Annotated in this window: 54 protein-coding genes and 1 pseudogene (2 of these 55 running past the window's edge); 32 read left to right on the top strand and 23 right to left on the bottom strand. The window is 73.3% G+C overall.

Annotated features, from left to right (window positions below; genetic code table 11):
* Positions 1-1363: the 3' portion of a GTPase domain-containing protein gene (locus DZA62_RS28300; protein WP_198664288.1), read on the top strand. 323 nt of this gene lie to the left of the window's left edge; only the last 1363 of its 1686 coding nucleotides appear in the window; the start codon falls outside the window, past its left edge; it ends in the stop codon at positions 1361-1363.
* Positions 1360-3060 (top strand): GTPase, encoded by a 1701-nt coding sequence (locus DZA62_RS28295; RefSeq protein ID WP_116952300.1) that lies wholly within the window; start codon positions 1360-1362, stop codon positions 3058-3060. The genes DZA62_RS28300 and DZA62_RS28295 overlap by 4 nt, the downstream gene beginning before the upstream one ends.
* Positions 3061-3204: 144 nt before the next feature.
* Here the strand turns inward: DZA62_RS28295 and DZA62_RS35995 are convergent, their stop codons facing one another.
* Complete coding sequence (locus tag DZA62_RS35995) at positions 3205-3402, bottom strand: hypothetical protein (protein ID WP_157987959.1); 198 nt, start codon at positions 3400-3402, stop codon at positions 3205-3207.
* 118 nt (positions 3403-3520) lie between these two features.
* On the opposite strand from DZA62_RS35995, the gene DZA62_RS35990 reads away from it, so the two are divergent.
* From DZA62_RS35990 to DZA62_RS35985, 6 genes are all read left to right on the top strand, one after another.
* Positions 3521-4333, top strand: a complete 813-nt coding sequence (locus DZA62_RS35990; RefSeq protein ID WP_157987958.1) for a single-stranded DNA-binding protein — start codon at positions 3521-3523, stop codon at positions 4331-4333.
* Between the two features lie 644 nt (positions 4334-4977).
* Positions 4978-6654 (top strand): energy-dependent translational throttle protein EttA, encoded by a 1677-nt coding sequence (gene ettA, locus DZA62_RS28285; RefSeq protein ID WP_116952298.1) that lies wholly within the window; start codon positions 4978-4980, stop codon positions 6652-6654.
* A gap of 10 nt (positions 6655-6664) precedes the next feature.
* Positions 6665-7117, top strand: a complete 453-nt coding sequence (locus DZA62_RS28280; RefSeq protein WP_116952297.1) for an acyl-CoA thioesterase — start codon at positions 6665-6667, stop codon at positions 7115-7117.
* Positions 7114-7521, top strand: a complete 408-nt coding sequence (locus tag DZA62_RS28275; protein ID WP_116952296.1) for an acyl-CoA thioesterase — start codon at positions 7114-7116, stop codon at positions 7519-7521. The genes DZA62_RS28280 and DZA62_RS28275 overlap by 4 nt, the downstream gene beginning before the upstream one ends.
* Positions 7518-8162 carry a hypothetical protein gene (locus DZA62_RS28270; protein ID WP_116952295.1) on the top strand — a complete coding sequence of 215 codons (645 nt, stop codon included), beginning with the start codon at positions 7518-7520 and terminating at the stop codon, positions 8160-8162. Before DZA62_RS28275 ends, DZA62_RS28270 begins: the two co-directional genes overlap by 4 nt.
* A 533-nt stretch (positions 8163-8695) precedes the next feature.
* Positions 8696-8857, top strand: coding sequence for a hypothetical protein (locus tag DZA62_RS35985; protein WP_157987957.1), 162 nt, complete (start codon positions 8696-8698; stop codon positions 8855-8857).
* Between the two features lie 51 nt (positions 8858-8908).
* On the opposite strand, the gene DZA62_RS28265 is transcribed toward DZA62_RS35985, so the two are convergent.
* A complete protein-coding gene (locus DZA62_RS28265; protein ID WP_116952294.1) occupies positions 8909-10546 on the bottom strand; it encodes a glycoside hydrolase family 13 protein in 1638 nt (545 codons plus the stop codon).
* 333 nt (positions 10547-10879) lie between these two features.
* Here DZA62_RS28265 and DZA62_RS28260 point away from each other — a divergent pair, with 333 nt between their 5' ends.
* Entirely contained in the window at positions 10880-11398 is a 519-nt protein-coding gene (locus DZA62_RS28260; RefSeq protein WP_116952293.1) for a mycothiol transferase, read from the top strand.
* 234 nt (positions 11399-11632) lie between these two features.
* On the opposite strand, the gene DZA62_RS28255 is transcribed toward DZA62_RS28260, so the two are convergent.
* Positions 11633-12031: a globin gene (locus tag DZA62_RS28255; RefSeq protein WP_116952292.1), complete on the bottom strand. Its 399-nt coding sequence runs from the start codon at positions 12029-12031 to the stop codon at positions 11633-11635.
* A gap of 111 nt (positions 12032-12142) precedes the next feature.
* On the opposite strand from DZA62_RS28255, the gene DZA62_RS28250 reads away from it, so the two are divergent.
* Positions 12143-12574, top strand: coding sequence for an OsmC family peroxiredoxin (locus tag DZA62_RS28250; protein WP_116952291.1), 432 nt, complete (start codon positions 12143-12145; stop codon positions 12572-12574).
* Positions 12575-12693: 119 nt separating this feature from the next.
* Here DZA62_RS28250 and DZA62_RS28245 read toward each other — a convergent pair whose 3' ends face one another.
* The 4 genes from DZA62_RS28245 to DZA62_RS28230 form a co-directional block, all read right to left on the bottom strand.
* Positions 12694-13734 carry a hypothetical protein gene (locus DZA62_RS28245; RefSeq protein WP_157987956.1) on the bottom strand — a complete coding sequence of 347 codons (1041 nt, stop codon included), beginning with the start codon at positions 13732-13734 and terminating at the stop codon, positions 12694-12696.
* Positions 13735-13849: 115 nt separating this feature from the next.
* Entirely contained in the window at positions 13850-14890 is a 1041-nt protein-coding gene (locus tag DZA62_RS28240) for a mechanosensitive ion channel family protein (protein ID WP_232827631.1), read from the bottom strand.
* Positions 14891-14895: 5 nt separating this feature from the next.
* Positions 14896-17022, bottom strand: a complete 2127-nt coding sequence (locus DZA62_RS28235; protein WP_232827625.1) for a prolyl oligopeptidase family serine peptidase — start codon at positions 17020-17022, stop codon at positions 14896-14898.
* Positions 17023-17032: 10 nt separating this feature from the next.
* Positions 17033-17641, bottom strand: a complete 609-nt coding sequence (locus tag DZA62_RS28230; RefSeq protein WP_198664287.1) for a GNAT family N-acetyltransferase — start codon at positions 17639-17641, stop codon at positions 17033-17035.
* A 545-nt stretch (positions 17642-18186) separates the two neighbouring features.
* Here DZA62_RS28230 and DZA62_RS36565 point away from each other — a divergent pair.
* From DZA62_RS36565 to DZA62_RS28210, 4 genes are read left to right on the top strand one after another with little or no spacing between them, the layout of a single operon-like run.
* Complete coding sequence (locus DZA62_RS36565; RefSeq protein ID WP_198664286.1) at positions 18187-19557, top strand: hypothetical protein; 1371 nt, start codon at positions 18187-18189, stop codon at positions 19555-19557.
* Positions 19554-21152, top strand: a complete 1599-nt coding sequence (locus DZA62_RS28220; RefSeq protein ID WP_116952288.1) for a DNA polymerase Y family protein — start codon at positions 19554-19556, stop codon at positions 21150-21152. Before DZA62_RS36565 ends, DZA62_RS28220 begins: the two co-directional genes overlap by 4 nt.
* Before the next feature lie 19 nt (positions 21153-21171).
* On the top strand, positions 21172-24576 hold the full coding sequence (locus tag DZA62_RS28215; RefSeq protein ID WP_116952287.1) for an error-prone DNA polymerase: 3405 nt from the start codon (positions 21172-21174) through the stop codon (positions 24574-24576).
* A gap of 42 nt (positions 24577-24618) precedes the next feature.
* Positions 24619-26274, top strand: a complete 1656-nt coding sequence (locus DZA62_RS28210) for an alpha/beta fold hydrolase (RefSeq protein ID WP_116952286.1) — start codon at positions 24619-24621, stop codon at positions 26272-26274.
* Positions 26275-26280: 6 nt separating this feature from the next.
* Here the strand turns inward: DZA62_RS28210 and DZA62_RS28205 are convergent, their stop codons facing one another.
* Together DZA62_RS28205 and DZA62_RS28200 are read right to left on the bottom strand one after the other, a co-directional pair.
* A complete protein-coding gene (locus DZA62_RS28205; RefSeq protein WP_116952285.1) occupies positions 26281-26601 on the bottom strand; it encodes a hypothetical protein in 321 nt (106 codons plus the stop codon).
* 63 nt (positions 26602-26664) lie between these two features.
* A complete protein-coding gene (locus tag DZA62_RS28200) occupies positions 26665-27231 on the bottom strand; it encodes a hypothetical protein (RefSeq protein ID WP_116952284.1) in 567 nt (188 codons plus the stop codon).
* A 104-nt stretch (positions 27232-27335) separates the two neighbouring features.
* Here DZA62_RS28200 and nucS point away from each other — a divergent pair, with 104 nt between their 5' ends.
* Entirely contained in the window at positions 27336-28025 is a 690-nt protein-coding gene (gene nucS / locus DZA62_RS28195; RefSeq protein ID WP_116952283.1) for an endonuclease NucS, read from the top strand.
* A 9-nt stretch (positions 28026-28034) separates the two neighbouring features.
* On the opposite strand, the gene DZA62_RS28190 is transcribed toward nucS, so the two are convergent.
* Positions 28035-29957, bottom strand: coding sequence for a hypothetical protein (locus DZA62_RS28190; protein WP_116952282.1), 1923 nt, complete (start codon positions 29955-29957; stop codon positions 28035-28037).
* Positions 29954-30208 (bottom strand): hypothetical protein, encoded by a 255-nt coding sequence (locus DZA62_RS28185; protein WP_116952281.1) that lies wholly within the window; start codon positions 30206-30208, stop codon positions 29954-29956. Before DZA62_RS28185 ends, DZA62_RS28190 begins: the two co-directional genes overlap by 4 nt.
* A gap of 85 nt (positions 30209-30293) precedes the next feature.
* On the opposite strand from DZA62_RS28185, the gene lpdA reads away from it, so the two are divergent.
* Entirely contained in the window at positions 30294-31694 is a 1401-nt protein-coding gene (gene lpdA, locus DZA62_RS28180; RefSeq protein WP_116952280.1) for a dihydrolipoyl dehydrogenase, read from the top strand.
* Between the two features lie 415 nt (positions 31695-32109).
* On the opposite strand, the gene mraY is transcribed toward lpdA, so the two are convergent.
* Complete coding sequence (mraY, locus tag DZA62_RS28175) at positions 32110-33171, bottom strand: phospho-N-acetylmuramoyl-pentapeptide-transferase (RefSeq protein WP_116952279.1); 1062 nt, start codon at positions 33169-33171, stop codon at positions 32110-32112.
* Positions 33172-33345: 174 nt separating this feature from the next.
* Between mraY and DZA62_RS28170 the strand changes: the two genes are divergently transcribed.
* Positions 33346-33969, top strand: coding sequence for a histidine phosphatase family protein (locus DZA62_RS28170; protein WP_116952278.1), 624 nt, complete (start codon positions 33346-33348; stop codon positions 33967-33969).
* Positions 33970-34028: 59 nt separating this feature from the next.
* Here DZA62_RS28170 and DZA62_RS35980 read toward each other — a convergent pair whose 3' ends face one another.
* Complete coding sequence (locus tag DZA62_RS35980; RefSeq protein ID WP_157987955.1) at positions 34029-34547, bottom strand: hypothetical protein; 519 nt, start codon at positions 34545-34547, stop codon at positions 34029-34031.
* 113 nt (positions 34548-34660) lie between these two features.
* Between DZA62_RS35980 and DZA62_RS28160 the strand changes: the two genes are divergently transcribed.
* The gene (locus DZA62_RS28160; protein WP_116952277.1) at positions 34661-35344 is read left to right on the top strand and encodes a response regulator transcription factor; all 684 of its coding nucleotides are present in this window, start codon (positions 34661-34663) and stop codon (positions 35342-35344) included.
* Positions 35345-35348: 4 nt separating this feature from the next.
* Positions 35349-36641 carry a sensor histidine kinase gene (locus DZA62_RS28155; protein ID WP_116952358.1) on the top strand — a complete coding sequence of 431 codons (1293 nt, stop codon included), beginning with the start codon at positions 35349-35351 and terminating at the stop codon, positions 36639-36641.
* Between the two features lie 81 nt (positions 36642-36722).
* Here DZA62_RS28155 and DZA62_RS28150 read toward each other — a convergent pair whose 3' ends face one another.
* A complete protein-coding gene (locus DZA62_RS28150; protein ID WP_116952276.1) occupies positions 36723-37148 on the bottom strand; it encodes a Rid family hydrolase in 426 nt (141 codons plus the stop codon).
* 128 nt (positions 37149-37276) lie between these two features.
* Here DZA62_RS28150 and DZA62_RS28145 point away from each other — a divergent pair, with 128 nt between their 5' ends.
* The 4 genes from DZA62_RS28145 (at position 37277) to DZA62_RS28130 (ending at position 40388) form a co-directional block, all read left to right on the top strand.
* On the top strand, positions 37277-37762 hold the full coding sequence (locus tag DZA62_RS28145; protein WP_116952275.1) for a MarR family winged helix-turn-helix transcriptional regulator: 486 nt from the start codon (positions 37277-37279) through the stop codon (positions 37760-37762).
* 106 nt (positions 37763-37868) lie between these two features.
* Positions 37869-38456, top strand: coding sequence for a PepSY domain-containing protein (locus DZA62_RS28140; protein WP_116952274.1), 588 nt, complete (start codon positions 37869-37871; stop codon positions 38454-38456).
* Between the two features lie 124 nt (positions 38457-38580).
* Positions 38581-39102: a SigE family RNA polymerase sigma factor gene (locus DZA62_RS28135; RefSeq protein WP_116952273.1), complete on the top strand. Its 522-nt coding sequence runs from the start codon at positions 38581-38583 to the stop codon at positions 39100-39102.
* Complete coding sequence (locus DZA62_RS28130) at positions 39099-40388, top strand: WD40 repeat domain-containing protein (RefSeq protein ID WP_116952272.1); 1290 nt, start codon at positions 39099-39101, stop codon at positions 40386-40388. The genes DZA62_RS28135 and DZA62_RS28130 overlap by 4 nt, the downstream gene beginning before the upstream one ends.
* A gap of 115 nt (positions 40389-40503) precedes the next feature.
* Here the strand turns inward: DZA62_RS28130 and DZA62_RS28125 are convergent, their stop codons facing one another.
* The 4 genes and pseudogenes from DZA62_RS28125 to DZA62_RS28110 all read right to left on the bottom strand — a co-directional run bounded on the left by DZA62_RS28125 (position 40504) and on the right by DZA62_RS28110 (position 44939).
* A complete protein-coding gene (locus DZA62_RS28125; protein WP_116952271.1) occupies positions 40504-40944 on the bottom strand; it encodes a nitroreductase family deazaflavin-dependent oxidoreductase in 441 nt (146 codons plus the stop codon).
* Positions 40907-43033, bottom strand: a pseudogene (locus tag DZA62_RS28120) (iron ABC transporter permease); the annotation flags it as partial. The gene DZA62_RS28125 and the pseudogene DZA62_RS28120, both read right to left, overlap by 38 nt.
* Entirely contained in the window at positions 43029-44057 is a 1029-nt protein-coding gene (locus DZA62_RS28115; RefSeq protein WP_116952269.1) for an ABC transporter substrate-binding protein, read from the bottom strand. The pseudogene DZA62_RS28120 and the gene DZA62_RS28115, both read right to left, overlap by 5 nt.
* 45 nt (positions 44058-44102) lie before the next feature.
* Positions 44103-44939 carry an ABC transporter ATP-binding protein gene (locus DZA62_RS28110; RefSeq protein ID WP_116952268.1) on the bottom strand — a complete coding sequence of 279 codons (837 nt, stop codon included), beginning with the start codon at positions 44937-44939 and terminating at the stop codon, positions 44103-44105.
* Between the two features lie 107 nt (positions 44940-45046).
* Between DZA62_RS28110 and DZA62_RS28105 the strand changes: the two genes are divergently transcribed.
* The 5 genes from DZA62_RS28105 to DZA62_RS28085 all read left to right on the top strand — a co-directional run bounded on the left by DZA62_RS28105 (position 45047) and on the right by DZA62_RS28085 (position 49022).
* The gene (locus DZA62_RS28105) at positions 45047-46603 is read left to right on the top strand and encodes a 3-hydroxybutyryl-CoA dehydrogenase (RefSeq protein ID WP_116952267.1); all 1557 of its coding nucleotides are present in this window, start codon (positions 45047-45049) and stop codon (positions 46601-46603) included.
* A gap of 133 nt (positions 46604-46736) precedes the next feature.
* Complete coding sequence (locus DZA62_RS28100) at positions 46737-47357, top strand: GmrSD restriction endonuclease domain-containing protein (protein WP_116952266.1); 621 nt, start codon at positions 46737-46739, stop codon at positions 47355-47357.
* Between the two features lie 93 nt (positions 47358-47450).
* Positions 47451-48131, top strand: coding sequence for a hypothetical protein (locus DZA62_RS36560; RefSeq protein ID WP_198664284.1), 681 nt, complete (start codon positions 47451-47453; stop codon positions 48129-48131).
* A complete protein-coding gene (locus tag DZA62_RS28090) occupies positions 48121-48762 on the top strand; it encodes a class F sortase (protein WP_157987954.1) in 642 nt (213 codons plus the stop codon). Before DZA62_RS36560 ends, DZA62_RS28090 begins: the two co-directional genes overlap by 11 nt.
* Positions 48763-48788: 26 nt before the next feature.
* Positions 48789-49022 (top strand): hypothetical protein, encoded by a 234-nt coding sequence (locus DZA62_RS28085; protein ID WP_198664283.1) that lies wholly within the window; start codon positions 48789-48791, stop codon positions 49020-49022.
* Between the two features lie 7 nt (positions 49023-49029).
* Here the strand turns inward: DZA62_RS28085 and DZA62_RS28080 are convergent, their stop codons facing one another.
* The 4 genes from DZA62_RS28080 to DZA62_RS28065 are packed head-to-tail and all read right to left on the bottom strand — an operon-like array spanning position 49030 to position 52644.
* Positions 49030-50232: an ABC transporter permease gene (locus DZA62_RS28080; protein ID WP_116952264.1), complete on the bottom strand. Its 1203-nt coding sequence runs from the start codon at positions 50230-50232 to the stop codon at positions 49030-49032.
* A complete protein-coding gene (locus DZA62_RS28075) occupies positions 50229-50948 on the bottom strand; it encodes an ABC transporter ATP-binding protein (protein ID WP_116952356.1) in 720 nt (239 codons plus the stop codon). The genes DZA62_RS28080 and DZA62_RS28075 overlap by 4 nt, the downstream gene beginning before the upstream one ends.
* Positions 50949-50965: 17 nt before the next feature.
* Complete coding sequence (locus DZA62_RS28070) at positions 50966-52111, bottom strand: HlyD family efflux transporter periplasmic adaptor subunit (protein WP_116952263.1); 1146 nt, start codon at positions 52109-52111, stop codon at positions 50966-50968.
* Positions 52108-52644, bottom strand: a complete 537-nt coding sequence (locus DZA62_RS28065; RefSeq protein ID WP_116952262.1) for a hypothetical protein — start codon at positions 52642-52644, stop codon at positions 52108-52110. Before DZA62_RS28065 ends, DZA62_RS28070 begins: the two co-directional genes overlap by 4 nt.
* A 177-nt stretch (positions 52645-52821) precedes the next feature.
* Here DZA62_RS28065 and DZA62_RS28060 point away from each other — a divergent pair, with 177 nt between their 5' ends.
* The 4 genes from DZA62_RS28060 to DZA62_RS28045 all read left to right on the top strand — a co-directional run bounded on the left by DZA62_RS28060 (position 52822) and on the right by DZA62_RS28045 (position 56018).
* On the top strand, positions 52822-53487 hold the full coding sequence (locus DZA62_RS28060) for a response regulator transcription factor (protein ID WP_116952261.1): 666 nt from the start codon (positions 52822-52824) through the stop codon (positions 53485-53487).
* Positions 53484-54665 (top strand): sensor histidine kinase, encoded by a 1182-nt coding sequence (locus DZA62_RS28055; RefSeq protein ID WP_116952260.1) that lies wholly within the window; start codon positions 53484-53486, stop codon positions 54663-54665. The genes DZA62_RS28060 and DZA62_RS28055 overlap by 4 nt, the downstream gene beginning before the upstream one ends.
* On the top strand, positions 54662-55405 hold the full coding sequence (locus DZA62_RS28050) for an alpha/beta fold hydrolase (protein ID WP_116952259.1): 744 nt from the start codon (positions 54662-54664) through the stop codon (positions 55403-55405). The genes DZA62_RS28055 and DZA62_RS28050 overlap by 4 nt, the downstream gene beginning before the upstream one ends.
* Positions 55406-55553: 148 nt before the next feature.
* Positions 55554-56018, top strand: a complete 465-nt coding sequence (locus tag DZA62_RS28045; RefSeq protein WP_157987953.1) for a RidA family protein — start codon at positions 55554-55556, stop codon at positions 56016-56018.
* 89 nt (positions 56019-56107) lie between these two features.
* Here DZA62_RS28045 and DZA62_RS28040 read toward each other — a convergent pair whose 3' ends face one another.
* Positions 56108-56892, bottom strand: the 3' portion of a protein-coding gene (locus DZA62_RS28040; RefSeq protein WP_157987952.1) for a coiled-coil domain-containing protein. It continues 481 nt past the right edge of the window; 785 of the gene's 1266 nt are visible here — the last part of the coding sequence; its start codon lies beyond the right edge, outside the window — the gene reads right to left on this strand; its stop codon occupies positions 56108-56110.

Genomic DNA, 56892 nt, shown 5'->3' with positions numbered 1-56892 from the left:
GGTGCTGCCGGACCTGCCGCGGGTGGCGATCCACGACCAGGCCGGCGGTGCGCTGCGGCTCGTCGCCGACGACGGTTTGCCGGCCGGGGTCGCGATCCTCGACGCCCCCGACGTCGATTCCGTCGTGACCGAGAACCGGACGCTCGCCGCGCAACTGCTGGCGGCCGCCGACCTGTGGCTGTTCGTCACGACCGCGGCCCGCTACTCCGACGCCGTCCCGTGGGACTTCCTGCGCGCCGCCGCGGACCGGCAGGCCGCCGTCGCCGTCGTCCTCGACCGCGTCGCGCCGGACGCCGTCAGCGAGGTCCGCACCCACCTGGCCGCGATGCTGGCCGAACACGGCCTGGCCGAGGCCCCGCTGCTGGTCGTCGAGGAGACCGCGCCCGACGACTCCGGCCTGCTGCCCGAGGAGGCGGTCGCGTCGGTGCGTGCCTGGCTGGACGGGCTGGCCGCGGACGAGTCGGCCCGCAACGAGATCGTCCGGCGGACTCTCGACGGCGCCATCAGCGGCGCTCTGCGGCAGGTTCCGCAGCTCGCCGACGCCGCCGACCGCCAGGTCGAGGCGCTGACACGGCTGCAGAACGAGATCGCGCACGTCTACGGCAAGGCGGCCAAGCGCATCGACGCCGCGTCCGCCGACGGCAGCATGCTCCGCGGCGAGGTGCTGGCCCGCTGGCAGGACTTCGTCGGGACCGGCGACTTCATGCGCTCGCTGGAGGCCCGGGTCGGCCGGCTACGCGACAAGGTGACGGCGTTCCTGAAGGGACGGCCGCAGCCCGCGGCGGCGGTCGAGGAGGCGATCGAGAGCGGCCTCGCCGCGATGATCGTCGAGGAGGCGAACCGGGCCGCCGAGAAGGCCGACGGCAAATGGCGCGACTCCGCCGCCGGCCGGGCCCTGCTGGGTGCCGACGACCTCTCCCGCACGAACGGTGACCTGCCGGAACTCAGCTCCAAGACGGTCCGCGAGTGGCAGGACGCCGTCCTGGAGATGGTCCGGACCGAGGGCGCGGACAAGCGGTTCAACGCCCGGCTGCTCTCGTTCGGCGTCAACGGGCTCGGGCTCGCGCTGATGATCGTCGTGTTCGCGTCGACGGCCGGGCTGACCGGCGCCGAGGTCGGCGTCGCGGGCGGGACGGCCGTCGTCGGGCAGAAACTGCTGGAGGCGTTCTTCGGCGACGAGGCCGTGCGGCGACTGGCCGCCGGTGCCCGCGCCGACTTGTCACAACGGGTCGAGGAGCTGTTGCGGACCGAGTCCGCGCGGTTCACCGACCGGCTCGGGGGACTACCCGTCGAGGCGGGCGCGGGCGACGCGCTGCGGGCCGCACTCGTCACCGTCGAGCAGGCCCGGGAGGACGCCGGATGAAGAGGTGGTCCCGCCGCGGCCGCATCACGCTGCCGGAACGGGTGACCGCGCTGCAGGAGGCGGTCGCCGCCGGTGGCAAGCGGCTGCCGTCGGACCTCGCCGGGACGGTGCAGGTGGTGGTCGACCGCGCCGGTGAGCGCCGGCAGCTGTCGGTCGAGCACACCGTCGTCGCGCTGGCCGGCGCCACGGGCAGCGGGAAGTCGACGCTGTTCAACCGCATCTCCGGCATGGAGGTCTCGGTCGTCGGCGTCCGCCGCCCGACGACGTCGGACCCGCTGGCCGTCGTGTGGGGGACGCAGGGGGTGATCCCGCTGCTGGACTGGCTCGACGTGCCGCCGCGGCACCGGGTCGCCCGTGAGAGCGTCCTGGACTCCGGCGAGAGCGACGACCTCGACGGGCTCGTGCTGCTCGACCTGCCGGACCACGACTCCACCCAGAAGGCGCACCGCGACACCGTCGACCGCCTCGTCGAGATGGTCGACCTGTTCGTGTGGATCCTCGACCCGCAGAAGTACGCCGACGCCGCGCTGCACGAGCGGTACCTGCGGCCGCTGGCGTCGCACCAGGGCGTCACCGTGATCGTGCTCAACCAGATCGACCGGCTCACCCGCGGTGACGTCGTCGAGTGCGTCACCGACCTGCGTGGACTGCTCGACAAGGACGGGCTGGACGAGGTCCCGGTGGTCGCCCTGTCGGCGGCGACGGGCGACGGCGTCGAGGTGCTGGTCGACCTCATCCGGACCGCCGTCACCAAGCGCCGCGCCGTCGACGAGCGGATCGAGGCCGACATCAGGATGACGGCCGAGCTGGTCGCTGCCGCGGTCGGCGAGGGTTCGCCCGGGTCCGTCGGCGAGCCGGAGCGACGGCGGCTCGCCTCGGCGGTCGCCGAGGCGTCGGGTGCCGACGTCGTCGCGACGGCTGCGGGACGGTCGTATCTGCAGCGGGCGCGCGTGGCGACCGGGTGGCCGATCACCCGGTGGCTGGGCCGGTTTCGACGCGATCCGCTGGCGAAGCTGGGCGTTCGGATGCGGGCGTCGGCGTTGTCCCCGTCCGCGGGTTCCGGCGGGCCTGGAGGCTCGGGTGGGTCTGGTGGCTCGGGTGGTGCCGGCGGGTCTGGTGGCTCGGGTGGCCGGGTCTCGTTGCCCGCGCCGACGACGGTGCAGCGGTCCCGATCCGACGCCGCGGTCCGCGAGTACGGCGACGCGGCGGCCGGCTCCCTGCCGCCCGCCTGGCGCGACGCCGTCCGCTCCGTCGCCGCATCGGCGGGTACGCGGCTGCCCGACGAGATCGATCGGCGGGTCGCCGGGACCGACTTCGGGATCGCGGCGCGGCCTGGCTGGTGGCGGCTGTTCAACGCGCTGCAGTGGCTGTCCCTGCTGACCGCGGCGGCGGGCGTGCTCTGGCTGCTCGCGCTGGCCGGTACGTCGTTCCTCCGCTTCGACGTGTCCGAGCCGGCGGTGGGCGGCATCCCTGTGCCGACCGTGCTGCTGGCGGGCGGGCTGGTGCTGGGCGTGTTGCTCGGGTTGCTCGGGCTCGTGGCCGCGCGGCGGGGGAGCCGGCGGCAGGAAGCTCGGGTCCGCCGCCAACTCCGCGACCTCGTCGACGGCGTCGCCTCCGATGTCGTCGTCCAGCCGATCGATGCCGAACTGGCCAAGTACGGCACCTTCAAGACCGCTCTGGACCGCGCCCTCACCTGATCGGGACCGCTGCCCAACTGGCCGGGAGCGACGGCCGGCCCCGGTATGCCGATCTCCGAGACTCGGCGCCGATATCGGCTCCGGGACGTCAGCTCCGGACGTCGGCTGCGGCATGTCGGTCCGCGGCCGCGTTGGCCGCGAGCGTCACTTGAGGATCGTCGTCCAGCCGATCAACGCCGAGCGGGCGGAGTGCATCTTCTTCGAAACCCCGTGGACGGCAGCCGCCACAGCCGTCCACTGCCGTTCACTGCCGTTGACCGTCGGCGCCCGACCGCCGCCGACCACGCCCGGCGGCGCATCGGGGCGCCGAGCCCGCCGCGCCCTGCGCACGTCGTCGTCCACAAGGCACGCGAGTTCGCGGAGTTGTCCACATTCCGCCGGACCGGCCTTTCGATCGGTCGCTCCGAACGGAAATCTCGTTCTCGTCAACCTCATCGGGTACGAGCACAGGAGTCGCCACATGAGCGAGGTCATGATCACCGTCGTCGGGAACGTCGCGACCGAACCCCGGCTGGACGCCACCAAGAAGGGCGAGACGTTCGCCAGCTTCAGGCTGGCCTGCAACGGCCAGCGGTACGACACCCGGGCACGGTCCTGGGTCGACGACGACACGTCCTTCTACACCGTCTACTGCTGGCGGTCGCCGCTGGCCGACAACATCAAGGCGTCGTTGCGCAAGGGCGATCCGGTGGTCGTGCACGGGCGGCTCAGGAATCGGGAGTGGCGCGACGACAACCACGTCATGCGCGTCTCGCCGGAGATCACCGCCCGCAGCCTCGGTCACGATCTCTACCGCGGCACGTCCTCGTTCACCAAGGTCAGCCGGCAGCCGATCCTCCCCGAGGACGACGACGCCGTCGACTCCGTGCGTGCCGCCTACTTCACCGACGATCAGCACGGCACCGTCGATCAGCGGACCGGAGAGATCATGTCCGGTTCGCGGCCGGCCCTCGAGGCCTCGCCGGCAGCCGGTGGCACCACCGTCGACCAGATCCTCAGCCGCGCCCCGGCAGCGGTCGGCGACCGTCTGACCGCCGGCGATCGCATGGCAGCCGGCGACCGCCTGATGGGCGACGACCGATCGGCGGGCAACCGGTCCCCGGCCGTCAGCGGCGGTAGCGGTGGCGGTGCTGACGGTGGCGACCGTTCGGCCGCTTCGCCGACGGCCGCGCCCGCCAAGACACGTCAGGCGGCCGACACACCCGCAGACACGTCGCCGACGCCGCGAGCGGGTGGCCGCACACGGCGCGAGAAGGCCGGAGTCGGCGCCTGACCGGCCCGGTGCCCGGAGCTGTGGCCGGGGGTGGTGGCCGCGCACGGCTGGCCGCGCGCCCGGCTGACCCCGAGCCCGACTGACCCCGCGCTGTCGGTCGCAGCGGCCTTCGGCACGGACGTCCCCCGGTCCGTGTCGTGCCTCCTCGACCGGCGGCGCGGTCCCCGGCAGGACGGCCGGGCGCCGGGCGGTGCCTGGCCCGTCCCAAAAGACCCCTCGCCGCGGAGCTCGTGCCGCGCTCCGCGGCGAGCGGAGCGGAGCGGGACGGGGCGGGACCTTTCGCCACCGACAGCGCGGCGCTTACAGCGCCGACCCGCGGCGACATCGACCACGCCGTCGACCGCGGCGCCGTCGAGTGAGCCGAGTGCGTCAGCCGCGCCCGCCGCGAACCGCACAAAGATCGGCGTCCGGCCCGCCGTCGAATCACGACGACAACGAACCTGAGAGGAGGACCAGGACCGCCAAACGCGCCGATATCCGAGTCGCAGCCGGCTGACCAGCGCAGATCGAGCCAGCAGGGTGCGCCGAAACCCGTCTCGCCCGGTGCTGGCCGTCCGGGACGGGCCGGTAGGGCAGGCCGTCGTGCTCACAGAGGGGGACGCGGTCGTCTCGGGGTGGCGCGAGGCCGTACTCTTGGACTCGTTATGGCGGACTTCATTTACTCCATGCGTAAGGCGCGCAAAGCGCACGGTGACAAGGTCATCCTCGACGACGTCACTCTGTACTTCCTCCCCGGAGCGAAGATCGGCGTGGTGGGCCCGAACGGCGCCGGTAAGTCGAGCATCCTGAAGATCATGGCGGGGCTCGATCAGCCGTCCAACGGTGACGCCCAGCTGGCGCCCGGCGCGACGGTCGGGTATCTCGCGCAGGAGCCGACGCTCAACGAGGACAAGACAGTGCTCGGCAACGTCCAGGAGGGCGTGGCCGAGACCCTCGAGCTGCTCAACCGGTTCAACGAGATCACCGAGAAGATGGCCGTCGACTACTCCGACGAGCTGCTCGACGAGATGGGCAAGCTGCAGGAGCAGCTCGACCACCGCAACGCGTGGGAGCTCGACTCCCAGCTCGAGCAGGCCATGGACGCGCTGCGCTGCCCGCCGCCCGACGCCGACGTGTCGGTGCTGTCCGGTGGTGAGCGCCGCCGTGTGGCGCTGTGCAAGCTGCTGTTGCAGCAGCCCGACCTGCTGCTGCTCGACGAGCCCACCAACCACCTCGACGCCGAGAGCGTGCTGTGGCTGGAGCAGCACCTCGAGAAGTACCCCGGTGCGGTCATCGCCGTCACCCACGACCGGTACTTCCTCGACCACGTCGCGCAGTGGATCGCCGAGGTCGACCGCGGCCGCGTCCACGGCTACGAGGGCAACTACACGACGTACCTCGAGACGAAGGAAGCGCGGCTCAAGGTCGAGGGGCAGAAGGACGCCAAGCGTCAGCGGCGCCTGCGCGAAGAGCTCGAGTGGGTCCGGTCCAACGCCAAGGGCCGCCAGACTAAGCAGCGCGCCCGCCTCGAGCGGTACGAAGAGATGGCGTCCGAGGCCGAGAAGACCCGCAAGCTCGACTTCGAAGAGATTCAGATCCCGCCGGGCCCGCGCCTGGGCAGCCTCGTCGTCGAGGCCAACGGCGTCACCAAGGGCTTCGGCGACCGCACCCTCATGCGCGACCTGTCGTTCACGCTGCCGCGCAACGGCATCGTCGGCGTCATCGGTCCCAACGGCGTCGGTAAGACGACGCTGTTCAAGATGATCGTCGGCCAGGAGACGCCCGACGAGGGCGCGTTCCGCATCGGCGACACCGTCCGGCTGTCCTACGTCGACCAGTCGCGCGGCGGCATCGACCCGAAGAAGAACGTCTGGCAGGTCGTCTCCGACGAGCTCGACCACATCAAGGTCGGCCAGGTCGAGATGCCCAGCCGCGCCTACGTGTCGGCGTTCGGGTTCAAGGGCCCGGACCAGCAGAAGCCCGCGGGCATCCTGTCCGGTGGTGAGCGCAACCGCCTGAACCTGGCGCTGACGCTCAAGATCGGCGGCAACCTGATCCTGCTCGACGAGCCGACCAACGACCTCGACGTCGAGACGCTGCAGTCGCTCGAGAACGCACTGCTCGAGTTCCCCGGCTGTGCCGTCATCACGTCGCACGACCGGTGGTTCCTCGACCGCGTCGCCACTCACATCCTCGCGTGGGAGGGCGACGACGAGGACCCCGCCAAGTGGTTCTGGTTCGAGGGCAACTTCGAGAGCTACGAGAAGAACAAGATCGAGCGCCTCGGCGCCGACGCCGCGCGTCCGCACCGGGTCACCTACCGCAAGCTCAGCCGCGACTAGGGGACCCTGCGTGCCGCGCCACGTGACACACGTGCCCCTGCGCTGGGCCGACATGGACGCCTACGGTCATGTCAACAACGTTGTCTACCTGCGTTACCTGCAGGAGGCGCGCGTCGACATGCTGTTCGTCCACGCCCCGAAACAGGGCGCGGAACAGCTCGCCGAGGGCGTCGTCGTGGCGCGGCACGAGATCAGCTACCACGCGCCGCTGCACTACCGGGCCGCGCCGGTCCGGGTCGAGACGTGGGTCCGCCGCGTGGGCAACTCGTCGTTCGATCTCGGCTACGAGGTGCTCGACGTCGACGGCGACGGCGGCCGCACGGTCTACGCCGTCGCGTCGACGGTGCTGGTCCCGTACGACCTCGAGGACGCGCGCCCGCGCCGCGTCGCGCACGAGGAGCGGCTCGTGCTCGAGTCGTTCCTCGAGCTCGACGGGCCCGAGCCGGGGAAGGCGGCCGCGTGAGGCACGTCTACGAGTGCTCCGTCCGGTTCGACGACCTCGACGCGTTCGGCCACGTCAACAACGTGACGTTCGCCGAGTACCTGCAGGAGGCGCGGGTCGACTTCGCGCACCGCCAGCTCGCGTCGTCGGGCAACGCGCCGCACGAGGGCTCCGTCGTCGTGCACCAGAGCATCGACTACACCGCGCCGGTCCCGTTCCGCACCGAGCCGCTGCAGGTGGAGGTGTGGGTGACGCGCATCGGCACCACGTCGTTCGAGGTCGCGTACGAGGTCAAGGACGAGTCGACGTTGTTCGCGCGGGCCACGGGTGTGCTGGTCGCGTTCGACGTCCGGGCGAACACACCGCGGCCGGTCAGCGAGGCCGAGCGCGAGGTGCTCGGACGCTACCTCGAGACGTCGCCGTGACGTCGTTCGTCCCGGCTCGCCCCGGCGCCGCCGGCGACCTGGCGATGTTCGCCCGCCGGGTCGCCAAGTACGAGCCAGACTCCGTGCTGCGCGTCGTCGCCCACGGGACGGTCGCCGGCTGCTTCGCCGAGACGCCGTTCGACGCGCTCGCGCTGCGCGCGGTCGGGCTGGCCGAGCCCGCCGACTTCGACGTCGTCGTCGAGGCCGGCACCCTCGCCGCCCGGGCGGTCGGCGCGGGCGGCCGGTTCGAGCTGCCGCCGGCGCTGCCCGCGCTGCGGTGGGCCAGCAGCCTGCCGCCGCGCACCGGCTGGACCGAACTCGCCCGGCTCCCGCTCACCGCCGTCGTCGCCGACGTCGAACGCGGCGTCGAGGAGTTCCGCACCCGCGCTGTCGGGGTCGCCGACGGCAAGTCGCTGCGGGCCGGGCGGGCGGCGCTGGAAGGGCTGGCGACGGAGATCTGGGACCGCGAGCTGGCGGCCGGCATGCCGCTACGGCTGGCGCACGCGGCGTCGTCGTACGGGTTCCTCGGCGGAGCGGACGACGCGGAGGTCGCGCTGCGCTCGGTCGGGGCGTGGTGGCGGCTGGACGCACCGCACGGCTCGGTGCTCGCTCGCACCGGCCTCGCGCTCTTCGCCCTCTGACAGGTGCTGCGGCGGATCGAGGCGGACGGCACTGAAGGCGGACGGCGCTGAGGTCCGGCCCACTGGCGAGCGCGTGCTCGTCGAATGACTGACGTGCCCACCGTGCGACCACGGTGGATGGGACCGTGCCGGCCCATGCGCTCGAGCCCTCGTCCCACGGACAGGCGTCCGTCCCGGCCCAGGTCCGGAGGCGCTGGAACCCCGCCCGTGTGCTGGTGATCGACAAGGGTGAGCGCCTCATCGTCCGGCCGATCCCTGACGATCCCATCGGCGCCGTCATCCGGCACGACGTCAGGCGGCCCGGCGGCGGAGGAGTTGCGGCAGGCGGCCGGACGGGTGGCGAGGTCGACGTTGCGGGTCAGGCGCGCCGCCAGCCCTCAGAGGCCGGCGTGGCGCCCAGGCGCAGCTGCCGAGGACGACGAACGGGAGACCGAGCGCTCGTGACGGTCTCCTGGACGCCTGAGCGGCGATCGCGCTCCTCGAGGGGGAGCCCGCGCCGGCCGAGGTGCGGCCCGTGCTCGAGACGGGTGAGGGTGCTGATCCACCCGCTGGATCTCGCAGAGGCCATCGACCGAACGGCCCGCCTGGTGGGCGCCGATCCCGCTGACATCGAGGCGGACATCGCCCTCCTGGGCATCGAACTCGCCGGCGTCACCGCCGACGCGCTTCCCGACCGCAAGGACGTACTGCCCTGATCGAAGGGGCGCTCACCGCCTGACGCAGCGATGAGCGCCCCTTCGAGACAGTCAGACGGCGAGCCAGACGGCGGTGTCGCCCGGCAGCCGGCCGTCGGGGCCGAGCGGGCCGCTGGAGAGGATCACCTCGCGGTGCTCCGGCAGGTCGGCCGGCGCCGTGCCGAGGTTCACCACGCAGGCGAACGCCTCGCCGCGGCGGAACGCCAGCACATCGGCGGCGGACGGGAGCCAGGTGAGGGACTCGTCGGCCGGGATGTCGCGGCGCAGGCGCAGCGCGGACCGGTAGAGCGACAGCACGGACCCCGGATCGCCGGTCTCGGCCTCGACGGACCGGTCGCCCCAGCCGGCCGGCTGCGGCAGCCACGCACCGCCCGCACCGAACCCGTAGGACGACCCCGAGGTGGCCCAGGGCAGCGGCACCCGGCAGCCGTCGCGGCCGCGCTCGGTGCGGCCGGACCGCTCCCAGACCGGGTCCTGCAGCGACTCCTCGGGCAGGTCGAGCACCTCGGCCAGCCCCAGCTCCTGACCCTGGTAGACGTACGCCCCGCCGGGCAGAGCCAGCATCAGCAGCGCCGCCGCCCGGGCGCGCTGCGTCCCCAACTCGACGTCGACCGGACCGCTGACCCGGCCCGCGTGCCCGGCGCCGGCCGCCGTGACGCCCCGGCCGTAGCGCGTGACGACCCGCTCGACGTCGTGGTTCTCGAGGACCCAGGTGGCCGGCGCGCCGACCGACCCGAGCACCGTCACCGAGTCGTCGATGGACCGGCGCAGCTCGGCGGTCGTCCAGGCCGACTTCAGGTAGTCGAAGTTGAAGGCGCTGTGCAGCTCGTCGTCGCGCAGGTAGCGGGCCAGCCGCTCGGCCGGCTCGACCCACGCTTCGGCGACGTACAGCTTCGGCGGGTCGTAGGCGTCGGCGATCTCGCGCCAGCCGCGGTAGATCTCGTGCACGCCGTCGCGGTCGAAGAACGGGTGGTCGGCGATGCTCGGGCGGTCGAGCAGCCCGGACTCGTCGTACGGGAGGTCGGGCCCGTCCATGTTCTTGACCATGCCGTGCGCGACGTCGATGCGGAAGCCGTCGACGCCGAGGTCGAACCAGAACCGCAGGATGTCGAGGAACTCGGCCCTGACCTCGGGGTTCTCCCAGTCGAAGTCGGGTTGCGAGACGTCGAAGATGTGGAAGTACCACTGGCCCGGCGTGCCGTCGGGCTCCGTGACCCGCTCCCACGCCGGCCCGCCGAAGACGCTGCGCCAGTTGTTCGGCGGCAGCTCACCGTCGTCGCCGCGGCCGTCGCGGAAGATGTAGCGGGCCCGCTCCGGCGACCCCGGCCCGGCGGCCAGCGCCTCCTTGAACCAGCGGTGATCCCACGAGCTGTGGTTCGGGACGATGTCGAGCAGGACCTTCAGGCCGAACCCGTGCGCTTCGTCGAGCAGCGATTTGGCCTGCGCGAGATCGCCGAACCGCGGATCGATGTCGCGGAAGTCGGCGACGTCGTACCCGCCGTCGTTCAGCGGCGACGGATACCACGGGTTGATCCACAGCGCGTCGATGCCGAGATCGCGTAGGTACGGGAGCCGCTCGCGGAGGCCGGCGATGTCGCCCTCGCCGTCACCGTTACCGTCGGCGAAGGACCGGATGTAGACCTGGTAGATGACGGCGTCTCTCCACCAGTCACGGGAAGCCTGAGTCACGGGACACCAGCCTAGAACAGCCCTCCGGCAGGCGCGACGGCTCTGCCCGGACGCGCCCGTGCCCCTCGAGGTCTGAGCGAAGCGGATTGACGGTATCGGCGCGAGGCTCGCTGTGCTCACCCTCGAACACGGCCGGATCCGCGCCGTCGGGTTCCGTGACCGCCACCATCGCGCCGCCGTAGCCGTCCGGCTCACGCGCCGGCACGTCCGCCGACGGGGCGACGCGCTCACGACCGCATCACCGGCCGGCCGCGGCGTCGAGCAACACGGCCGGCAGCGGATGTGGTGTCATGGCGGTTCACGTCAACCGCCAGCGCTGAGGAGTGGTGCACCGTGCACGGTCCCGACCTGCTGATCGACGCGTTCGGACGGATCCGCGAGCGGGTCCATGCGACGGTCGGCGGGCTGACCCCGAGCCAGCTCGCCTACCGCGTCGACCCGGACGCCAACTCGATCGCCTGGCTGGTCTGGCACCTGACCCGCATCCAGGACGACCACGTCGCCGATGTGGCCGGCATCGACCAGGTGTGGACGGCAGGCGGCTGGGCCGACCGGTTCGGGCTGCCGTTCCCGCACGGCGCGACCGGGTACGGGCATGGCAGCGCGGAGGTCGCGGCCGTCGTGGTCGACGATCCGGCGCTGCTCATCGGCTACCACGACGCCACGCATGAGATCACCGAGGGCTTCCTGCGCGAACTCGACGACGAGACGCTGGACCGGATCGTCGACGAGAACTGGGATCCGCCGGTGACGATGGGCGTGCGGCTGGTCAGCGTGCTGGGCGACAACAGCCAGCACATCGGCCAGGCGGCGTTCGTGCGCGGCATCCTGACCCGGCTCGGCGTCAGCTGACGGCGCCCTGGGGAAGCGTCCGCTGACGGCGCGGCCGGGGTCGGGGTGACGGCGCGCCCGGCGAACAGGGCGACCACGCGGCAACCGGCGCACGACCACGCGGCACCTGACGAACGGGTCGCCGTCGAGCCCTCGTCCTGGACGCGGCCGAACGAGACCACCCCGACCCAGAACGCCGCGGCCCCGGTCGACAGGTGCGTCGGGAGCAGCTCGGCGGAGAGTGAGCCGGTTCCGTCAATCCTCGAAGGTGTTCACCATGGAGTGAGCCGCCCGCTCGAGGTAGTCCCACAAGGTGTCGCGGTAGATCGGCGGCAGATCGAGCTCGTCGACCGCCGTCCGCATGTGTAGCAGCCAGCGGTCGCGCGCCGCCGGGTTGACCTTGAACGGCGCGTGCCGCATGCGCAGCCGGGGGTGACCGCGCTGGTCGGAGTAGGTCGTCGGGCCGCCCCAGTACTGCTCCAGGAACAGCAGCAGCCGCTCCTCCGCCGGTCCGAGGTCTTCCTCGGGGTACATCGGCTTCAGCAGCGGGTCGGCGGCGACGCCCTCGTAGAAGCGGTGCACGAGCTTCACGAACGTCTCGTGGCCGCCGACGGCGTCGTAGAAGTTGTCCAGGCGCGTGGTCACGCCCTCCATAGTCGTCGCCCGCATCCCCGAGATGCAAAGTGCCCCTGGCCACACATCGGCGGAGCGGACAGGGAAGGATGGACGACGGCCGCACACACGTCGCATGGGAGGACACGTTTCATGGCTACGACCCGCACCGCCACCACGCGCTGGGAAGGCTCGCTCTTCGAGGGCGCCGGCCGCGTCTCGCTCGACTCGTCGAAGGTGGGCACCTACGACGTCACCTGGGCCTCGCGTGCGGAGACGCCGGACGGCAAGACGTCGCCGGAGGAGCTCATCGCGGCGGCGCACTCGTCGTGCTTCTCGATGGCGTTCTCCAACGGGCTGACGAAGGGCGGCACGCCGCCCACGTCGCTGGAGACGTCCGCGGACGTGACGTTCCAGCCGGGCGAGGGCATCACCGGCATCAAGATCACGGTGCGCGGCGTGGTGCCGGGCATCTCCAACGAGGACTTCGTGGCCGCGGCCGAGGACGCCAAGGCCAACTGCCCGGTGAGCAAGGCGCTGACCGGCACGACCATCACGCTCGACGCGGCGCTCGCCGACGCCTGAGCCTCTGGCGCGGAGGGGTGCACCACGATCGAACCGACCGTGGTGCACCTCCGCGGCGGCACCCGCTCTCTCCCGGGTGCCTGGCAACGCGTGAGGTGCCCGCTGACGCGTTCAGGCCGTCAGTGCGGCCCGGTGGTGGACCCGAAGGTCCGGCGAGCCTGCGCGAACGCCCGGCTCGTGATGGGTAGCAGCGACACGACGACCGAGGCGATCCACAGCGCGAGCGCGACGATCGGCAGGGCGATGTAGCGCCCCGCGCCGTTGCTCGCGAGATCGATGACCCCGACGACGTACGCGATGATCACCAGCCCGCCGAGGCCCACGAGGATCCATCGGGCGAAGGCGAGCCGGAACAACAGCAGCAGTGCGACCGTCGCGGTCGTGCAGCCGACGGTCATCGAGGCGGAGATGGCGAAGTCGACGTTCCCGGTGACGTCGCCGGAGAACGCCAGCCCCACCAGCGCCGCGATGGCGTTCGGCCCAGGCGTGCCGAACCAGTTGGTCAGCGCGATGATCAACGTGAACACCGCGCAGGCCAGGAACAGCGCCGCCGTCAGGTAGATCGGCATCGCCGTCGCCGGCCGGTGCTGCCCACCCGGGTAGGGCGCGTAGCCGTACGGCTGCTGCCCCGGCGCCGGGTAGTAGCCCTGCGGCGGCGGGTAGCCGGGCTGGCCCTGCGGCGGGTAGCCGGGCGGCGGAGCGTACCCCGGTTGCGGTGCGTAGCCGGGCTGTCCCTGCGGCGGATAGGCGGCCTGGCCGGGTGGGGCGTACGGCGCCTGCCCCGGTGGTGGCGCGTACGGCGCCTGTCCCTGCGGCGGATAGCCCGGCTGGGCCGCGTACCCCTGAGGCGGGTAACCCGCCGGCGGGTACTGGCCCGGCTGCTGGCCGGGCGCGACGTGACCCTGACCGTGCTGCGGGTGGTACGGCGTCTGTCCCGGCGGCGCCGCCTCGGGTGACGGCGCCGCAGCGGCCGGGCCCGCCTCGGGGACCACGTCGAACGGGCCGGTCGTGGCCTCGCTGGGCTGGACGGCAGCAGCCGAGCCCTGGTGCGGCGCGGCCTGCTGGGCCGGTGGTGAGGTGGACGGTGGATAGGGGTGTGGGTCCGCGGGCGGGCCGTCGGGATCGCCCGTGGGCCGCGGAGCCTCGTCAGGTTCTGTCACGGCCGAACCGTAGTCGACCGGCGGGCGTTCTCGCAGGGGGACGCGCCCCGGCGAGGCGACGGCGCACACCTGAGGGCTGGGCGGGCGCGCACCTGAGGGCTGGGCGACGGGCCGGTCAGGGCTCGTGCGGCGGGATCACCGGCGGCGCGGACCCGGAGCTCGCGGGCGGCGGGTTCGTCGGGTCGCCGCCGGCCTGGGCGGGCGACTCCGTCGCGACCGGCAGCGTGAGCCGTTCCGCGTCGAACCGGCGCTTGATGCGTTCGCGCAGCTCTCGCGCGACGCCCCACTGCTCGAGCGGCTTGGTCTTGATGACCACCCGGATCAGCACGCCGTCGGCGGTGAGGTCCTCGACGCCCCAGACCTCGGGGGGTTCGAGGATCAGCTCGGACCAGCGCTCGTCGGCGGCGAGGTCGGTGACGACCTCCTCCAGCAGGCGCTTGGCGCGGGAGACGTCGGCGTCGGCGGGGATGTGGACGTCGAGCAGCGCCCGCGACCAGCCGTAGGACGAGTTGCCGACGCGCACGATCTCGCCGTTGCGGACGTACCAGACGGTGCCGTCGACGGAGCGCAGCCGGGTGATGCGCAGGCTGACGGCCTCGACGGTGCCGACGGCGTGGCCCATGTCGACGACGTCGCCGACGCCGTACTGGTCCTCGAGCAGCATGGCCGAGCCGGCGAGGAAGTCTTTGACGAGGTTCTGCGCGCCGAAGCCGAGTGCGACGCCCAGGACACCGGCCGACGCGAGCACCGGTCCCACGGCGTAGCCGAGCATCTCGAGCGCCGTGACCACGGCGATGGCGCTGATCAGCACCGTCGTGATGCTGCGCAGCACTGATCCCATGGTCTCGGCCCGCAGCGCCCGCCGCTCGGAGTACGCCCCGGCGCCGCCGAACACGATGCGGGCGGCCCGGGCGGACCCGAGGACGGCCTTCGGCGGCTCCTTCTCGACCGTGCGGCGGACCATGCGGTTGATGAACTTGTGCAGCAGGTAGCGGGTGACGACGGCGATGAGGATCAGGCCGGCCAGCCGCAGCGGCACGTCGAGCAGGACGTCGCGCCACCATTCGGCGGAGTACTGCTCGGCCTGGGTGAGTTCGGGCGCGGCGACGAGGCCGGCCGTGCCGACGACCCCGCCCGCCGCCAGCAGGCCGATCATCGGGATCACCGCACCTCCAGTCCCAGCTGCGCGGCGACGAAGCCGAGCTGGTCGGCGCTGAGGTCGACGGTGCGTGAGACCGCCCGGGCGCCGTGTCCGACGTTGGCCTCGGCGCGCAGCAGCACCGGCCGCGTCGCAGGGTCGCCCGAGGTGGCGGCCTGCAGGGCGGCGGCCATCTTGCGGGCGTGCAGGGTGTCGACGCGGCTGTCGCCGTCGAAGACCGTGAACAGCACGGACGGGTACTCGACGCCGTCGCGGACGTGGTGGTAGGGCGAGTAGCCGAGCAGCCAGCCCAGCTCGACCGGGTCGGACGCCGTGCCGTACTCGTCGTTCCAGGACTCGCCCAGCCCGAACTTCTCGTACCGGACCATGTCGAGCAGCGGCGCGGAGCAGACGACGGCGCGGTACAGCTCCGGGCGCTGGGTGAGCGCGGCGCCGACCAGCAGGCCGCCGTTGGACCCGCCGAAGATCGCCAGCTGGTCGCTCGTCGTCCAGCCCTCGGCGACGAGATACTCGGCGGCCGCGGCGAAGTCGTCGAACACGTTCTGCTTGTGCTCGCGCATGCCGGCGCGGTGCCACGCCTCGCCCTCCTCGGAGCCGCCGCGCAGGTTGGCGACGGCCCACACGCCGCCGGCCTCGACCCAGGCCAGGATGCTGGCCGAGTAGGCGGGCGTGAGCGCGATGTTGAAGCCGCCGTAGCCGTACAGGACGGCCGGCCGCGGCGCCCGCGCGCCGCCGTCGGCGCTGCCGGCCGGCGACACGATGACCATGCGCACCTCGGTGCCGTCCTTCGACCGGTACGTCACCTGCTTTGCTGAGATGGCCCGGACCTCGATTTCCCCGGGCGCGTCGGCCCACGTCGAGACCGTCCGCGATCGTGCGTCGTAGTGCAGGATGCGCACCGGCACGGTGTGGTCGGTGTAGGCGAACCACGCCTCGTGCCCGCCCTCGGGCCGCTCGGACAGCCCGCCGGCGCTGCCGATGCCGGGCAGCTCGAGCGTGTGCAGCGGCTCGCCCGTGGCCAGCGAGTGGGCCGTGACCTCCGAGATCGCGTGCCGGGTGCGCGATGCCAGCAGCACCGGGGCGTCCAGCTCGGCGCCGTCGAGCAGGGCGAAGTCCTCGAGCACCGCCTCGGGGTCCTCGGGCAGGAGATCGCGCCAGTGCTCCGGCTCGGGCGTCGCGGGGTCGGTGACGGCGAGCCGGCCGCGCGGGGCCCCGAGGTCGGTCCACACGTACAGCCGGCCGTCGCGGCCCACGTGCAGGCTCGTCTTGGCGTCCTGGCCGACGACGACAGGGCGCAGCCGCGGAGCCGCGAGGTCGGCGTCGGCGCCGAAGCCGGCGATCCAGACGTCGTTGCGTGGCGCGGTGCCCTGCGCGGCGGAGACCGTCAGCCAGCGGCCGTCGCGGCTGACCGAGACGCCGTAGTAGTTGGTCTTCTCCATGCCGGAGCCGAAGATCTCGACGTCGTCGGCGGGGTCGGTGCCGAGCCGGTGCAGGTAGACGCGGCGGTGGAACTGGTCTTCGTCGGCGGGGACGGAGCCCTTCGGCAGCCGGCGCACGTAGTAGAACGCCTCGCCGCCGGGCAGCCAGGCGACGGGGGAGTAGCGGGCGCGGTCGATGGGGCCGTCGACCACCTCGCCCGTCTCGACGTCGAGCACCCGCAGCACCGACTCCTCGGTGCCGCCCTCGGAGACCTGGTACGCCAGCAGGGCGCCCTCCTTGGACGGCTGCCACGCGTCGAGCGTGGTGGCGCCGGAGGGGTCGAGCGCGACGGGGTCGACCAGCGTGCGCTCGGCGCCGCCGGGGTCGACGGTGAGCAGGACGGCGTGCTCCTGGTCGGGCGTGCGACGGGTCTGGAACACCCGCTCGCCGCGCCAGACCGGGACGCCGACGGAACCGGCGCGCAGCAGCCGCGTCAGCCGGTCGGCGAACGCCGGGCGGGCCGGCCAGCCGGTGCGGTGTTCGTCGAACAGCACGCGCTGCGCCTTGGACCACGCCTGCGTGGCGGGGTCGTCCTCGGCCTCGAGCCCGCGGTACGGGTCGGGCACCGTGACGCCGTGCAGCACGTCGGCGTCGGCGCCGCGCGCGGCGGGGGGATACGGCTGCGGGGGAGTCGATGCGTCGATGGCCACGACTCCGACCTTACTGACCCCCTCGGACCGGTTCGCGCCACATGGCCGTCAGTGTGGGGCCGCCAGGCAGGACGATCTCCCTGGTCGGCTGGAAGCCGTACCTTTCGTAGATCGCGACGTTCCCCGGCGCCGACGACTCCAGGTACGCCGGCAGCCCCTGCGCGTCGGCCCGCGCCAGCCCGTCCCGCAGCAGCGCGCCGCCGACGCCCCGTCCGGGCAGCGCCGTCCCGAGCGTCTGCAGGTACCAGTGCGGCGGCGACGTGGGATGGGCGTCCTCGATGACCCGGAACGACCGCATCGCCTTCGGCAACCCCGTCCCGAACGCCCGCAGCAGGTGCCGGCTGTATCGCAGCGTCGACCAGAACCCGGGCGGACCGGCGCCCGGCAGCCCCCACAGCGCCGCCCCGGCGATCTCCCCGTCGACCACGGCCACCCACGACCCGCGCTGGCTCAGCAGCGTCTCGAACGAGAACAGCGCGGTCAGCCGCTTCCGGTGCCGCGGCGCCGGCACGATGAAGCGCATGACCGGATCGGCGTCGAACGCCTCGGCCAGCACCCGCGCGACCGTGCCGACGTCGGACCGCAGCGCCTGCCGGACGACGTGATTCGAAGGCTGCACCTCTCGATCATGCGCCAAGCCGGGCGCGCTGGTAAGAGAAGGCCGGAGACGTGGTGGGTTGCGTGGATTCGGCGCGGCGCCGGCACGTGCGCTGGGATCCGGGGTGCGTTGTGGTCCGGTCGGCTTCGGCTTCGGCTTCGGCTGAGCCGGTTGGCCGGGGGCGAAAGTTGGGTGTCCCCCTGCTGCCGATTGTCTGAGTCGCGAGGGTGCGCCTCAAGCGGACTGTTGGGCGCTTCGCGCCGGCGATGACCGCTTGACCCGCACCCTCGCGGTCTCGGTGCGGGCAGCTATCAGGGGGACGGGGGAGTGCGGGCACGGTCCGCTCTGGTGTGCACCGTCGCCCCGGGGTTGGCGACCGACCGTTTGCCGTGGTGTGCCGTTCGCCGTGGCGTGACGCTGCTTTCGCGACCGTCGCGAGGGTGTGGTCGCCGCCGTTGTCGTCGCTGGATCGTGATCGGGGCCGTCATGGCACGTGTGGTGTCCACTGGGTGAGATTTGCCGGTGATCTGAGGTCCCTGCCTAGGCGTGTGTTTGCTCTGCGAGGCATGCATGCCTGGTGGAGGGGGAGAACGCCTGGTGAGGTACCGGATCGTCTCGGCAACCCGCGGCAACGGCCGATCGACTTGACACCTCTCGAACATGTGTTCGACGATGAGTGGGTGACGGTACGGGGACGCGACCAGGCCGAAGCGGCGCTGGCCAGAGCGGGTTTCGCCGTCCAGCCGGTCGAGCTGGTCGCGGTGCTACCCGCCCTGCGCACGCTACTCGGCGGGCTGCGTCGCGGGCACGTGGTCGCAGTCGACGGAGCGGGGGTGCTGCCGCTGGCGCTCCTGGCCGGGGCCACGGCCGCCGGAGCGTGGACGGCGGTGGTGGGGCTGTCCGAGTTCGGCGTGCTGGCGGCGTCCGACATGGGCGCCGATCTCGGCCGGGTGGTGGTCGTCGAAGATCCCGGCACGCAGTGGGCCGAGGTGGTCGCCGTCCTGCTCACGTCGGTCGAGGTGGTGCTGGTGCGGCCGCCCGTCCAGGTCACCGGGCAGCTGGGCCGGCGGCTCGTCGCGCTGGCCCGGCGGCACGGGACGGCGCTGGTCTCCGTCGGCGACTGGGAGGGCGCTCAGACCCGCCTGCGCGTGGCGTCGTCGCTGTGGGTGGGCTCGGAGCGGGGTGGCGGTCACCTGCGCGGGCGGCGGGTGAAGGTCGAGGCGTCCGGACGAGGTTCCGGCGCCCGGCCCCGGTCGGCGTGGTTGTGGCTGCCCGGGCCGGACGGCACGGTGTCCGGCGCCGACCTCGAGGCCCTGGAGACCGGCGGCGGCCCCGCCCCCGAGGCGACGGCTCTGGCTGCGGCCGCTCCGACGACGACTGCGACGGCTGCGGCCGCGGCTGCGGTTGCGACGAGCCCGGCGGCGGCCGGTGCGGCTCCGGCGCACCCGGCCGTGGCGTCCCTGACGCCGGTTGACCCGGCTGATCCAGCTGATCCGACTGACCCGGCTGATCCGACTGACCCGGCTGATCCAGCTGATCCGACTGATCCGGCTGATCCGGCTGATCCGGCTGATCCGGCGGCCGGTGCGGCTCCTGGCGGGCGGGCGCGCCTGAGGACGGCTCGCCTACGGCCGGCGGCCCTGGCCCTGGCCGACCTGACCCCAGTCGGCCAGACCCCGGACGACCGGACATCGGCGGACTCGGCTGATTCGACGGCGGACTCGGCGGCTGATTCGGCGGCGGATCGGGCGTCGGTTGGCTCGGCGGCGGATCGGGCGTCGGTTGGCTCGGCGGCGGATCGGGCGTCGGTTGGCTCGGCGGCGGATCGGGCGTCGGTTGGCTCGATGGCCGGCTCTGCGACGGCCGGTCCGGTCCTGGTCCCTGCCGACCCGAGCCAGGCACCCTCGGAGCCCGCCGGGCTGGAGGTGGCCGGATGAGCCGCCGCCGGGTGCTCGTCGTGTGGTGTCCGGACTGGCCGGTGGTCGCGGCCATGGCCGAGGACGCCACCATCGAGGACACCACGCCGGTCGTGGTGCTGGCCGCCAACGCCGTCGTCGCCTGCAACGAGGCCGCCCGGGCCGAGGGCGTCCGCCGGGGGATGCGCCGCCGCGACGCGCAGTCGCGCTGCCCCGAGCTCAGACTCGTCGACCACCATCCCGACCGCGACGCCCGGGTGTTCGAGCCGGTGCTGGTGGCGGTCGAGGAGCTGCGGCCGGGCGTCGCGCCGTTGCGGCCCGGGCTGCTGGCGGTGCACGCGCCGGGCCGGTTCTACGGCGGCGAGGAGTCCGCGGGCGCGCTCATCGCCGAGCGGCTGGTCGGGGCCGGCGTGTGGGACTGCCGCATCGGCGTCGCCGACGACCTGTTCACCGCCGAGCAGGCGGCCCGCCGGGCCGGGCCGCAGGAGACCGTCGTGGTCGAGGCGGGCGGGGCGGCGGCGTTCCTGCGCGACCTCCCGGTCGGGGTCATCGACGACGACGAGGTGGCCGGGCTCCTGAGAAGGCTGGGGCTGCGGACGCTCGGCGACTTCGCCCAGCTCGGCGGCGACGACGTCCAGGCGCGGTTCGGCGGCTACGGCGCCAAGGTGCACCGGCTGGCCCGCGGCGAGGACGCCGCCCGGCTCGGCGCCCGCACACCGCCGCCCGACCTGGAGTGCCAGATCCGGTTCGAGCCGCCGCTCGACACCGTCGAGGCCGTCAGCTTCAGCGTCCGCCAGACCGCCGACCGCTTCGTCGCCCAGTTGGCCGCCCGCGGGCTGGTCTGCACCGAGGTCCTCGTCGAGGCCGAGTGCGACCACGAGGTCGCGTCGTCGCGGGTGTGGGCGCACTCGCGCTGGTTCAGCGCGGCCGACCTCGTCGACCGCGTCCACTGGCAGCTGCGGGGTCAGCTGCGGGGCACCTCAGGCGTCACCCGACCCGTCGAGCTGGTCCGGTTCGTCCCCGACACCGTCGAGCCGGCCGGCGCGCACGCCGCCGCGCTGTGGGGCGGCGGCACCGACGAACGCGTCGAGCGGGTGGTCGCCCGGGTCCAGGGCATGCTCGGCCCGCACGCGGTCACCGTCCCCGCGGTGCAGGGCGGCCGCGCGCCGGCCGACCGCCAGGCGCTGGTCACGTGGGGCGAGCGGCCGGTCGGACTGCGCCCGGTCGAGCTGCCGTGGCCGGGCAGCCTCCCGCCGCCGGCGCCGGTCCGGATCTTCGCCGAGCCGCGCCCGGTGGTCGTCGTCGACGACCGCGGGCAGCTGGTGTGGGTCAGCGAGCGCGGCGTGGTCAGCGCCCCGCCGGCTCGCTTCCGGCGGGCGAGCCCACCGGCTCCGGCCGGACGTAGCCGGCGGCGGCCGGCGGCCGGCGACCAGGACGGGCTCGGCGACGACTGGCGGCCCATCAGCGCGTGGTCCGGGCCGTGGCCGGTGGAGGAGCTGTGGTGGGAGAACCCCGCCAGCTGGGTCGCCCGCTTCCAGATCGTCACCGTCGACGGCCACGCCTGGCTGATGACCTGCGCCGACGACGGCTGGTGGGTCGAGGCCGGCTATGACTGACCACGAGGGGGCATAGACAGTGGGGTGGAACAACCCGCCGATCCCCTGGAGCGAACTGGAGCGCCGGCTGTCCGACCGGCCGACGGTCCCGCCCGAGGGCGGTCCGGGGTCGCGCAAGCGCAAGCCGTACAAACGCAAGGCCGAGGTGTTCCGCCCGGACGAGCCGGTCACGCCGTACGCGGAGCTGCACGCGCACAGCAACTTCAGCTTCCTCGACGGCGCCAGCGGGCCGGACCGGCTGGTCGAGGCGGCCATCGAGCTGGGGTTGCACGGGCTGGCGCTCACCGACCACGACGGCTTCTACGGGGCGCCGCTGTTCGCCGAGATCGCCCAGAAGTACGCCGCCGAGAACCTGCGCACCGTCTACGGCGCGGAGCTGTCGCTGGGTCTCGACGCGCCGCAGAACGGCGTCCCCGACCCTCGCGGCCAGCACCTGCTCGTGCTGGCCCGCGGCGTCGAGGGCTACCACCGGCTGGCCGGGGCCATCACCGAGGCGCAGCTGCGCGGCGACGAGAAGGGCAAACCCGACTACGACCTCGACGAGCTGGCCGGCATGGGGCGCGGGCACTGGCTGGTGCTCACCGGCTGCCGCAAGGGCACCGTCCGGTCCGCCCTCGCCGGACGGGGACCGGCGGCGGCCGCGGCCGAGCTGGACCGGCTGACCGCGATGTTCGGCCGCGACCACGTGGTGGTCGAGCTGTTCGACCACGGCCATCCCAGCGACGACGACGTCAACCGGCTGCTGGCCGACCTCGCCGCCGACCGCGGGCTGCCCGTCGTCGCCACCAACAACGTCCACTACGCCGACCCCGGCGACCACCGGCTGGCCTCGGCCATGGCGGCCATCAGGGCCCGGCGCAGCCTCACCGAGATGAACGGCTGGCTGCCGGCGTGGGGCGCGGCGTCGCTGCGGACGGGACGAGAGATGGCCGCCCGGTTCGCCGGCTACCCGGGCGCCGTCGCACGCTCCGTCGAGCTGGCCGACGAGATCGCGTTCGACCTGCACAAGGCCAGTCCCCGGCTGCCGAAGGAGCACATCCCTGAGGGCCACACGGCGATGAGCTGGCTGCGGTTCCTGGTCGAGCGCGGCTTCGAGCGCTACTACCGCGGCGAACGGCACGAGCGGGCGGCCCGGGAACGGGTCGACCACGAGCTGCGGGTCATCGAGGACAAGGACTTCGCCGGCTACTTCGTCATCGTCCACGACATCGTGAAGTTCGCCCGCGACGAAGGCATCCTCTGCCAGGGACGGGGCTCGGCGGCCAGCTCGGCGGTCTGCTTCGCGCTCGGCGTCACCGTCATCGACCCGGTCTTCTACCGGCTCCCGTTCGAACGGTTCATCTCCGTCAACCGCGACGAAGAGCCCGACATCGACGTCGACTTCGACTCCGACCGGCGCGAAGAGGTCATCCAGTGGGTCTACGACCGGTACGGCCGCCGCAACGCCGCCCAGGTCGCCAATGTCATCAGCTACCGGCCGAAGATGGCCGTCCGCGACGCCGCCAAGGCGCTGGGCTACTCGCCGGGGCAGCAGGACGCGTGGTCCAAGCAGACCGACAGCTGGTCCGCGGTGGCCGGCGAGGACGTCGCCGACCACGAGATCCCCGCCCCCGTCGTCGACCTCGCCAACCAGCTCATGCGGTCGCCGCGGCACCTGGGCATCCACTCCGGCGGCATGATCCTGACCGAGCGGCCGATCGGCCAGGTGTGCCCCATCGAGCGCGGCCGCATGGACAATCGCACCGTCCTGCAGTGGGACAAGGACGCCTGCGAGTCGATGGGGCTGGTCAAGTTCGACCTGCTCGGCCTGGGCATGCTGAGCGCGTTGAACCACGCGTTCACGCTGGTGGCCGGGCATCTCGGCGAGGCGTGGGAGCTGCAGAGCGTGCCCAAGGAGGAGCCTGCGGTCTACGACATGCTCTGCCGCGGCGACTCCATCGGCGTGTTCCAGGTCGAGAGCCGGGCCCAGATCGGGACGCTGCCGAGGCTGCGGCCGCGCAAGTTCTACGACCTCGCCATCGAGATCGCGCTGATCCGACCCGGCCCGATCCAGGGCGGCGCCGTCCACCCGTACATCCGCCGCGCCACCGGGAAGGAGGAGGTCACCTACGTCCACGACGACCTCGTCCCGGTGCTCGAACGGACCCTCGGCGTGCCGTTGTTCCAGGAGCAGCTCATGCAGATGGCCATCGCCGTCGGCGACTGCACCCCCGACGACGCCGACCTGCTGCGTCGCGCCATGGGCTCCAAACGCGGCATCGAGCGCATCGAGAGCATCAAGGAGAAGCTGTACAAGGGCATGGCGAAACGCGGCATCACCGGCCACGACGCCGACCAGCTCTACACCAAGATCCTCTCGTTCGCGAACTTCGGGTTCGCCGAGAGCCACGCGCTGTCCTTCGCCAAGCTCGTCTACGTCAGCTCCTGGTTCAAGCTGCACTACCCGGCGGCGTTCCTGGCCGCGCTGCTGCGAGCCCAGCCGATGGGGTTCTACTCCGCGCAGTCGCTGGTCGGCGACGCCCGGCGGCACGGCGTGCGGGTGCTGCGTCCCGATATCACGTGCTCCGGGGCCACGGCCGGCCTCGAACCCGACGGCGACCCACGGCCCACCGGCCAAGACGACTGCCTGCGCCCGTGGCACGAGCCGGCGGAATGGGCGGACGGCACGCCGGACCCCACACCGGAGCATCGCCGCGACACCGGGTTCGCGGTCCGGCTGGGTCTCGACTCCGTCCGCGGCATCAGCAAGGAGGCGGCCGAGGCGATCGTCGCGGCCCGCACGGAGCGGCCGTTCCGCGACCCGACCGACCTGTCGCGCCGGGCCGGCCTCGACGCCCGGCAGCTGGAGGCGCTGGCCACCGCGGGTGCGTTCGACGGCTTCGGCCTCACCCGCCGTGAGGCGCTGTGGAACGCCGGCTACGTCGAGACCGCCGGCCAGTTGGAGGCCGTCACCGCCACGCCGGCCCCGCCGCCGCTGCCGGGCATGAGCGACGTCGAGCTGACCCTGGCCGACCTCTGGGCCACGTCGATCTCGCCCGACAGCCACCCACTGGCGCACCTGCGGCCGCTGCTGCGCCGCGAGGGCATCCTCGCCGTCGAGGACCTCGCCACCGCCGAGCCGAACCGGCGGGTCACCGTCGCCGGCGTGGTCACGCACCGGCAGCGGCCCGGCACCGCGGGCGGCATCACGTTCCTCAACATCGAGGACGAGACCGGCATGCTCAACGTCGTCTGCGGCGGCGGGCTGTGGCAACGGCACCGGCGGGTCGCCCGCAACGCCGCCTGCATGATCGTGCGGGGGATCCTCGAGCGCAAGGACGGCGTCATCAACCTGGTCGCGGACAAGCTGGCGTCGTTGGCCGACCTGCATCCCGAGGCCGCCCGAGCCCTGCACGCCCGGCACCGCTCACGCGACTTCCAGTGACGACGGGTGCGGCGCCGACCGGCGGCCCGATAGCGTCCTGGCGTGCCCACCTACCGTGCTGATGACCACACGTCCCTGCACTACGACGAGCTGGCCGGTCCGGCCGCCGCCGGACCACCGATCGTCGTCCTGGCGGGTGGGGCGGCGCGGCACCCCGTCTACCTGGGTGATCTCGCCGGATTGGCCGACCGGCACCGGCTGGTCATCCCGCACCTGCGCGGCGTCGGCGAGTCGCCGGCGCCCGCCGAGCCGGAGGCGGGCTCCTACTGGCGGCAGGCCGCCGACCTCGAGGCGCTGCGCCGGCACCTCGGGCAGGACCGCCTGCTGGTCGCCGGGCACTCCGCCGGCACCCGGCTGGCCGTCGCGTACGCCGTCCAGTACCCGCAGCGGCTCGCGGCGCTGCTGCTCGTCACGCCGCCGTCCACCCAGCTCGTCGACACCGGGCCGGACGCCGAGCGCATCGCCGCCCGCCTGCGCGAGCGGGATCCCGCCGTTGCCGAGGCGTGGGCGGCGCTGACCGCCGGTCCGTCCGGCCTCGACGACGAGGGCTTCAACGCCTGGCAGCGGCAGGTCGCGCCGGCCGGCTACGCACACTGGCGACCGGCCGAGCAGCGGCACGCGACGGAGGGGCGCTGGGACCTGCCCGCCGGCCGCGCCTACTTCAGCGTCGAGCCGCCCGCCGACCTCGCCGGGCGGCTCGCGTCGGTCACCGCTCCGGTCCTCGTGGTCGCCTGCACCGACGACGCGATGACCGGGTTCGCGCCGGTCGCCGCGCTGGCCGACCGGTTTCCGGCCGGGCGGCGGGCCGTCATCGAGGACTGCGGCCACTATCCGTGGGTCGAGCGGCCGGCGCGGTTCCGTGCCGCGGTCGACGCGTTCCTGGCCGACGTGGTGGAGGTCCCGCTGCTCGGCGGCGACGTCAGCGACGGCGTCGTCCGGGTCGGCGGCACGGTCCGGCGGGACCCCGTCGAGAGCGCCGCGGCCGTCCACGCCTACCTGCGCCACCTGGAGCGGGCCGGTTTCCCGTATGCGCCGCGCTTCCTCGGGTTCGACGAGCGCGGTCGCGAGATCCTCACCTTCGTCGACGGCGAGATGGGCGGCCGCCCGCTGGCGCCGTGGGCGGTCACCGAGGACGCGCTGCGCGAGATCGCCGTCATCCAGCGCCGGCTGCACGACGCCTCCGCCGGCTTCACGCTGCCGGACGGGGTGAGCTGGCCGGCGCCCGTCCAGCTGCCCGGAGTCGCGCCCCTGCTCGAGCCGGGCGCCGCGGACGTCGTCGGGCACAACGACATCACCTTCGAGAACACGATCTTCGTCGACGGCCGGCCGGTCGGCATCATCGACTTCGACCTCGCCGCGCCGACGACGCGGCTGCTCGACGTCGTCACGACGCTGCGGTACTGGGCGCCGCTGTCCGACCCCGCCGACCGCGACCCCGCGCTGCGCGACGCCGACACCGGCCGCCGCATGCGGATCTTCGCCGACGCCTACGAGCTGGACACCGGCCAACGCGCCGCTCTCCTCGACGTCGCCGATCGCCGCTTCGCCCGCGTCTGGCACGTCATGAGGCACCGCGCCGAGACCGACGGCGGCGGCTGGGGGCGCATGTGGGCCGGCGGCGCAGGCGACACCATCCGGCGCGCTCAGGAGTGGGTCCGGTCGCAGCGGGACGCGCTCGAGGCGGCACTCACCGGCTGAGCATCGTCAGCACAGCACCTCGGCGCCGGTGCGGTGCAGATAACCGCAGATCAGGCCGAAGTCCCACTCCAGCTGCGCGATGCGTTCGTCGACGGCCTCGGCGGGCCACGACGGCGCATCGAACCCGAGCTGACGCTCGATCTCGTCCAGCCGGGCCGCGTCGTCGCGGCTCGCCCCGGCGTTCACCTCGTCGGCCTGTGCCCGCAGCTCGCCGACGGCCGCCGTCAGCTCGTCGATCCGCTCACTCTGCCGCTGGAGGACGACGGCGCCCAGCCCGATGACCGCCACCAGGACGAGACCCAGCGCCAGCAGTGCCTTGCGTTCCATGACCGCCCCCCGCACCTCGACGTGCGTGTGCTCCGCACGCTACGCCGGTTCCGGGCTCCGGGTTCACCGCGTGGCAGCCCCGACGATGTTGAGGACGCCGCTGAGCACGACGCCGGCCAGCACGAGCGTCCAGCCGAGGATCTGCAGTCGCAGCCCTCCGACCGCGATCTCCTTGGTCAGCTCCTCGACCCGGCCGACCTCGCCGATCAGCTCGGCACGGACGCCCCGGACCGCCGAGTCGCGGCGCTGCCGTTCGGTGCGCAGCTCCGTCTCGAGCCGGCCCACCTGACCCGTGAGGCCGTCGAGCCGGCTCTGGACCACGGCCGCGAACGCGGCGAGGTCCGTCACGGCGGCTCGCGCATCCGCGCCGGGAGCGGTCGCTCCTCCCCGGGCGATGGCCGAGCCGCCCGCGCCCCCTCCGCCATCGCCCAGCCACGGGTCGTGGCGCCGTCGGCGCAGCCGGCCGGTCACCCACGACCACGCCCGCCGGCGTCCATCGCGGGCGCGCGCCCGCCACGGCGCCCACAGCTCGCCGGTGCCGTGCTGGTGCCAGGTCTGGGCGAAGCCGGCGGCGGCGCACGTCAGACCGGCGACGTCCAGGAGCAAGGCGATCGAGTGGGCCCAGATCATGGCCGTCAGGCGTACCCGTGCGGTCGCTCCGAGGCAAGATCCCGGCCCGGCGATGTCGGGCGCGGCGTCCTGGCAGCGCGGCGCGGCCGTCTAGAGTTCGGGCGGTGAGGATCGTCATCGCGCGCTGCCAGGTGGACTACGCCGGCCGGTTGACCGCCCACCTCCCGCTCGCCACCCGCGTCATCATGGTGAAGGCCGACGGCAGCGTGCTGGTGCATTCCGACGGCGGCTCGTACAAGCCGCTGAACTGGATGAGCCCGCCCTGCACGCTCGCCGTCCGCGAGCCCGAGCCGGACGAGGACGGCGTCTGCGCGGTGTGGACGGTGCAGAACGACAAGACCGACGACCGCCTGGTGATCAACCTGCACGAGATCCTGCACGACTCCAGCCACGACCTCGGCGTCGACCCTGGGCTGGTCAAGGACGGCGTCGAGGCGCACCTGCAGGTGCTGCTGGCCGAGCAGGTCGAGACGTTCGGCAGCGGCTGGCGGCTGGTGCGGCGCGAGTACCCGACGCCGATCGGCCCGGTCGACCTGCTCTGCCGCGACGAGCAGGGCGTCGCCGTCGCCATCGAGGTCAAGCGGCGCGGCGAGATCGACGGCGTCGAGCAGCTCACCCGCTATCTCGACCTGCTCAACCGCGACCCGCTGCTGGCGCCGGTGCGTGGCGTGTTCGCGGCACAGGAGATCAAGCCGCAGGCCCGCACCCTCGCCGTCGACCGGGGCATCACCTGCGTCACCGTCGACTACGACGCCCTCCGCGGCGTCGACGACCCCACGTCGCGGCTGTTCTGACGGCCGCGGTCAGGCCCGGCCGAGGAACGTCTGCGCGCCCTGCCAGCCGCTGTCCCAGGCGTCCGTTCCCGCGTCGGCCATGTCGTCCAGGGCGGGGACGCTCTGGACCCACTCCATGAACTGCCGGCGTAGCTCCGGGTCTGCGTAGATCTGGTCCATCGGCAGCAGCTCTCCGTACTCTCCCTTGATCGCCTCCGGCGCGGAGTCCATCACGTGCGCCTCGGGCGTGGAGCCGACACCGTTGCCGATCATCGCGTGCACCGTCATGTACCAGCGCAGCTGGGCCGCGTCGGTGTTCTCGGCGATCACGGCGCCCTCGGTGTCGGTGCTGTTCGCCCACTGGTCGAGTTTCCCGCCGACGCCCTGGTGCAGCAGCCAGAAGCCGACGCCGGGGGGCAGCACCGTGCCGGTGCCCTCGGTGAAGATCTTCGCGACGGCGCCCTTGCGGGCCTGCTCCCGGGCATCGAAGTCGGCGGCGAACTCGCGCTGGCCCTCGAAGTACAGCGTGGCCGCAGCACCGAACAGGCTCATGACGTCGTTCACCCGGTTGCCGCCGTCAGCCTTGTCGGCGACGATCGCGTCGGCGAGGGAGCTGTTGTACAGCGACTCGACCGCGACCTCGAACGGCGCGGAGTACCCGATCTGGTCCTGGAAGCCGCCGAGGAAACGGTGCACGGCTCTCGGGCTGAGGTAGAAGTCCGGACTCAGGCCCGTGCCCTGGGGGAAGTCCTCCGGCATGACGTCCATCGACGAGCCCCGGTCGCCGGACATCTCGCCGCCGTCGATGAACGAGCCGGCCACCATCTCGTCGACGTATGCCGCCGCGACACGGGCGGTCGTGTCCTTGATCGCCGGCGGGATCGACTCGTGGTCGGCCGAGCCGGTGATGAACTCGAACGCCAGCGCCGCCTGCTCCGGCGTGTGCTCGGTACTCGGCGGGTCGCCCTGCGATCCGGTGGCGGCCTCGATGGCCAGGCCGAAGCTGTCGGCCAGGTCGGCGCGCTGCGCGGGGTCGCCCGCCGCCGCGTAGACGCGGTGCGTCATCTCCTTGGCCGAGATGTCCTGCTCGGACAGCACCTTCGTGGCCAGCCCGGGGTACCGGGCGAGCGTGCCGAAGGCCAGCGCGCCGATGTCCTCCGTCAGGCCGACCGCGGTGTCGCCGTCGCCGAGGGTCTTGGCGGAGATGTTGTTCGGGTCGGCCCAGTCCTCGGCGGCGAACGCGTCGAGCGCCGTCCCGTTCACGGTCTGCTCGACGAACGCCTGCTGTCCGGAGAAGTCGCCGTACTGCAGCAGCGCCAGCCGGCCCCAGGCGACCTGCGGATCGTCCGTCGCCAGCCCGAACTCGCTGAAGGCGCCCATGCCGTCGGGTGGGGTGGCGTCCATCATCGCGGTGGCCAGGCCGATGCTCAGCAGTTCCAGGTAGTGCTGGGCGTTCTCGCCGACACCGGACTCCGGCATGCCCAGGGACGCGGCCAGCCGGGCCGCCATCTCCGGGCCGAGTTCGGCGTAGAACCCGGCCATCGCGTCCGGATCGTAGGCGAGCTGCTCGAGCTCCTCCACCATGTCCGCGTCGAGCTGGCCCGACTCCTTGACACGGGTGGCGAGGTCGCGGCCCTGCCGCTCGGCGAGCAGCGGGTCGTAGTCGGTGAGCGCGTTCTCCTCGAGCCGCACCATAGGCGCGCCCGGCTGCTGGTGCTCCAGCGCGCGGGCCAGCCCCAGCCGGCGCTGCGTCTCCCGCAGCGCCGACTCGACCCATTCGTGGACCACGGCCAGGTCCTCGAAACCGGTCGAGGTCACGTCCAACCGGTTCATGTCCGCCCGGACCGAACGCTCGGTGGTGTAGCCGAGGAAGTCGTCGAGCTCGCGCAGCGCGATCTGCAGCTTCGCGACGAGGTCCTCGAGGCCGGCGACCGAGACGGAGGAGAACGTCATGCCGGTGCCTCCTCCGCGGGCGCCGCGGCGACGGCCGCGTCGATGTCTTCGTCGATGGTGTCCGCACCCTGCCGGAGCACGTCCTTGTGGATCTCCATGGACGTCCCGAAACCATTGGCCCGGTTTCCGGTCCACGCCTCGCCGGACGCCATGATCGCCAGCGGAGCGTCGAGCGCGGCCTTGAGATCGCCGATGATCCGGCCCACCTGGATCTGCAGCCGTTCGAGGTCGGCTCGCGTGGTGTCGTTCACAACATCACAGTGAATGCCGAGGTGGATTCACTTCGGCTTCATGACTGTGTCATCGCGGCGCGGCGAGCCATCTAGGCTGTCCATCATGAGTGCGCACTTCGATGTCGTCGTCCTGGGCGCGGGTCCGGGCGGGTACACCGCGGCCGTCCGCGCGGCCCAGCTGGGCAAGTCCGTCGCCGTCGTGGAGTCCAAGTACTGGGGCGGCGTCTGCCTCAACGTGGGCTGCATCCCGAGCAAGGCGCTGCTGCGCAACGCGGAGCTGGCCCACATCGTCAAGAACCAGGCCGACACCTTCGGGCTGGTCTTCGAGGGTGAGGTCAAGGCCGACTACTCGAAGGCGTACGAACGCAGCCGCACCGTGGCCGACGGCCGGGTCAAGGGCGTGCACTACCTGATGAAGAAGAACAAGATCACCGAGCTCGACGGGTGGGGCACCTTCACCGACGCCACCACGCTCGACGTCCGCCTGAACGACGGCGGCAGCGAGACGGTCACGTTCGAGCACTGCATCGTCGCCGCCGGCGCCACGACCCGGCTGCTGCCCGGCACCGAGCTGAGCGAGCGCGTCGTCACGTACGAGGAGCAGATCCTCGAGAGCGAGCTGCCGCGGAGCATCATCATCGCGGGCGCCGGCGCCATCGGCGTCGAGTTCGGCTACGTCATGGCCAACTACGGCGTCCAGGTCACCATCGTCGAGTTCCTCGACCGCATGCTGCCGCTCGAGGACCCCGAGGTCTCCAAGGAGCTGGCCCGCCAGTACAAGAAGCTCGGCGTCGACGTGCGCACCTCGACCCGGGTCGACAGCATCGACGACTCCGGCGAGGTCGTGCGGGTGACGGTCACCTCGGGCGACAAGCAGGAGGTGCTCGAGGCCGACAAGGTCCTCCAGGCCATCGGCTTCGCCCCGCGCGTCGACGGCTACGGCCTCGACAAGACCGGCGTCCGCCTGACCGAGCGCGGCGCCATCGAGGTCGACGACCACCTGCGCACCAACGTGCCCAGCATCTACGCCATCGGCGACGTCACCGGCAAGCTGCTGCTCGCGCACGCCGCCGAGGCCATGGCCATCATCGCCGCCGAGACCATCGCCGGCGCCGACACCATGCCCGTCGACTACGACATGATCCCGCGGGCGACGTACTGCCAGCCGCAGGTGGCCAGCTTCGGCTACACCGAGGAGCAGGCACGCAAGCTCGGCCACGAGGTGAAGGTCTCGAAGTTCCCGTTCATGGCCAACGGCAAGGCGCACGGCCTCGGCGACCCCGTCGGCTTCGTCAAGATCGTCGCCGACGCCGAGCACAACGAGCTCCTCGGCGCCCACCTGATCGGCCCGGACGTGACGGAGCTGCTGCCCGAGCTCACCCTGGCCCAGCTCTGGGACCTCACCGCCGACGAGGTCGCCCGCAACGTCCACGCTCACCCGACCCTGTCCGAGGCGGTCAAGGAAGCGGTGCACGGCATCTCGGGGCACATGATCAACATGTAGGGCTGCGAGCCGCTGACCAGTGGGTTTGGCGGTCAACATCACTCGCGACAGGTCGGGGCGGCGGCGCGGCCCCTTGACGTGGGAATCCGGCTTGTCGGTCGTGGGGCAGCTCGGGATCGCGCGCCTCAGGCCTCATGCGGACCGGTCATCTTGGCAAGGCTGACTGCCCTGAAAAACGGGACGAGTCGGACAGCTGAGCGACAGTGGACCTTGCCAAGGACGTGACCAGCCTTGCCAAGCCAGTTCCACGCCTGGAGATCACTCATCAGGTGGGTTGACGGGATCGCGCGGGAGCTCTTCGACGCGGGACTGCCTGTGCCGTCCCAGCCGCGATCCTCATCCGGCCGCGCACGTCTCGCGGTCGACGCACGACTCCCGACCTGAGTCCGCGTCGTGCCTGGTGCCCCTCTGGCAATCAGGCTCCGACGACCCACTGCGCGTAGAAGATGCCGAGCCCCGCGGTGACGCAGATGCCGGCGATGATCCAGAAGCGGATCACGATCGTGACCTCGCTCCAGCCCTTGAGCTCGAAATGGTGGTGGAGCGGTGTCATCCGGAACAGGCGCCGGCCGCCGGTCAGTTTGAAGTAGCCGACCTGCAGCACCACGGACATGGTGATGATCGCGAACAGGCCACCCAGAATGATGAGCAGTAGCTCGGTGCGGGTGGTGATGGCCAGCCCGGCCATCGCTCCGCCGAGCGCCAGCGCCCCGGTGTCGCCCATGATGATCCTGGCGGGGTGGGCGTTCCACCACAGGAACCCGATGCAGGCGCCGGCCAGCGCGGCCGCCACCACGGCGAGGTCGAGCGGGTCGCGCACGTCGTAGCACGTCGGTTCCGGAGCGGACTGGCAGCTCTGGTTGAACTGCCAGATCCCGATGAGCGTGTAAGCACCGAACACCATGGCCGACGCGCCGGTGGCCAGGCCGTCCAGCCCGTCGGTCAGATTCACCGCGTTCGAGGTACCGGAGATGATCAGCAGCGCCCACACCACGAACAGTGCGGCCGGCAGGACGATCGGAGTGTCGCGCAGGAACGACACGGCCTGCGACGCCGGCGTCAGCGACTGGTCGTCCTCGAACCGGATCGCGAGAAGCGCGAACGCGAGCGCGACGACCACCTGCCCGGCCATCTTCGCCCGGCTGCGCAGGCCCAGACTCCGCTGCTTGAAGATCTTGATGTAGTCGTCGAGGAAACCGACCAGACCGAGCCCGACCATCAGCCCGAGCACCAGCAGCGCCGAGGCCGACGGCTCGGTTCCGCGGATCAGGTGGGCCACCGCGTAGCCGGCCAGCGCGGCCAGGATGATCACCATCCCGCCCATCGTGGGCGTGCCCCGCTTGGTCTGATGATTCTTCGAGAGCTCGTCCCGGATCGGCTGGCCGTAGCCATGCCGGACCAGGGCCCAGATCGCTGCCCGAGTTCCGAGAATCGAGACCAGCAGACCCACGACAACCGCGGTCAGCACTGCAGTCACCCGGCGTTCTCCCTCACGCGTTGGTCAGTGTTCGTGGTGCCTTCCGGCAACCAGCACCGCGTTGGCGCATCCGGATTTGCCACGGTGACCGCCACGACGATAGCTGAGTCCGGATCACCGCCTCGCGCCCGCGGTGGTTCCCATCGGCACGCCGCTCGGACAGGCTGGGACCCCGTGAAGAACATCTACGTCGTCACCCACCCGGAGGCCACCCACCATGTCGACGGACTCGTGGGTGGGTGGTTCGACTCGGACCTGACGGATCGCGGAGCCAGGCATGCCCGGGCGATCGCTGACGTCCTCGAGAAACGGCTGGGCGCTGCCGCCGTGGAGGTGTACGCGTCCGATCTTCGCCGTGCCCGGCGTACCTCGGACGTCATCGTCCAGCGACTCGCCGCGAGTCTGACCGTCGACCCCGATCTGCGGGAGAAGTCGTACGGCGAGGCGGGCGGCAAGCCACAGGCATGGCTGGACGAACGCTTCGTCCCGCCTCCCGAGACCGGCGAGCGAATGCGTCACGACGAGGGCGTGGAAGGCGCTGAAACCAGGATGGATCTCGCCGTGAGGGCCTACGCGGCGATGAACCGCGTCCAGATCTCCGCCGCCGAGAACCAGGTGATCGTGACGCACGGAGGCACAGCCACGTATCTCCTTGCGGCCTGGGTGGGCATGCCCGTCGACGCGGCCGGCCGGATCCACTTCCGGTTCTCGTCCGGCGGCATCAGCCTGCTGCGCAAGGACGACCGTTTCCACAGCCACCAGATCGCCCAACTCAACCAGACCGGCCACCTCGACTAGTCCGAGCGGCCACGGTCCATGGTCGCCCGTCGGCGACCGCGCCCGTCAAGGCCGGCCGGTCAGTCCTCGGCCTTCTGCTCGATCTCGTCGGTGACGACGCCGTCGACGCAGCGGAGGCGGACCTCGATCTCGACGGAGTCGTTCTCGAACTTGATCTGGGGGTGGTCGTCGTCCTCGTCGTCGTCCGTGTCGGCCTCGTAGCCCTGGGCCGGGATGACACCGAGGACGTGGACGGTGCCGTCGGGGTTGCACTGGGCGGTCACTGTGCCGGCGTCGTTGGCGTTGACGACGCGCGGCCGGGCGGGCGGGGGCGTCGTGGGCTGCGGCGACGTGGGCTGCGGCGACGTGGTCGTGGACGGCGTGGGCGTGGCGGTGGGGGACGGCGAGGCGGACGGGCCGGTCGTCGGGGCGGCGAGACGCTGCTCGACCTCGGCCTGGGTGAGCGGCTCCTGACTGGAGCCGAAGATGTCGGTGCCGATCATGCCGACCGCCGCCATGCCGGCGGCCGTGGCGCCGGCGGCAGCGGCGAGCCACAGCAGCACACCGGTGCCGACGCGCACCATCCGAGTCCTGACCACCTCCCCACTATGCCCGCCGGCCGGGTTAAGGGACGGCTAAGGGAGCCTCAACGCACGCCTGGGGAGGGGCGACCCGGCCGGGCGGCGAGCACCGGTGCCCTAGGGTCGTCGGCATGGCCCAGGTACTCGTCGTCGAGGACGATGCGACGATCCGGTCCGCGTTGATCCGCGGGCTGACCGAGCGCGGGCACGCGGTCCGGTCCGCGCCGACGGCGATGGCGGGACTGGAGTCGGCGGTCGGCGAGCGCCCGGACGTCGTCGTGCTGGATCTGGGGCTGCCGGACCTCGACGGCACGGCCATGCTGCGCATGCTGCGCGGCGTCAGCGACGTCCCGGTGATCGTCGCCACGGCGCGCGACGACGAGAGCGAGGTGGTCGCCGTCCTGGACGCCGGGGCGGACGACTACGTGACGAAGCCGTTCGGCGTCGCCCAGCTGGACGCCCGCATCCGCGCGGTTCTCAGACGCGGCGGCGAGGAGCAGCGTGATCTGGCGGCCACCGTCGGCGGTCTGCGGGTCGACCCGCGCAGCCGCGAGGCCACCCTCGACGGCACCAGGCTGGAGCTGACCCCGCGCGAGTTCGACCTGCTGCACTACCTGGCCGCCCGTTCCGGCGAGGTCGTCAGCAAACGCGAGCTGCTGACCGAGGTCTGGCAGCTCCCGTACGGCGGCGCCGACAAGACCGTCGACGTGCACCTGTCCTGGCTGCGCCGCAAGCTCGGCGAGACCGCGCAGGACCCCCGCTACCTGCACGCCGTCCGCGGCGTCGGTGTGCGGCTGGCCGCGCCGCAGGGGTGACGGCGTGCGCCGCCGGCTGCTCGTCCTCGTCGCCGCCACCACGACGCTGGTCCTGGTGGCGTTCCTCGTGCCGCTCGCGCTGCTGGTCCGCAACGTCGCCGCCGACCGCGCGGTGCAGGCGGCCACCGTCGAGGCGCAGGCGCTGACGTCGCTGGTCGCGACCGCGGAGGGGGAGTCGCTGGCGCTCACCGTCGACCGGGTCGACGCGACGTCCCGGTTCGACGTGACGGTGTTCCTGGCCGACGGCGAGCGGCTGGGCGCCGAGGCGGACCGCTCGCCGCTGGTCGAGCTGGCCGAGCGCGGGTCCAGCGCGTCGGCCGAGGCCGACGGCGGCCGCGAGATCGTCTTCGCCGTCGGCGGGCCCGGCGGCACCGCCGACGTCATCCGCACGTTCGTTCCGGACGCGGAGCTGCGCCAGGGCGTCGCCCGCGCCTGGCTGGCGCTGGCCGGGCTGGGGGTCGGGTTGCTGCTCGTCGGGCTCGTGGTCGCGGACCGGCTCGGCCGGCGGCTGGTACGCGGCGCGACCGACCTCGCGGCGGTGTCGCACCGGCTCGGCCGCGGCGAGTTGGACGCGCGTGCCGACACCTCCGCTCCCGGCGAGCTGGGTGTCGTCGCGACGGCGCTGAACGGGCTGGCCGGGCGCATCACCGACCTGCTGCGCGAGGAGCGCGAGACCATCGCCGACCTCTCGCATCGCGTCCGCACCCCGCTGACGACGCTGCGGATGGACGCCGAGGCGCTGCCCACGGACGAGCAGTCCGAGCGCATCGTCGGCGGCGTCGACGCGGTCGACCGCGCGGTGACCGACGTCATCCAGCAGGCCCGGCGCCGCGGCGCCCTCCCGGAGGCGGCGACGGCCGACGCGGCGGACGTGGTCCGCGAACGGGCCGCGTTCTGGGCGGTCCTCGCCGAGGACACCGACCGCGAGCTGACGGTGGACGTCGCGCCCGGCCCGCTGCCGGTCGCTCTGGCCCGCGGTGACCTGGAGGCGTGCGTCGACGCGCTGCTCGGCAACGTCTTCGCGCACACCGCCAACGGAACGGCGTTCGCCGTGCGGCTGGAGCCACGCGACGTCGGCGGCGCGCGGCTGGTCGTCGCCGATCAAGGGCCGGGACTGCCGTCCGGTCAGACCACCGGCGTGCTGCGCCGGGGCGTCAGCGGGTCCGGGTCGAGCGGCCTGGGCCTGGACATCGTCAGGCGGACGGCCGAGCAGTCCGGTGGCGGCGTCCGGCTGGACAGCCCGCCGACCGGCGGTCTCACCGTCGTCGTCGACCTCGGCACCGGACCGCGGGCCTGAAGGCGCGGCGATCAGGACGGGCGCGCGGCAGGCCGCCGGCCCCTGGGTTCGGGGCGACCGCCTGCCGCGCGGAGGTGCGGTTCAGTTCCCGGAGCCGGCGATGGCCGTGACGCGGATCTCGATGCGCATGGTGGCGAGGCCGAGGACCGTGACGCCGGTCTCGGTCCAGATCGGCGAACGGCCGCCGAGGCGACGGCGGAACTGCTCGGCCATGACGGAGTTGACGTCATCGCTGATGACGTCCTCGCCCGGTCCGACCTTGTGGTACGAGTTGACGTGGATGACGTCCTTCCAGGTGGCGCCGACGGTGTTGAGGGCGCGCTCGACGTTGTCGAAGGCCCGGATGATCTCGTCCTCCAGCGAGTCGGGGATGTTCAGGTCGTCATCGACCCCGGCCTGGCCGGAGATCTCGACCCTGTCGTCGACGCGGACGGCCCCGCTGTAGCCGAGGGCGGCGTGCAGCTTCTCGCCGTAGCCGGGGACGACGCCGAAGGTGACGGTGCTCATGATGTTCCCGCTTCCTGTGCGTTGGGGGTGCGTTTCCCTTGGTATGAGTTCACGCGTAAAGTGATAGTAGCAAGCGATGACTTCAAGCGCAAAGTGACGGCGGTGACGCCGGAGGGGCGGGACGATCCATGAGCGGCACGGGCGACCACGAGGACGAGCAGCTGCGATGGCTCGACGAGCAGGAGAAGGCGGCGTGGACGGGGCTGATCTCCCTCGTCCTGCTGCTGCCCGCCAAGCTGGAGTCGCCGCTGCGGCAGGAACACGGCATCACGCTGTTCGAGTACCTCGTGCTCAGCCAGCTCTCCGAGGCACCGCAGCGCAAGCTGCGGATGGGCGAGCTCGCCTTCCTCGCCAGCGGGTCGCTCTCCCGCCTGTCCAACGTCGTCAAGCGCTGTGAACAGCGCGGCTGGATCGTACGGACACCCGACCCGGCCGACGGCCGCTACACCCTCGCCGAACTCACCGACGCCGGCTTCGACATCGTGCACCGGGCAGCGCCCACCCACCTGCGCTCCGTACGCCGCATCGTCCTCGACTCGCTCAACTCCACCGACCAGAAGGCCCTCGTCCGCGTCGCGGAGAAACTCCGCATCGTCCCGGACGGCCTCGGCTGACGGCCGTGACAGTGCCTTAGCCGGGCGTTAACCGCCGCCCAGCGCGGCGCTAGGGCGGCCGGCGGGAACGTGGTGGCAACGCACCGCACTAGAAGGGAACGCCACCATGAACCGGAACCGACTGGTCTCCGCCGCCGCTGCCGCGGCCGCTCTGCTCGTCACCGGCGGCGTCGCGTACGCCGTCACGTCGTCCGACGTCGACAGCAGCCCGCGCTCGTCGGTCACCGACGACAACCCGTCGCTCAGCGACGTCACGCCCGACGACTCGAACAGCGCCTCGCCGACCCCGGACGACTCGCCGTCGACCGTGCCGACGCCGGACGACTCGCCGTCGGCCACCCCGGACGACAGCCCGTCGCCGGCGGCGCCGTCCAGCGGTGGGGAGCTGGGCAGCGGCGAGGCCGAGCGGATCGCTCTGGCCCACGTCGGCGGCGGCTCGGTCACCGAGCTCGAGCGCGAGTGGGAGCACGGCCGGCTGGAGTGGAAGGTCGAGATCCACCTCGACGGCGTCGAGCACGACGTCCGGGTGGACGCGGCCTCCGGCGAGATCACCCGCGTCGACGTCGACGACGACCGCGACGACGATGACGACCGGTACGACGACGACCGTCACGACGACGACCGCGACGACCGCTACGACGACGACCGCTACGACGACGACCGTCACGACGACAAGGGCGGCGACCGCGACTGACGTCGTCACCCGGCGCCGGCGAGCCTCCCGCTCGCCGGCGCTGCCGCATGTGCCCCGCCGGCTGACATAGTGGGGCCACGCTCGTGCGTCTGTAGGTGCGGAAGCACCCGACGGGAGGGGCGAGATGGATGCGCAAGCCGAGGGCGAGTTCCGGGAGTTCGTCGAGGCCCGCTCGCTGGCCCTGCGCCGCACCGCGTACGCCCTGACCGGCGACCCGCATCAGGCCGAGGACCTCGTCCAGGCCGCGCTGGTCAAGCTGGTGCGCCGCTGGCACCGGGTCGACAACCCCGAGGCCTACGTCCGCCGCATCATGTACCACGACCTCGCCAGCCGCTGGCGGCGCCGCCGGATCGTCCGCGAGGACGCCGTCGCCGAACCGCCGGACCGTCCCGTCACCGACGCCGCCGACGCCGTCCTGCACCGGCTGGACCTGACGCAGGTGCTGCTGCGGCTGTCGCCGGGCCAGCGTGCCGTGCTGGTGCTCCGCTTCTACGAGGACCTGCCCGAACGGGAGATCGCGGAGATCCTGCGCTGTTCGGTCGGCACGGTCCGCAGCCAGACCTCCCGGGCCCTGGCGCGGCTCCGGACGCTCGCTCCGGAACTGGCCGCCGACCCCGTTCCGACTCCTGAGGAGGCATCAGCATGACGCTCGACGAGCAGCGACTGCGCGACGCGCTGGACGAGTTCGCCCGCGGGGTGCCGCCGAGGGCCGGCCTGGCCGACGCCGTCCTGCGACAGGCGAGCCGGCGCCGGACGGTGCTGCGGCTGGCCGCCGCCGGCGGCACCGCTGTCGCCGTCGCGGCCGGGACGACGTTCGTCCTCACCGATCCGCTCCCGGCCGGCCGCGTCGACCTCGGCAGCGTCGACCCAGCGGCCGCGCCACCGGCGCCGGCACAGACGCCGGCGCCCGACCCCGTCATCGACGCCGATCTCGACGCGTTGCCGGCGGGCGCCGCCGCGGCGGTGCCGTGGTATTCCGGCGGCGTCATCCACCACGGCGCCGCCGAGGTGCCGTTCGACGTCGAGTTCGCCGCGATCCGCTCGCTGTCCGCCGTCGCCGGCGGGTACGTCGTCCTGACCGCGGACGCCGAGGGTCAGGACGGCAACGAGCTGTGGCTGGTGTCGTCCGGCGGCGAGCGGACGCGGCTGGCGAGGGGCGCCGTCTACTCCATGGCAGTGTCCGCCGACGGCGCCCTGCTCGGGTGGGCCGAGCACGACTGGAGCGCCGGCTCGCTCGACGACGGTCCCGGCCGCACCCTGCTCTACGTGGCCGACGCCGCGACGGGCGAGGTGCGCCACCGGCGCGAGCAGACCGGCGCCGACGGTCCCGTCGGCAGCGTCCGCGGGTTCCTCGGCCCGGGGCGCGTCGTCGTCGACAGCGCCACCAACGCACCGTCCGGGGTGTACGTCTGGGACCTCGAGGCCGACACCGTCACGCCGTGGACCGAGTTCGGCTTCACCACGGCCGTCTCCCCGACGGGGGAACTGGCCGCGGTGGTGCCGCCGAACGAGGCGGCCGACCGGTCACCCGCCGTGGTCGACGGCGTCACCGGTGAGGTCCGCTGGCGCGCGCCGCAGAACGCCACCATCGGCACGGGCGGGTTCTCACCCGACGGCCGGTACGTGGCCGAGGTCCTGGAGATCGGTCCGCCGCCGGCCGAGCTGCCGCGCACGCCGGGCGCGTTGACGTCGTACGACTACGCCTACGAGATCGTCGTCGCCGACGCCGCGACCGGTGCGCCCGTGCGGACCATCCGCGGGCTGCAGCCGGCCGTCGTCACCTGGGAGCCCGACGGCGCACTGCTGGTCCAGGCCGCCGAGGACGACCGCACCGCACTGGTCCGCTGCTTCGTCGACGGCGGCTGCGAGCTGGCCGATCCGATCCGCGACACCAGCGACGGGCGGCCCTACGACCTCGGCTCGGGCCTCTAGGTGTACCGGGCACGGACGCCGGTCGTGCGGTCGACGACCCGCGGGCACCCGCGTCCCGCCGGGGCCGATCGACGTCTCGACCTGCTGCTGGGACGGGACCTCGCCGGGAAACGCGTCAGTCGGTGAGGCGGGTGAGGACGAAGACCGGGATCACCCGCGTGGTCTTGGTCTGGTAGGTCGCGTAGTCGGGCCAGACGGCGACGGCGCGCTCCCACCAGAGGCCGCGCTCGTCGCCGGTGACCTCGCGGGCGAGGTAGTCGTGCTTCTGCTCACCGTCCTGCAGCTCGACGTGCGGGTTGGCCTTGAGGTTGTGGTACCAGACGGGGTGCTTGGGCGCGCCCCCGAGCGAGGCCACGACGGCGTATTCACCGTCGTGTTCGACCCGCATGAGGGCGGTCTTGCGCAGCTTGCCGGTCCTGGCGCCGACGGAGGTCAGGACGATGACCGGCTTGCCGCGCAGCGTGGTCGCGGCGGTGCCGCCGGACTCCTCGTACCGGTCCGCCTGTTTGCGGGCCCAGTCAGCTGTGCTCGGTGCGTACTCTCCGTTGAGCGGCATGTCCACGCCAACCCGGCCGCCGCGGCGCGGTATTCCCCCTGGTCCGGGTGCGGTACAGCAGCCAGACGAAGTACGGCGCGCCGACGATCGCGGTGACCAGCCCGGCGGGCAGCTGGGCGGGTGCGATCACCGTCCGGCCCAGGGCGTCGGCCAGGCAGACCAGGCTCGCGCCGAGCAGCGCGGCCACCGGCAACATCCGCCCGTGCCGCCGCCCGACGAGGGCCCGGGCGGCGTGCGGCGCGACCAGCCCGACGAACCCGATGACGCCGACCCCGGCCACGGCGGCACCGGTCAGCGCGACGGCGCCGGCCAGCAGCGCCAGCCGGGCCTTCGGCACGTGCACGCCGAGGATCCGCGGCGTGTGGTCGTCGACGGAGAGCAGGTCCATGGTGTGCCGCATGCCGTAGAGCAGCGGGATCGCCGCCGCGACCGCCAGCCCCATCGGCACCAGGTGCTCGAACGAGCGGCCGTACGTCGACCCGGCGAGCCAGGTGAGCGCCTTGGTCTCGTTCCACGGGTCGGTGAGCGTGATGAGCACGACGATCAGCGACTGCGCGCCCGCCGACACCGCGACGCCGATCAGCACCAGCCGGTCGCTGGCGAAGCCGCCCCGCGCGGCCAGCGCGAACACCAGTGTCGCGGCCAGCGCGGCGCCGAGGCCGGCCGCGCCGGTCAGCGCCCAGAAGCTCGCCATCGGCACCAGCGTGATCATGGTGACGGCCCCGACCCCCGCGCCGCCGGCCACGCCGATGATGCCGGGCTCGGCCAGCGGATTGCGGGCGACCGCCTGGATGATCGCGCCGGCCAGCGCCAGCGCGGCGCCGGCCAGCAGTCCGGCGACGACGCGGGGGAACCGGGTGTCCATGACGGTGCTGACGATCGGCCCGGCCTGCCCGGACAGCCAGTTGACGACGTCGCCGAGCAGCAGGACGGAGTCGCCGAGCAGCGTCGCGCCGACGGTGACCGCGACCGTCACGACCGCCGTCGTCGCCAGCACGACGCCGAAGCGGCGCGTGGTCACACCGCCGCGCACCCCGGCGGCCGGCGGCTCGCCGACGGTGTCCGACGCGCGGATCCGCCGGGCCAGCGCGATGAGGAAGATCGCGCCGAGGATCGTGGTGACGACGCCGGTGGGCACTTCGAGCGCGCCCTGCGAGCCGATCGCCGCCCGCAGCCCGACGTCGGCCGCCAGCAGCATGAGCACGCCTGTCGCGGCCGACACCGGCAGCAACACGGAGTGCCGGTGCAGCCCCGGCACCACGGGCGTGGCCAGCCGCACGATCGCGGGCGCGGCCAGGCCGACGAAACCGATCGGGCCGGCCAACGTGACGGCGCAGGCGCCGAGCAGGACGGCGAGCACGATCGAGCCCGCGCGCACCCGGCGCACGTTGACGCCGAGCATGCGGGCGTGGTCGTCGCCGATGAAGACGAGGTCGAGCTTGCGCCCGAGCAGCAGCAGCCCGGCCAGGACGACGGCGACCACCGGGGCGATGGTGCGGATGCCGCCGAGCCCGTTCTGGCCGAGGGACCCCTCGCCCCACGCGAACAGGCCGCGGGTCTCCTCGGAGAACAGGATGATCAGTCCGCTGGTCAGCGACTGGAACGCCAGCGCGATGGCGGTGCCGGCCAGCACCAGCCGGACCGCACCGGTGCCGCCGAGCCCGGACAACGCCAGCACCAGCGCCGCCGCGCCGAGACCGCCGGCGAACGCGAGCCCGGCCGCGCCCAGCAGCGGCAGCGTGAAGCCGGCCGTCGCCGCCGCGACCAGCGCCAGGTGCGCGCCGGCGTTGACCGCCAGCGTGTCCGGCGAGGCCATGACGTTGCGCGACACCGACTGCATGACCGCGCCGGCCGCACCGAGCGCGACGCCGACGACGACCGCTGCCAGCAGCCGCGGCAGTCGCGAGGCCAGCACGATCGCGCCGGCCTCGTCGCTGCCCTGTCCGGTCGCCCAGCGCAGCACCTCACCGGCGCCGACCTGCGCGGTGCCCTGCGTGAGGTGGACGACCGCCAGGCCCGCGACGAGGACCGCGAGCCCGACGGCCACCAGGCCGAGGCGGCCGGACTTCACGAGGCGGACCGCCTCAGCCGAGCGCGTCGACGGCGGCGTCGACGAACTGCATCATCGACGTCGGGCCGCCGAACATCCACAGCGAGTCGGGGAAGCGCGCGACGTTGCCGGACTGGACGAACGGCAGCGAGTCCCAGATGGCGTTGCCGGCCAGCACGTCGGCGAACGGGTCGCCGCCGTCGGTGGCGTTGGCCATGTACCAGAAGCGGGTGTCGGCCGGGAGCGCCGTCAGACCCTCGACGTCGGCCTGGGCCAGCCCGTAGGCGGGATCGCCCTCCAGCCCCCACGGGTTCTCCAGGCCGATCTCGGCGAACACGTCGGAGACCAGCGAGCCCTCGGCGTACGGCCGGATGCTGACGGTGCCCGCGTCGGCCCAGCCGTCGGCGAACGCGACCTGGTCGCCCGTGGCGCCGGCCTCCTCGACGGCGGCCTTGCCGTCCTCGATCTTCTCGTCGAACTGGTCGCGAAGACCCTGGGCACGGTCCTCGGTGCCGGTGAGCTCGGCGATGAGGTCGAGGTTGGCGAACATCTGGTTGATGTTGTCCTGCGAGTCGCCACCGGGGATGACGACGACCGGCGTGGTCGCCTCGATCTGCTCGATCGCGCCCTCGATCAGGGCGTCGGTGACCACCACGAGGTCGACGTCGAGGGTGGCGAGGGTGTCCATGCTCGGCTCGCCGCGGGTGCCGATGTCGGTGACGGTGTCGTCGAGCGGCGCGCCGCTCACCCAGGTGTTGTAGCCCTGGATGTCGGACACGCCGACCGGCATGACGCCGAGCGAGACGAGGTTCTCGATCGAGTTCCACTCGGTGCCGGCCACGCGCACCGCGGGCTGGTCCAGCGTGACCTCCACGCCGCGGGCGTCGGTGACGGTGATCGGCCCGCCGGCGTCGCCGGCGTCGCCGGAGTCGTCGCTGGACGTCGAGTCGCTGGTCGACCCGGCGTCCGTGGGGTCGTCGGACGCGTCCTCGGTGGTGCCGCAGGCGGTGGCGAGCAGGACGAACGCGACGGACAGGCCCGCGAGGGCGCGCGCTCTTCTCATGGTGTACCTCGTGATCGTGGATTCGAAGGTGGGTGGAACGGGGCCTCAGGCCGTGGCGCGCGGCCGGACGTCGTTGTGCCGGCCGACGGCGCGGGTCGAGATGCGGCCGTCGACCGGATCGAGGTCGACGTCGACGCGGATGCCGTACGCGCGGCTCAGGTTCTCCGGGGTCAGCACCTCGGCGGGCGTGCCGTCGGCCGTGACCGTGCCGTCCTCGAGCAGCAGGACGCGGTCGGCGACGGCGGCCGCCTGGTCGAGGTCGTGCAGCACCAGACCGACGCCGATGCCGTGGTCGTCGGCCAGCTCGCGCACGACGTCGAGGATCTCGATCTGATAGCGCAGGTCGAGGAAGGTCGTCGGCTCGTCGAGCAGCAGCAGCCCGGTGTCCTGGGCGAGGCAGCTGGCCAGCCAGACCCGCTGCGCCTGGCCGCCCGACAGCGCCTGCACCGGCCGCTCGGCCAGTGCCTCGATGCCGGTGAGCGTCATCGCGCGGGCGATGGCCTGCTCCGCGCCGGGGTCGCGGCCGCTCCAGCGGGCGCGGTGCGGGTGCCGGCCGTACTCGACCAGCTCGCGGACGGAGAGCCCACCGGGCGTGCTGCGGCTCTGCGCCAGCAGCGTGACACGGCGGGCCAGCTCGCGCGGGTCGAGGCTGAGCACGTCGGTGCCGTCGTGGAAGTGCACCTGACCCGCGGTCGGCAGGTGCAGCCGGGCCAGCGCCCGCAGCAGCGTCGACTTGCCGCTGCCGTTGGGCCCGATGAGCGCCGTGACCGTGCCGGAGCGCAGCTCGATCGACGCGGCCCGGACGACCACCTCACGCCCGTACGCGAGGTCGACACCACGCGCGGCGAGCCCATCGAGGGGCAGGGCAGGCGAAACGGTCACGGCGCCAACGTAAGGTACGCCTAAGCTAATTCGCAAGCCATGAATGTGGCGGATACGTCACCTCCGGCCACGCCGCCGAGTCCGGCCCCTTGCCTAGACTGCGCGGCATGAGTGCGCAGATCGGCAAGGTGGGCGTCGTCGGGCTGGGGACCATGGGAGCGGGCATCGCGGAGGTGTTCGCGCGGGCCGGCCTCGACGTCGTCGGGGTGGAGCGGGACGACGCGGCCCTCGCGGCCGGTCGCGGTCACGTCGACACGTCGACGGGGCGGGCGGTCCGCCGCGGCAAGCTGAGCGCCGACGACCAGGCCGCGCTGATCGGGCGCATCGAGTTCACGACCGACCTCGCCGCTCTCGGCGACGCCGGCCTCGTCGTCGAGGCGGTGCCGGAGCGGCTGGAGCTCAAGCGCGACCTGTTCGGCCGGCTCGACGGCATCGTCGGCGCCGGAACGATCCTCGCCACCAACACCTCCTCCCTGTCCGTGACGGAGATCAGCGTGGCGGTGTCGCGGCCCGAGCGGGTCGTCGGCATGCACTTCTTCAATCCGGCACCGGTGCAGGAGCTGATCGAGGTGGTCCGCACGGTCGTCACCGCGCCGGCGGTCACCGAGGCCGTCACCGGCCTTGCGCGGCGGCTGGGCAGGACTCCGGTCGTGTGCGGCGACCGCGCGGGCTTCATCACCAACGCGCTGCTGTTCGGCTACCTCAACCGGGCCGCCGCGATGTACGAGAGCGGCCATGCGAGCCGCGAGGACATCGACGCGGCGATCACGGCAGGGCTGGGCTACCCGATGGGGCCGCTGGCGCTGCTCGACCTGATCGGGCTGGACACGGCGTACGAGATCCTGGGGACGATGTACCGGCAGGGTCGTAACCGGCTGCACGCGCCGGCGCCCGTGCTGGGCGAGCTGGTGACGCTGGGCTTCCTCGGCCGCAAGTCCGGTCGCGGCTTCTACGACTACTCGGGGGATGACGGCATCGGCACGAACTCCGCGGTGGTCGCGCCCGAGGACGGCCGGACCCGCCGCGTCGCGTTCCTCGATCCGTCGCCCGGACCGCTGGCCGACGCGCTGGCGAAGGCCGGGCACGACGTCGTCCGCGCGGCCGACGGCGCCGATCTCGTCGTCGCGCCGGGCGACCCGGAGACGTTCGCCCGGGCGGCCGCGGCCACGCCGATCGGCGCCGTCCTCGCGGCCACCGGCGCCGGGCCGGTCGTCGCCGGCGCCGCCGCCAGCGGCCGGCCCGAGGACGTCGTCGGGCTGCACCTGGCCGGCGTCGGCGGCACCGTCGCGGAGGTCGTCCGCACCGTCGTCTCGTCGCCGGCCGCCGTGACCACCGTCGCCACCGTCGCGGCGTCCGCCGGGCTCACCCCCGTCGTCTGCGCCGACCGCGCCGGCTTCGTCGTCGACGCGCTGCTGCTGCCGTACCTCAACGACGCCGTGGCGATGCTGGAGACCGGGTACGCGTCGGCGGCCGACGTCGACACCGCCATGCGGCTGGGCTGCCGGTTGCCCGCGGGGCCGTTCGAGCAGCTGGACGCGCTCGGCCCGGTGGCGGCGCTGGCGACGCTGGAGCGGCTGCAGGCCGAGGTCCGCGAGCCGGGGCTGGCGCCGTCGCCGCTGCTCACCCAGCTGGCGACGGCCGGTCTGCGCTTCGCCGATCTCTGAGCGGACGGTGCGCGGCCATCGATGGGCCTGACGGGGAGGTGAAGTGTCGGTGAAGGGGAGACGGCACACTCTGGCGTACTCCGGACATTCTTGACAGTCTTGGTGACCACCGGCCACCTGGGAGGTCACCGTCATGCGCCGTGCCGTCCTCACTCTCCTCGCGACCCTCGCCGTCATCTTCCTGCTGGCCGGACCGGCCAGCGCGTACCCGCCGGACCCGCCGTCGCCGTCGGAGTCGGCCGGCCAGCTCGCCCAGCTCACCGTCGCCCCGCCCGGATCCAGCAGCGGCTACTCGCGCGACCGGTTCCCGCACTGGAGCCCCGCCGAGGGCACCTGCAACACCCGCGAGATGGTGCTGGTCCGCGACGGGTCCGGCGTCACGACCGGCGCCGACTGCTACCCGACCGCGGGCAGCTGGTACAGCGTCTACGACCAGGTCTGGATCGAGGAGCCGAGCGATGTCTCCGTCGACCACATGGTGCCGCTGGCCAACGCGTGGCGCTCCGGGGCCAGCTCGTGGACCGAGGACCGGCGCGAGGACTTCGCCAACGACCTCTCCCGCGGCCAGCTGATCGCCGTCACCGCGTCCAGCAACAGCTCCAAGAGCGACAGCGACCCGTCGGAGTGGAAGCCGGCGAACCGCGGCTGGTGGTGCTACTACGCGCGGCACTGGACCGACGTGAAGTACGACTGGGATCTCACCATCACCAGCGCGGAGAAGTCCGCATTGCAGGAGATGCTGGGCACCTGCTGACAATTCAGGCCGGGCACGCTATAAAGCTGGGGGCCGTGTTCTCGTGATCGGCCGTGCATCGCTACGTCGGGGGGCGTCGTGCGAGGACTTCGGGTGCTGCCGGCCACGGCCGCGGCGGCCCTGCTGCTGGCCGTCCTGCCGGTGGCCGCCGACGCGGCGGAGGCCCGAGCGGGCTGCGACGACCTGGGCGGATCGGACCTCACCGGCAGCGACGCGGTCCGCGAGTCGCTCTCGCACGGCCGGACGCAACTGAGCGTGACGGTGCGCGACCAGCGGTACCGCATCAGCGCGGTCGGCGTGCGCGGCCGCGACGAGTACGCCGTCTACACCGAGTCGCCGTTCACCGGGCTGACCGCGCCGCCGCGGCCCAACGGCCGGCCGCGGGAGATCGAGGACTGGTTCGTCTGCGGCAGCCGGGCGCTGGGCGAACCGGACCCACCGGACGACTGGATCGCGCCGACGCCGACGCCGACCCGGATCCCCACGCCGTCCGCGACGCCGACGCCCACGCCGTCCGCGACGCCCACGCCGACCCCGACCCGGACTCCCACGCCCACCCCGGCCCCGACGCCCACCGAGACGCCGACGCCCACACCTACGCCGACCCCGTCGGCTCCGGCGGTCCCGGTGCCGACGGCGATTCCGGCCGGTGGTCCGGCTGCCGGCCCGCCGGGCGACGGCCATGGCGGGCCGTTGCCGTATGCGCTGCTCGGCCTGGCCGGCGGCGTCGCGGCGGCCGGGTGGGCGGCCGGCAGGAGGCGTCGTGCCGGCTGACCCGCCCCGGCATCGCCGCACGCGGCCGCGGGCCCTGCCGTGGCTGCTCGCCCCGGTGCTGCTGGCGCTGGCCGCGTGGTGGGGGCTCAGCCGGCTCGACGGCGGGGAGCAGCCGGCCGCCGCGTCGACGCCCGAGTCGGCCGCTCCGTACGACCCGTCCGAGCAGTCCGCCGTTCCCGGCCCGCCGGTCGGACGGGCGGAGGGCCGCTACACGCTGCGGCTGCCGCTGCAGGGCATCCAGGCGCCGGTGATCGAGATCGCCGGCACCGACGACCGCGTGCTGCTGCCGCCGAAGGACCCGCTGCTGGCCGGGTGGTGGCGGGACGGCGCCGCGCCGGGCGCCGAGGTCGGCTCGGCGATCCTCACCGGCCACGCCGTCGAGGGCGGCGAGGCCGCCTTCAACAGCGTCGCGCGCCTCAACCCGCGCGACAACGTCCAGGTCAGCGGCCGCGACGTCCAGCAGTGGTACCGCGTCGTCTCGGTCGAGACGATGTCGCCGGAGGACCTCGCCGCCCGCGCCGGCGAGCTGTTCGCGCAGGACGTGCCGGGCCGCCTGGTGCTGGTGACGTGCGCCGGCTGGGACGGGACGGCGTTCCGCTCCAACATCGTCGTCACGGCCGCTCCCACCTGACCCGGCCGGTCCTGAGATCATGGGGTGTGCACGAGAGCATCGAGTCCGGCCCGGACGGCGAGTGGGTGGTCCGCCGCATCACCGGCAGCGCGTCGACGAAGGCGTATCGCTGCCCGGGGTGCGACCAGCTGATCCGGCCGGCCACCCCGCACATCGTGGCGTGGCCGACGGTCAGTCTCTCGTTCACCGGCGAGGGCATCGACGAGCGGCGGCACTGGCACACCGGCTGCTGGCGGTCCCGCACCAGACGCCGCCGCTGACGCGGCCTCACACCGCCGACAGCGCGGCGGTCGGGGGCATCCGAGCCGCCCGGGCGGCGGGGTAGGCCCCGGCCAGCGCCCCGACCACGATCGTCGCTCCGGCCGCACCGGCGAGCACCCACGACGGCAGCGCCGGCGGCCAGCCGCGCGACGCCGCGAAGGCCGCCGTCACAGCCCCGCCCAGTACCGCACCCCCGACGCCGCCCAGCGCGGCCAGCAGCACCGACTCGCCGAGGAACTGCCTGCGCACGTGCGCGCGGGTCGCGCCGAGCGCGCGCCGCAGCCCGATCTCCGACCGCCGCTCCAGCACCGCGATGACCATCGTGTTCGCGACGCCGATGCCGCCGACCAGCAGTGCGACCCCGCCGAGCGCCAGCAGCAGCGTCGTCAGCGTCTCGTCGGTCGCGGCCCGGGCCGCCAGCGCGTCCGACGGCCGGCTCACGGTCACCTCCTCCGGGTTCTCCGGGTTCACCGTCGCCGGCAGCACGGCCCGGACGGCGTCGACCTGCGACTCGGCGGACCGCTCGTAGATGGTCGTCGGCGCGCCGTCGAACCCGAGTAGCGCCTCCGCGACCGGCCAGCCGATCAGCACCGACGAGTCCAGCTCAGGCGCCAGCGGCACCGGGTCGAGGATCCCGGCCACGGTGAACCACTCGCCACCGAGCCAGACCGCGACGCTGCCGTCGACCTCGTCGATACCCATCCGCTCCGCGGCGTTGGCGCCGAGCACGACGGCCGGGTAGGCGCCCAGCGCGTCGTCCAGCCAGCGGCCGTTGTCCACCACGCCGCTGACGGTGTCGAGCAGGTCCGTCCCTGCGGCCAGGACGGCCAGGCCGTTGGTCTGCGTCGCGTCGATCTCGTCGTTGCGGTACACCGACGCGTCGACCTCGCCCACCGCGCTGACCGCGGTGACCGGGCCCAGCCGGGCCACCATGTCCACGCTGCCGGCGGGCAGCGCGGCGTCCTCGCCCCCGATCGTCTGCCCGGCCGCGACGGTCAGCAGGTTGGTGCCGAGCGCGTCGAGCTGCTCGTCGACCTGGGCACGGCTGCTCGCGGAGATGCCGACGACGGCGACCATCGCGGCGATCCCCACCGCGATGCCCAGCGCCGACAACACCGCCCGCGCCGGGCGGGCGCGCAAGCCCGTCACACCCACCCTGACGACGTCGCGGGGCCGCAGCCGCGACGGCGCGGGTTCCGGGCCGCTCACGGCCGCCCCGCCCGGTCGGACTCGATCGACCCGTCGCGGATGTCGACCCGCCGCGGCAGCGAACCGGCCACCTCGTGGTCGTGGGTGATGACCACGACGGTGGTGCCGCCAGCGTGCAGCCCGTGCAGCAGTGCCAGCACACCGGCGCCGGAGGCGGAGTCGAGCGCGCCGGTCGGTTCGTCGGCCAGCAGCAGCGACGGCGCCCCGGCGAGCGCCCGCGCGACGGCGACCCGCTGGCGCTGACCGCCGGAGAGCTCGTGCGGACGGTGATGCGTGCGGTCGCCCAGCCCGACGCGTTCCAGCGTCGCCCGTGCCCGCCGGCGGCGCCCGGCCAGGGGAGTGCCGGTGTAGAGCAGGCCGTCGGCGACGTTGTCCAGCGCGCTCACCCCAGGGGTCAGGAAGAACTGCTGGAAGACGAAGCCGATGCGGTGTGCCCGCAAGGCGGAGAGCCGGCGGTCGTTCATCGCGCCCACGTCGTGCCCGTCGATCCGCACCGTCCCGGTGTCGGCGCGATCCAGGGTGCCGAGGATGTTCAGCAGCGTCGACTTGCCCGACCCGGAGGGCCCGACGATGCCGATCAGCTCGCCACGGCGGATGCGCAGGCTCACCCCGCGCAGCGCCCGGACCGGCGGCCGGCCGGGATAGACCCGGGTGACGTTCTCGAGCTCGACGACGGCGGATGCGTCGCCGGCGTCGGCGCCGGGGGACGAGGTCATGGTCAGCGTGTCGGCGTTCATCGTCCGGCCACCCCGACGACGGTCCCTTCGGCGATCCCGTCGCCGGCCACCTCGACCCGCCCGTCCGCGAACAGCCCGGTCTCGACGGCGACGACCGACGTGGTGCCGTCGTCGTGCACCACCTCGAGCCCGTAGCCGCCCTCGGACAGCGCCAGCAGCGCGTTCACCGGCACCAGCAGGACGTCCACGCGCTCGTCCACCGGGACGGTGACGTCGGCCGGCGACCCGATCAGCTCCGCGGCGACCGGCTCGGCCAGGGCGACGTCGACCTCGGTGACGGCGTCGGCGGCCCCGGTCTGCGCCGCACCCGCGCCCGCGCCGCCGTCATCCGTGGGCTCCGCCGCCACCGCGGCCGCCGAGGTCACCGTCCCGGCGACCTCCTGGCCGCCGGCCAGTCCGATGGTGACGGCGGTGCCGACGGCGACGAGGTCGCGGTCGTCCACCTCGACCTCGAGGCTCACGACCTGGTCGGAGCCGGTGAGGTCGAGCACGGCCGAGCCCGGCTGCACGACGCCGCCGACGCCGGCGTGCACGCTGTCGACCCGACCGGCCTCGGGCAGGAACACCACATCGGACCCGGCCACTGCTCCTGTCTCGGCGGCGCCGATGTCCTCCTGCCACTCCGCGACGGCATCGGCGGTGTTGCCGGTGTACTCGTCGTCGGCCGTGAAACCGTCGTAGCCGAGCGCGACGAGGTTGGCCTCCAGCTGCTCGACGTCCACCCCGGAGTCGCCCGGGCCGAGGTCGCGGTACATCGGGATCAGGCCGATCAGCACGGTGACCGGCTGTTCGTCCACGTGGTAGAGCGCCGTGCCGCGCTCGACGGCGCCGCCCTCGGCCGCGAGCCGGGTGATCGTGCCCGAGACCGGCGCGAACACGGTGAACGCGGACCCGTGGCCCAGCGTCCCCTCCCAGGTCTCGGTCGACGCGATGCTGCCCAGGGTCACCTCGGCCGTGGCCACCGCGCCCGCTGCCTCGGGCGCCGGTTCGCCGGGGGAGCGCTGCTGCCAGTACCAGGCGCCGGCGGCCGCTCCACCGATCAGGACGACGCCCACGGCCGGCCACACCAGCCGCCGCCCGCGGCGCCTGGGCTCGGCGCTGGCCGCGTCGAGCTCCTCGTCGCGGTGCAGGGTCGTGCTCACTGTTCGCCGCCCGTCACGTCGCGGCACTCGTCCATGGCGGCGGTCAGGTCCTCGCGGTCGACGCCCTCGGGCAGCCCGCCCTCGAACAGGTCGTCGGGCACGTCCACGCCCTGCTCGCGCAGGCACTCGGCGAGCGCGAGCTGGGTGTCCTCGTCCATCGCCTGGTCGCGTTGCTCGGCCAGCTGGGTGGGCAGCTGGTCCTCGCACGCCTCCATCGCCGCCTGGATGGCCTCCGCGTCGTAGCTTCCGACGATCCCCTGGAAGGCATCGCGCAGGCCGCCCTCGCCGGTGGGGTCGGGCAGGTCGATGCCCTGGTCGCGCATGCACGCGGCGAACGCCAGGCCCTGGTCGTCGGGCTCCGTGGGCTCGTCCGGCGGGGCGGTCGCCGTGCTGCCGGTGTGGTCGTCCCCGGCGGCCGAGGCGATCTCGCCGCCGTCGGTCTCGTCGCCGCAAGCGGCCGTCGCCAGCATCGCGACCAGCGCGAGGACGGCCGGAGCGACGGCCCGCCGTCGCCGGACTGAGAGGTGCGCCATGTGTACTCCCTGGGTGTGGTCCTGGTCCCCCGGCGCAGTCGTGCGCCGGGGGCCCTTCCAGGTGTACGAGGCGCGGGGTAAAGCCCGCGTCAAGCTCCGGCGGTCCCGGCGTTCTTATCCCGTTCTTAGGTGGCGCAGGTCAGCATGGACGCACGGGATCGTTGCGGGAGGTGGCCGGTGCGGGTGCTCGTGGTCGAGGACGAGGTGCTGCTCGCGGACGCGGTGGCGCGCGGGTTGCGGCGGGAGGGCCTGGCGGTGGACGTCGGGTACGACGGCGCGGCGGCGCTGGAACGCATCGACGTCAACGACTACGACGTCGTCGTGCTGGACCGCGACCTGCCGGGCACGCACGGCGACGACGTCTGCCGCCGGCTGGTCGCGACGCGGCCGGCGACTCGGGTGCTCATGCTGACGGCGGCCGCCGACGTCACCGACCGGGTCGACGGGTTGGGCCTGGGCGCCGACGACTACCTGGGCAAGCCGTTCGCGTTCGCCGAGCTGGTGGCCCGCGTGCGGGCACTGGGCCGGCGCAGCCGCGAGGCCGCGCCGCCGGTGCTGTCCCGCGACGGCCTGGTGCTCGACCCCGCCCGGCTCGAGGTCACCCGCGACGGCCGTCCCGTGCGCCTCGGCCGCAAGGAGTTCGGCGTCCTCGAGGAGCTCCTGCGCGCCGACGGCGCCGTCGTCAGCTCCGAGCAGCTGCTGGAGAAGGTGTGGGACGAGCACACCGACCCGTTCACGAACGTGGTGCGGGTGACGGTGATGACGCTGCGGCGCAAGCTCGGCGACCCACCGGTCGTGCGCACCGTGGTGGGCGCCGGGTACCGGGTGGGGAGCGGCACATGAGGCAGCGCGCGAAACGGCCGACCGGCTGGCCGATCCGGGTCCGGCTCACGCTGCTCTACGGGCTGGCCTTCCTGGCCGCCGGTGTCGTCATGATCACCGTGACCTACGTGCTGGTCTCCCAGTCGCTGCTGCGGCCGTCCAGCACGCAGCTCGAGCGCGTCCCCGACCGCATCACGGAGAACCTCGGCGACGTCGAGACCCGCGAGGTGATCCTGCAGGCTCTCGAGTCGTACCGCAGCAACACACTGAACCAGTTGCTCACCTGGTCGATCGTCGCTCTGGGCATCGCCCTCGTGCTCGCCTGGGCGCTGGGCTGGCTGCTGGCGGGCCGGGCGCTGGCGCCGCTGCAGCAGGTGACCGACACCGCCCGCAGGGTCGCCGATCGCAACCTGCACGAGCGCATCGCCCTGTCCGGCCCGCAGGACGAGCTGAAGGAGCTGGCCGACACGTTCGACGCCATGCTGGAACGGCTGGACCGCTCGTTCGACGCGCAGCGCCGGTTCGTCGCCAACGCCTCGCACGAGCTGCGCACGCCACTCGCCGTCAACCGGACGCTGCTCGAGGTGGCGCTCGGCGACCCGGAGGTGTCGGAGGACCTCAGACGACTGGCCCCGACCGTCCTCGCCACCAACGAGCGCAGCGAACGGCTGGTCGAGGGTCTGCTCCTCCTGGCGCGGTCGGAGCAGACGGTGACGTCGCCGGCGCCGCTGGACCTGTCCGCGGTCGCCGCCCACGTCCTGCAGCAGGAGCGCCGCGAGGCCGACGCCCGCTCGGTGGCGGTGACGGCTGTGCTCGAGCCCGCGCCGACGACGGGGAACGCCGTCCTGCTGGAGCAGCTGGTCGCCAACCTGGTCCGCAACGCCATGGTGCACGGCGGCGACGGTGCGCGGGTGCGGGTCTGGACCGGCGCCGACCCGGCCGGCGACGGCGTCGCGCTGCAGGTGGAGAACACCGGCCCGGTCCTCGCTGCCTACGACGTCGACGGACTGTTCGAGCCGTTCCGCCGTGGCAACGGGCGCACGGCCGCCGACGGCACCGGCGTCGGCCTGGGGCTGTCGATCGTCCGCTCGGTCGCCCACGCCCACGGCGGCACCGCCACCGCGCACGCCCGCGACGGCGGCGGCCTGCTCGTGCGCATCGACCTCCCCGCGGGCGCGTCGCTAGGGTCGACGGCATGAGGCTGCCGGTCGTCCTGATCCACGCGTTCCCACTCGGCCCCGCGGTCTTCGACGACCTCGCGGAGCGGCTGCCCGGCACGACGTTGATCCGCCCGGCGCTGCGCGGGTTCGGCGGCGCCGACGTCACCGGCGAGCCGTCCGTCGACACCTACGCCGACGACGTCGCCACCGAGCTGGCGGCCCGCGGCGTCGAGCGGGCGGTCGTCGGCGGGCTGTCGCTGGGCGGCTACGTGACGATGGCGCTGCTGCGCAGGCACCCCGGGCTGGTCGCCGGCGTCGTCCTCGTCGACACCAAGGCGAGCGACGACACCGACGAGGCCAGGGCGAACCGGCTGCGCATGGCCGACGCCGTCGAGCGGCACGGCAGCCGGGCGCTGCGGCCGATGCTCGGCACGCTGCTGGGGGAGACCACCCGGCGCGACCGGCCGGACGTCGTCGCCCGGGTGACGGGCTGGCTCGACGCCGCACGGCCGGACGGCGTCGCCTGGGCGCAGCGCGCGATGGCCGCGCGCCCGCCGTCCTTCGCCACGCTGCGCGACGCCGCCGCCCGCGGCCTCGGGGAGACGAGCACCGTCGTGGTCGGCGCCGAGGACACGCTCACCGGCACGGACGAGGCCGACGCGATGGCCGCGGCGCTCGGCGGGGTGGCGGTGCACGTCGTCGGCGGCGCCGGGCACCTGTCGCCGCTGGAACGGCCCGACGCCGTCGCGGCCGTCCTGCGCGACCACCACGGCGCCTGAGCGCACCTCGTCACCTGGTTCCGCGGCAGAGCGAAGCCCACGGACCGGAAGAACCGCCACCCCGAGGCCCCGAATCCGCGGGGACACGCCTGTGTCACCCTATCTTCAGTATTCCGTAGTCGAGTTCGACAATTCGAAGGAGATCCACGTGACCAGCGACGAACGTCACGCGTCCGCGCCCGCCGTCCCGCCGCCGGCCGGACCGCAGCGACCCGCCATCGCCCGCACCCGGCGGCACGGCGACCTGCTCGCGACGTCCGGCCAGACGGCGGTCGGAGCGGGCGGCGAGCTGATCGCGTCCGGACGACTGGGCGACCAGATCGACCTCGAGACCGGCCGTCGGTGCGCGTGGCAGTGCGCCGCCAACGTGCTCGAGGCGATCCGCTCCGAGCTGGGCAGCCTGGAGCAGGTGGCGGAGGTCGTCAAGCTCACCGTGTTCGTGGCCAGCGCGCCCGGCTTCATCGAGCAGCACCTGGTCGCCGACGCCGCCACGGCCTACGTCCAGCACGTGCTCGGCGCGGAGGCCGGGCTGCACGCGCGGTCGGCCGTCGGCGTCGCCGAGCTCCCCACCGGCAGCCCGGTCGAGGTGGAGGCGCTGGTCCGCGTGCGCTGACCCCCACCCCGAGCACCTCCGACACGACGACGGCCGGTCGCGTCCTGCCTCGAAAGAGGGCGCGACCGGCCGTCGGTGTTTCGTGTTGCTTACTTGTCCGGGTCGTCGACCAGTTCGGCGTCGACGACGTCGTCGGACTTGCCGGAGCCACCCACCGCGGGGGTCGGGTCGACCGGCGCCAGGCCGCCCAGCAGGCTGCGCAGCTGGCTGAGGTGCGCGGTGATGCTGTCGCGCTGCCGGTTGAGCTCGGCCACCTCGCGCTTGGCGGCGGTCAGCGTGGACGTCGCCTCGGACTTCGCTTCGGAGACCGTGTTCTCGGCGTGCGCCTTGGCCTCGCCGACCAGCTGCTCGGCGTTGCGCTTGGCACCGGCGACCAGGGCCTTGGCCTGCTCGTCGGCCTCGCGGCGGACCTTCTCGGCGCGCTCGTGTGCGGCGGCCGCACGGGCCTCGGCGTCGGCGGCGCGGTTCTCGGCGTCGTGCACCAGCTTCTGCGTCTCGGCGACGGAGGCCTCGTAGCGCTCGTTGATCTCGCGCTCGAGCTCCTCGCGCTTGGAGACCAGGCGCAGCTCGTGCTCGGTGTTCTCCTTCTCGGCCTTCAGCTGCGTCTCGTCGAGGATCGCCTGGGCCTTGGCGCGCATGGACTCGGCCTCGCGCTTGGCGGTGGTGCGCTGGTCGTCGACCTCGCGCTTCGCCGTGGCGCGCATCTCGGTGACCTCGCGCTCGGCGACCGCACGCAGGCGGCTCAGCTCGCGCTCGGCCTGCGCCCGGCGCTCGCTGGTCTCGTGGTCGATGGCCGAGCGGACCTTGGCGGCCTCGCGCTTGGCGGTCTCGACGAGGTTCGAGGCCTCGCGGTTGGCGGCCGAGCGGACCTCCT

Origin of the sequence: Jiangella endophytica (assembly GCF_003427025.1) — a bacterium.
GTDB classification, from domain to species: Bacteria; Actinomycetota; Actinomycetes; order Jiangellales; family Jiangellaceae; genus Jiangella; species Jiangella endophytica.
This window is presented reverse-complemented; position numbering and strand designations above follow the sequence as displayed.

What these genes read in the sequence shown, in the direction of transcription:
- DZA62_RS28295 (WP_116952300.1), top strand. Translation starts at nt 1,360, where the DNA reads ATGAAGAGGTGGTCCCGCCGCGGCCGCATCACGCTGCCGGAACGGGTG.
- DZA62_RS35990 (WP_157987958.1), top strand. Translation starts at nt 3,521, where the DNA reads ATGAGCGAGGTCATGATCACCGTCGTCGGGAACGTCGCGACCGAACCC.
- ettA (WP_116952298.1), top strand. Translation starts at nt 4,978, where the DNA reads ATGGCGGACTTCATTTACTCCATGCGTAAGGCGCGCAAAGCGCACGGT.
- DZA62_RS28255 (WP_116952292.1), bottom strand. Translation starts at nt 12,031, where the DNA reads ATGGAGGGCGTGACCACGCGCCTGGACAACTTCTACGACGCCGTCGGC.
- DZA62_RS28250 (WP_116952291.1), top strand. Translation starts at nt 12,143, where the DNA reads ATGGCTACGACCCGCACCGCCACCACGCGCTGGGAAGGCTCGCTCTTC.
- DZA62_RS28240 (WP_232827631.1), bottom strand. Translation starts at nt 14,890, where the DNA reads ATGATCGGCCTGCTGGCGGCGGGCGGGGTCGTCGGCACGGCCGGCCTC.
- DZA62_RS36565 (WP_198664286.1), top strand. Translation starts at nt 18,187, where the DNA reads ATGCATGCCTGGTGGAGGGGGAGAACGCCTGGTGAGGTACCGGATCGT.
- DZA62_RS28220 (WP_116952288.1), top strand. Translation starts at nt 19,554, where the DNA reads ATGAGCCGCCGCCGGGTGCTCGTCGTGTGGTGTCCGGACTGGCCGGTG.
- DZA62_RS28205 (WP_116952285.1), bottom strand. Translation starts at nt 26,601, where the DNA reads ATGGAACGCAAGGCACTGCTGGCGCTGGGTCTCGTCCTGGTGGCGGTC.
- DZA62_RS28200 (WP_116952284.1), bottom strand. Translation starts at nt 27,231, where the DNA reads ATGATCTGGGCCCACTCGATCGCCTTGCTCCTGGACGTCGCCGGTCTG.
- DZA62_RS28190 (WP_116952282.1), bottom strand. Translation starts at nt 29,957, where the DNA reads ATGACGTTCTCCTCCGTCTCGGTCGCCGGCCTCGAGGACCTCGTCGCG.
- lpdA (WP_116952280.1), top strand. Translation starts at nt 30,294, where the DNA reads ATGAGTGCGCACTTCGATGTCGTCGTCCTGGGCGCGGGTCCGGGCGGG.
- DZA62_RS28160 (WP_116952277.1), top strand. Translation starts at nt 34,661, where the DNA reads ATGGCCCAGGTACTCGTCGTCGAGGACGATGCGACGATCCGGTCCGCG.
- DZA62_RS28150 (WP_116952276.1), bottom strand. Translation starts at nt 37,148, where the DNA reads ATGAGCACCGTCACCTTCGGCGTCGTCCCCGGCTACGGCGAGAAGCTG.
- DZA62_RS28145 (WP_116952275.1), top strand. Translation starts at nt 37,277, where the DNA reads ATGAGCGGCACGGGCGACCACGAGGACGAGCAGCTGCGATGGCTCGAC.
- DZA62_RS28140 (WP_116952274.1), top strand. Translation starts at nt 37,869, where the DNA reads ATGAACCGGAACCGACTGGTCTCCGCCGCCGCTGCCGCGGCCGCTCTG.
- DZA62_RS28135 (WP_116952273.1), top strand. Translation starts at nt 38,581, where the DNA reads ATGGATGCGCAAGCCGAGGGCGAGTTCCGGGAGTTCGTCGAGGCCCGC.
- DZA62_RS28130 (WP_116952272.1), top strand. Translation starts at nt 39,099, where the DNA reads ATGACGCTCGACGAGCAGCGACTGCGCGACGCGCTGGACGAGTTCGCC.
- DZA62_RS28125 (WP_116952271.1), bottom strand. Translation starts at nt 40,944, where the DNA reads ATGCCGCTCAACGGAGAGTACGCACCGAGCACAGCTGACTGGGCCCGC.
- DZA62_RS28115 (WP_116952269.1), bottom strand. Translation starts at nt 44,057, where the DNA reads ATGAGAAGAGCGCGCGCCCTCGCGGGCCTGTCCGTCGCGTTCGTCCTG.
- DZA62_RS28105 (WP_116952267.1), top strand. Translation starts at nt 45,047, where the DNA reads ATGAGTGCGCAGATCGGCAAGGTGGGCGTCGTCGGGCTGGGGACCATG.
- DZA62_RS28100 (WP_116952266.1), top strand. Translation starts at nt 46,737, where the DNA reads ATGCGCCGTGCCGTCCTCACTCTCCTCGCGACCCTCGCCGTCATCTTC.
- DZA62_RS28075 (WP_116952356.1), bottom strand. Translation starts at nt 50,948, where the DNA reads ATGACCTCGTCCCCCGGCGCCGACGCCGGCGACGCATCCGCCGTCGTC.
- DZA62_RS28065 (WP_116952262.1), bottom strand. Translation starts at nt 52,644, where the DNA reads ATGGCGCACCTCTCAGTCCGGCGACGGCGGGCCGTCGCTCCGGCCGTC.
- DZA62_RS28055 (WP_116952260.1), top strand. Translation starts at nt 53,484, where the DNA reads ATGAGGCAGCGCGCGAAACGGCCGACCGGCTGGCCGATCCGGGTCCGG.
- DZA62_RS28050 (WP_116952259.1), top strand. Translation starts at nt 54,662, where the DNA reads ATGAGGCTGCCGGTCGTCCTGATCCACGCGTTCCCACTCGGCCCCGCG.